Genomic DNA, 57,671 nt, shown 5'->3' on the forward strand with positions numbered 1-57,671 from the left:
ACGTCGCCCGCGAGGTCTACTCCATCATCAAAAAAGCGACAGCCGATCATCCCCCTGCCCCAGCCTGACCACTTGACGAACATAGGGGCATCCAAGCGATCGCCGTGGAAGACCTGACCGTCCGCAACATGATCCGCAACCGCAGCCTGGCCCGCGCCATCTCCGACGCCTCCTGGCGGGAGCTGCGGGGCATGCTTGAGTACAAGAGCCGCTGGTACGGGCGGCGGCTCGTGGTGGTAGATCGCTGGTTTCCGTCCTCCAAGCTGTGCTCGGCGTGCGGCACCGTCACCGCCACGATGCCGCTCCACGTACGGACCTGGGTATGCGCCTGCGGCGCACAGCATGACCGGGACGTCAACGCGGCCACCAATATCCTCGCCGCCGGGCTGGTGGAGAGCTGAAACGCCTGTGGAGCCGATGTAAGACCTCAAGGGAAGTCCTCCTTCCTGACGGGCGACCGGCGGTGAAACAGGAAGCCTCACGGGCGACCGTGGGAATCCCCCTCGTTCACGAGAGGGATGAGGTCAAGAGCGCCTCTCCTTGCGTACGGACCAGACGAGGTAGGGGATCACGAAGATCGCTACGCTCAGCACGATGTACGAGGCGATGGTGGCGCCCTTGGCCGGATCATGGGAGTCGAAGACCGCGACCCACATGAACACCGCCGGCACGTCGGTGATGATCTGCTTGCCGGACACCGCCACGATCAGGTCGAACACCTTCAGCGAGATGTGCCCGAGGATGATCAGCGCCGAGAGCGTCACCGGGCGCAGCAGTGGCAGCACGACGTGCCGGTAGACGCCCCACTCGGTGCATCCGTCGACCCGGGCGGCCTCGCGCAGTTCCTCGGGGACGCCCCGGAAGCCCGCCAAGAACAAAGCCATGACATATCCGGACATCTGCCACACGGCCGGGAGCGCCATCGCGGCCATCCCCCAGTCCGGATCCCGGAACCACTGCCACTGCGGCAACCCGATCGCGTCGAACAGCCGGTTGAGCCCGACCGCCCGCTCGTCCATGCCGGAGTTCATCAGCCACCGCCACACGATGCCGGTGGCGACGAACGAGATGGCCATCGGGAACAGGTAGATCGCCCGGAACGTGCCCTCGCCCCTGATCCCCTTCTCCATCAGGAAGGCCAGCAGCCAGCCGAGCACCAGCGCGCCCAGCACGAACACGATCGTGAAGACGATCGCGTGGTCGACCGAGATGTGCCACCGGGGCTGGTCCCAGAGGCTGACGAAGTTGTCGAGCCCGACGAACGTCCCCTCGGTCACCTCGTCGTGCTCGTCGGTCATGGCCAGCCGGAAGTTCCAGCCCAGCATGCCGTACACGAACACCCCGATCGCCACGATCGAGGGCGTCACCAGGAGCAGTCCCGGCAGCCAGGTGCGTGCCCGCCTCACAGCCACTCCCTCCAAGAAGTACGGCAGGCGCCCCGGTGGACGCCTGCCGTCACGTGGGTTACTGGGCGTTGGCCGTGGCGGCGTCGGCCAGGGCCTTCTGCAGGGCGGCGACGTCCTTGGTGCCGAGGAACAGGCCGACCGCCTCGTTGATCGAGGCCAGCCACGGCTGGTTCACCGAGACGCCGTGCTGGATCGAGCCGGCCAGCTTGTCGCCCGACCAGTCCTTCAGCGCGTCGGCCAGGTAGTCGGTGTAGAGCGCCTGGTCGGCGTCCTTGCGGGCCGGGATGGAGCCCTTCTTCGGGTTGAAGGCGTCCTGGCCCTCCTTGCTGGCCGCGACCTTGAGCCAGGCGAGGGCCCCATCACGGTTCTGCGCGCCCTTGGGCAGGGTGAAGCTGTCGGACAGCCACAGGTAGGTGCCCTCGGTGCCGGGAGCGGGCGCCCAGTCGAAGTCGGTCTTCGACGTCTTGCCCAGGCCGCCCTCCGGCGGGTTGTGGAAGTAGCCGTAGGCCCAGTCACCCATGATGTTGAACGCGGCCTCGCCGTCGGCCACCTGCTTGGCGGCGGGCTGCCAGTCGTCCTGCGGGTCGCCCGCGTACGACATGATCGTCTTGAAGCTCTCCAGCGCCTTGGTCACCTCGGCGCTGTTCCAGTCGGCGCCCGGCTTGAACAGCGCGTTGTAGGCGTCGGTGCCGAGCGAGCCGAGCAGGACGCTCTCCAGCAGGTGGGTGACGGTCCACTCGGAGCCGATGGAGAGCGGGACCTTGCCCTTGGCCTTGACCTTCTGCAGCGCGGCGGTGAACTCCTCGATCGTCTTGGGCGCTCCGGCGACCCCGGCCTCCTTGAGGACCGTGGGGTTGAACCACAGGACGTTGGAGCGGTGGATGTTGACCGGCACCGAGTAGATCTTGCCGTCGACGCTGATCTGGTCGATCAGCTGGCTCGGGAAGACGTCCTGGAGCTTGAGCTCGTCGTAGAGGGAGTTGAGCTCCTCCAGGTCACCGGCCTTGATGTAGCCCTGCAACTCCGCGCCCGCGTGCCCCTGGAAGGTGTCAGGCGGGGTGTCGGCCTGGAGCTTCGACTGCAGCAACGCCTTGGCCTTGTCGCCCGAACCGCCGGCCACCGCCGCGTCGAAGAACGTGAACGAGGGGTTCTGCTTCTCGAAGATCTGCTTCATCGCCTGCAGCCCGTCGGCCTCTCCCGGCCCGGTCCACCAGGAGAACACCTCGACCTGCTTCGCCGCGTCACCACCACCCGTGGCCGGATCTGCCGCCTGGTCGCCACCACAGGCCGACAGGCTCAGCACGCTCGCCATGGTGATCGCGACGGCCGCCATCCACCTTCGTCGCATCGCACTCCATCCCTTCGATACCCCGAGGTGAGTTGACAACGAAGAGTGTTGACAACGTTGTCAGTAGGGCAATCAAGCCATTTCGTGCTCACGGGCGTCAAGGCATGTGCGGTAACAGGTCCGCATACCCAACCGGGCGCTCGACCCGGTCAAGTGGAAGTCGTCGCAGGTGCCGAGGTATGTACGGCGATGTGCACGCGCCGGACGGAGCGGGGAAGATCGCGTGTCCGGGAAGGGCGGGCTCGGACCCTGCGCGGCCCGAGCCCGCTGTCACGCGCCCGGAGCCCGGCCCCCACCCCTCCGAGGAGACCCGGCCTCTGGAACGCGTGACGCCCCTGGCGGACCGGCCACGACGCGTCGTGCGCAGAAAGCTCCAGGCAGGAGGAGCCAGGTACGCGTCGCGCCGTGGCCGGCCCGCAGGCAGAAACGCTAGGCGCGCGGGCCGGGGCCGCGCATGCGCTGAGATGGCCATTCGACGATGTAGTCGCGCGCCGCCCCGATGTGTAGGGCACGTCCGGATCAGCGGCCACCCCGCGCCGATGCCCGGACCGCATGTCGAGGAGGAAGTGCCGGCTCCACCGGGCACAACCAACGGTATGGCCGACGAACCCCTCGAACTCGGTGAGATCTCCCTGTCCGAATGGCACATCCACACCGACCAGATGGCCGAGGCGGGTTTCCTGACCATCGCCAGACGGCTGCCCTCCCTCGTCCGCCAGGCGATGGGCATGGCCTGGCGGGCCAGCCCGCGCGACACGCTGGCGACGGTCGTGCTCAGCCTGCTGGGCGGCGTCTTCACCGCGTTCGGGCTGCTCGCCACCACCGGCGTGCTGACCGCGCTCTTCGAGGAGGGGCCGACGCCCGAGCGGGTGCGCGCGGCGTTGCCCAGCCTGATCATGGTGGGCGCGGCGGCGGCGTTACGCACCGTGGTGCAGGCGGGCGCGGGCTGGGCGCAGCAGCGGCTCGACCCCCAGATCACCCGCCTGGCCGAGGAGCGCCTCTACGGCCTGACCAGCCGGGTCGACCTGGTCGCCTACGACGACCCGGAGTTCCACGACGCGCTCCAGCGGGCCCGGATGCGCGGCGTGGCCACCGCGGACTCCGTGGTGGCGCTGGCCGTCGACGTGGTCACGGCCGCGATCGGCATCGCGGCGGTGGCCGGGGTGCTCGGTGTGCTGCACCCGGTGCTGCTGCCGCTGCTCCTGCTCGCCGTGCTGCCCGACGCGTGGGCCACCGTGCGCGCCGCCCGGATGCGCTACTCCACGCTCTACTCGCTCATCCCGGCCCACCGGCACAAGTGGATCATCGCGGAGTTACTCGCCAACCGCAGCCCGGCCGCCGAGGTCCGCTCGTTCACCATGCGCGGTTTCCTGCTGCGGATGTACGACGCGGTGGCGCGGGCGGAGCAGGAGGTGCTGCTCCGGCTGGCCAAGCGGCAGACGATCGCCAGGATCGTCGGCGAGGCGCTCGGCGGGCTCGGCAGCGCCCTCGTCTACGTGGCACTCGGCGTCCTGCTCGCGGTCGGCGCGATCCCGCTCGCCGTGGCCGGCACGGCCGTGCTCGCCATCAGGTCGGGCCAGTCCTCGCTGGCCAACCTCCTGTACGCCACCAACCGCCTCTACGAGGAGGGCCTCTACTTCACCGACTTCGTCGAGTTCTGCGACCAGGCCGAGGGCCGCCTGGCCGTGTCACGTCCCGGACGGCCGCCGGAACGCTTCGAGCGGATCAGCGTCGAGGACGCCGTCTTCACCTACCCCGGCTCCGACACCCCCGCGCTGCGCGGCGTCTCGGTCGAGATCAAGCGCGGCGAGGTCGTCGCCTTCGTCGGCGAGAACGGCTCGGGCAAGACCACCCTGGCCAAGATCCTGTCAGGCCTGTACGAGCCCGGCTCCGGGCGGGTCACCTGGGACGACGTCGACCTGCGCGAGGTCGATCCCGAGACGGTCCGCCGGCGCACCGGGGTCATCGCCCAGGACCACACGCGCTGGCCGCTCAACGCCCGCTACAACATCACCATGGGCACCGACAAGGGCGAGGCCGCCCTGCACGCGGCCGCCGCGGTGGCCGGGGCCGACGAGGTCATCGCCGAGCTCCCCCACGGCTACCGCACACTGCTCGACCGGCGTTTCAAGGACGGGCACGAGCTGTCGGGGGGCCAGTGGCAGCGCATCGCCGTGGCCCGCGGCTTCCACCGGGAGGCCGACCTGCTCATCTGCGACGAGCCGACCGCCTCCCTCGACGCGCGAGCCGAGCACGCACTGTTCGAGCGGATCCGCGGCCACTCCGACGGGCGGACGGTGCTGCTGATCACCCACCGCCTGGCCAGCGTCCGCTACGCCGACCGCATCTACGTACTCGACCACGGGCTCGTCACCGAGGAGGGCGACCACGAGTCGCTCATGGCGCTCGGCGGCCTCTACACCGAGCTCTACACCCTGCAGGCGTCGGCCTACCGCTGACCGCTCGCGCCTGCGGGATCCGTGGGGCGCAGGAGCTCGTCGGGGAAGACCCACTTCCGGAACGCCCAGAAGCGGAAGACCATGGCGATCAGCGTGCCGATGATCTGCGCGCTCATGAAGTCGGCGATCTCCTGGGTCACCAGGCTCACATCCGGGGTCTCCAGACGAAACACGTACCGGGAGATCCATAGCGGGGCGGAGCTGAGCACGAGACCGACGCCACTGACCAGGAAGAACAGCGCCGCCTCGTGACGGCGCTCACGGCCGCCCCTGGTCCGGAACGACCATTCGCGGTTCAACACGTAGGACACGATCGTCGCCACGAGCACCGCGATGATCTTCGCGGTCACCGGCTTCGGCTCCAAAATGGTCAACTTCAGCCCATAGAACACCGCGTTGTCCACTAAGAACGCTGTTCCACCCACCACCGCGAACTTCAGCAGTTCGCGGTGCTTCAGCACAAGCGCCTGCAGCGGTTCCGGCAATCTCGCGACTACTGCGTTCGCTATTCGGAGCACCCCCGATCTTTTCACCAGTCGAACACCCTGGCGACCAGATTCACGGAGTCCGGCTGGAACCGGGCAGGAACCGCCGCTCACCGAAACCCGGCCCCTGCACGCGCCGCGGGTTCCGCGATTCCGGCCGGTCGTGGGCACAGACCGAGCAAACTCAGGTGACCGTGAGCGCTGCCGGGTTGTCCAGGGCATCCAGGAACGCGGCGGCGGCCGGTGAGGGGCGCTGGCGGCTCCAGATCAGATGCTCCACCCGGGTGGGGGGATCACGGAGCTCGACGACGCGCACATCACGGAGTTCGGGGGCGAAGGCGGCGGGCATCATGCCGATGCCCAGACCCAGCCGGACCAGCCGCGCCAGGAGATCCGCGTTCGTTATCTCGAAGGCGACCTCACGGCTGACACCCGCAGCGGCGAACGCCTCGTCCGACTGAGCGCGCGCGGCCGTGCCGGCGGGAAAGTCCACGAACACCTCGCTCGACAGCCGGCGCAGATCCACGTCGGCCATGTCGGCCAGCGGGTGGCCGGGCGCCACCACCGCGACCAGCTCACCCCGCGCCAGGGCGCGCCCCCGGACACCCTTCGGCTGTACGTCCGGCGGCAACCCGAGGAACGCGATGTCCAGCGTGCCCTGCCGTACCTGTTCGGCCAGCTCGTCGCTCGCCCCCACGCGCAGCGTGATCCGCACCCGCGGATGGCGCACGTGAAAGCTCTTCAGCGCGCTCGGCAGGTCGACCGCCGTGACGGTCGGGATGGTGCCGATGGCGAGCTGGCCGCGAAGCTCCCCGGAGGCCGCCGCCACCTCAGCGCGCGCCCGTTCGGCGGCGTCGAGAGCCTGCCGGGCAGCGGGCAGGAACGCTTCACCGGCGGGGGTCAGCCTGACCCGGCGGCTGGTGCGGTCGAAGAGCCGGGCACCCAGTTCTCGTTCCAACCGGGCGATCTGGTGGCTCAGTGCGGATTGGACGACTCGGCAACGTTCGGCGGCACGGGTGAAGTTCGCCGTCTCCGCCACGGCGACCACATAGCGCATCTGCTGTAGCTCCACGAATCCATCATGAATCACGATCGTTGACGTGAAAAACATGCATTGGACTCATTGATCCCTGGTGCCCAAGGCTGGGGACATGACGAACGCAGCCGGATCAGGCACTCCACGCGTTACGACGCGGCATCAGGCCACCGAGACGCCAGACGGTCGCGCGCCGCTGAGCCGCGGGCTGCTGCTCCTGATGTCCGCGGCGACGGGGCTCTCGGTGGCGAACAACTACTTCGCCCAGCCACTGCTGGACCTGCTCGGCCGGGAACTACGGCTCAGCACCACGATGGCCGGACTGATCGTGACGGCCGCGCAGGTCGGTTACGGACTGGGTCTGATCCTGCTCGTGCCGCTCGGCGACCTGGTGGAACGCCGCAGGCTTGCTGTCATGCTGTACGCCGCCACCGCGGTGTTCCTGCTGGTCTCGGCGACCGCGCCCAATGGAGCACTGCTGCTGACCGGAACCGTGCTCACCGCGTTGACCTCGGTGGCGGCCCAGGTCGTGGTGCCGTACGCCGCCACGCTCGCGGCACCGGCGCAGCGCGGCCGAGTGATCGGCACGGTGATGAGCGGGCTGATGCTGGGCGCGTTGTTGTCCCGTACGGTCGCGGGAGGGCTCGCCGAACTCGGCGGCTGGCGGACCGTCTACTGGGTGAGCGCGATCCTCATCGCCGGGGTGACCGTGCTGCTGTGGCGCTTCCTACCGCCCCTGCACACCCCGATCGGGCTGTCGTACCCGGCGCTGTTGCGCTCAACGATCGCGCTGTTCCGCCACGAGCCCGTGTTGCGATGGCGGGCCGGCATCGCCGCCCTCTCGCTCGCATCGTTCAACGTGCTGTGGACGGCCGTGACCTTCCTGCTCGCCGGCCCGGAGTACGGCTGGTCCGAGGGGGCCATCGGACTGCTCGGACTGGTGGGTGCGGTCGGCACGGTGGCAACGACGGTGGCCGGCCGGCTGGCCGACCGCGGCCACGTGCAACGGGTCACGGGGATCGGCAGCGCCGTGCTCGCCGCCAGCTGGCTGCTGATCGGCATGGGCGAGAGCGCGCTCTGGTGGCTCCTCGGCGGGGTGATCGTCCTGAACCTGGCGCACCAGGCGGTGCTCAACAGCAACCAGCACGTCATCTACGCACTGAGCCCGGACATCCGCAATCGGCTCAACTCCGCGTTGATGACGGCCTTCTTCGCCGGCGGCGCCGCAGGCTCGGCGCTGGCCGCGGTGGCGTGGGTCCGTGGCGGCTGGACGGCAGTGAGCGTCCTGGGAGGCGTGCTGGCCTGCGGGATGTTCGTGCTGTGGGTGCTGGAACGGCGAGCTGTCCGAGAGAGGCGTCATCCGGCTCGCTCCGCGTGACCTGTCCGCTGCCACCCATGTCAACCGTCACCTCATCGAAGGGATCTAGCAGTGTCGAACAAGAAAACCATCCTGGTCACGGGCGCGACCGGTGGCCAGGGCGGCGCCGTTGCCCGCAGGCTGCTCGACGACGGCTGGGCGGTGCGCGCCCTCGTCCGCGGCCCGGGCAAGCAGGGAGCCATGGAGCTCAAGGCGCTCGGCGCGGAACTGGTCACCGGCGACCTCGACGACCCGGAGTCGCTGCGCGCGGCGGCGCAGGGCGCGCACGGCGTCTTCAGCGTGCAGCCCGCCGACTTGGCCGACCCACACCCCGCGGTCGAGGTGCGGCAGGGCAGGAACGTCGCCGACGCGGCCGTAGCCGCGGGCGTGGCGCACCTGGTCTACAGCTCCGTTGGCGCCGCCGGGCGCAAGTCCGGCGTCGCGCACTTCGAGACCAAGACGGAGATCGAGGCGCACATCGATGCCATCGGCGTGCCCGCGACCGTGCTGCGGCCAGTGTTCTTCATGGAGAACTGGCTGTACATGGTGCCGGAGGCGGAGAACGGCGAGCGGGTCGGTTCGATCGCGCTGGACGCGGACACCTCGCTGCAGATGATCGCGCTGGCCGACATCGGCCGGATCGCCGCGGACGCGTTCGGCAAGCCGGCCGAGTTCATCGGCAAGAAGATCGAGATCGCCGGCGACGAGCTGACCGTGCGGCAGATCGGCGAGGTGTTCACCAAGGCCGACGGCATTCCGACTCGCTTCGAGCGGCAGCCGATCGAGGACCTGCGGGCCGAGGCGGAGGAGGTGGCGAACATGTTCGACTGGTTCAACGTGAAGGGATACCAGGCCGATATCGCCGCGCTCCGCGAGCGGTACCCGGAGTTGCTGACCCTGGAGGCGTGGCTGAGCGAGAACCGGTAGGAGATCGGAGATCGGCCTGAGCGAACGGCCGATCAGGACAGGGCGGCCTGGAGGATGGCGCGGGCGATCGGGGCGGCGGACGGGTCGCCGGGAGGCGTCCGTTCGAGGACGACGCCCACGGCCACCTCGGGGGCGCCCGCGGGGGCGAAGGCCGTGAGGACGGCTTGGCCCCGGAGCGGCCCGGCGGCGGCCGGCGCGACGCCAGGGAAGGCCGCCGGCGCGATCCCGGCGGCCACCTCGACCCCGGGGATGGCGACCGCCTCGCCGGCGGCCCCCGGCCGGGTGACGGCGGCCATCATCGCCGCCAGCCGCCGGGCGAGGGGCGCGGCCAGCGTGACCCGGTAGGGCGAGGCGTCGGCGCGGTTGATGATCGAGCCGTCCGGCAGGCGCACGTCCTGCACCAGGTACGGGCGCATCAGGACGCCGTCGTTGGCCACGGCGGCCGACAGCATGGCGACCATCAGCGGCGTGGCCCGGCCGAGATGCCGGCCGACGGCCGCCAGCGCGGTCTCGGCCCGGTCCAGGCCGGCGGGGAAGGTGCTGGGCACGACCCGCAAGGGGACGGCGAGGTCGTCGGCGCCGAAGCCGAACGCCTCCGCCTGGGCGCGCAGGACGTCCTGGCCGAGGTGGAGGCCGAGCCCGGCGAACGCGGTGTCGCACGAGCTCCGGAAGGCGCGGGTGAGCGTGACCGTGCCGTCGCCGCAGGGCCGGCCGCCGGGGTTGGACAGGTGGCGCGAGCCGCCGGGGAGCGGCAGCCGGCCGGGGGCGACGACGCGGGACACGGGCGTGTATTCGCCGGAGGCGAGCGCGGCGGCCGCGGTGACCACGGCGAAGGCCGAGCCCGGCGGGTAGCTCCGCTCCAGGGCCCGGTTGAGCAGCGGCCGGTTCGGGTCGCGGCTCAACCGGAGGTCCTCCCCGGCCAGCTTGTCCGCGTTGCGCGTGGAGTAGGCGTTGGGGTCGTATGACGGGTAGCTGGCCAGGGCCAGGATCGCGCCGGTCGCCGGATCGACGGCCACCGCGGCGCCGGGCCGGCCCACCGACCTGAGGCCCTGGTAGGCGGCCCACTGGACGCGTTCCCTGATCGTGAGCCTGACGTCGGCCCCGCCCGCGTCGCCGTCGTTGACCAGCCTGCGCATCCGCACCTTCGGGTCGTCCCCGGACAGCACGCCGTTCTCGGCCTGCTCGATGCCGGTCGCCTGGTGCAGGGAGACGTGGCCGGTGACGGGGGCGTACATCTCGCCGCTGGTGTAGACGCGCCGGTACTCGTACGGGCCGCGCCTGCTCGGCCGGCTCCTGACGATGGTCCGGCCGTCGTAGGTGAGGATGTCGCCGCGCGGGTGCGCGAACCTGGCGAGGAGCGCACGCTGGTCACGCGGGTCGGCGTCGAGGTTCCGCGCGCCGAGCGTCTGCAGGTAGGTGATGTTCGCCAGCAGCGAGAACAGCAGCGCTCCGCAGACCAGGGAGACCCGTCCCAGCGGGATGTTCATCCGTCTCGCCCTTGGCCCGGCCATGGATCATGGTCTAACAGGCGGCCCGCCAAGCCAGGGCTACAGAATGCTCCGGTAGTAGGAGATCTTGTTGTGGAGGTAGCGCTGCCGCTCGGTGAGGTTGGCGATCTGCCCCACGACCCGGTGGTCGTGCTCCTCCAGCAGCTTGATCCGGTCCTCGATCGTGTGGTCGCCCGCGCGGACCAGTTCGGCGAAGCGGAGCATCTCGGCGATCGGCATGCCGGTGTCGCGCAGGCACCGGATCGTCCCGAGCCAGCCAACGTCCTCCTCGCTGAACCGGCGCTGCCCGGCCGCGTTGCGGCCGACGGGCTCCAGCAGGCCGATCTTCTCGTAGTAGCGCAGGGTGTCGAGAGTGAAGCCGGTCTCCTCGACCACTTCGGCAGGTGTGTAGACGCTCACGCCCCAGAGCATCGCACCTGGAGTGCACTCCAGGTCAACGCGAGATCGTTCGTCCCGAAAAATGCTCTTACGCAGGCGCTTGTTGAGCGCTTGACATGGAGTGCACTCCAGCTTCCACAGTCGTGCCATGAACATCGCACTGGGCACGATCCCGTTCGGCACGACCGTCGGCGAGGAGGACTCCTTCGCCCTCCTGGACCGCTTCGCCGAGGCGGGCGGCACCATGATCGACACTGCGAACAACTACCCGTTCTGGGTCGAGGGCTGCTCCGGCGACGAGAGCGAGGTGACCGTCGGCGCCTGGCTGGCCGCCCGCGGCAACCGCGACGAGATCTTCCTGAGCACCAAGGTCGGCGCCCGCCCGACGATCCCCGGCGACAACACCCTGGACTCGGCGGAGGGTCTGTCCGCCCCGGTCGTCGCCAAGGCCGCCGAGGGCAGCCTGCGCAGGTTACGGACGGACTACATCGATGTGTATTGGGCGCACATCGAGGACCGTTCGGTGCCACTGGAGGAAACGCTGGACGCCTTCGACGCGCTCGCCCGGCAGGGCCGGATCCGCAGCGCGGGCGCCAGCAACCTGCCCGCCTGGCGGCTCGACCGGGCCCGCAACCTGTCGGCCTCGCGCGGCCGGCTGCCGTACACGTACGTACAGCTCCGCCACACCTATCTGCGTCCCCGCCCGCTGACCAGGCTGGTGGAGTCGGGCCATGTGCTCGCCACGGACGACATGCTGGACTACGTCCGCACCGAGCCCGACCTGACGCTGTGGGCGTACAACACGCTGATGTCGGGCGCCTACACGCGGCCCGACCGGCCGATCCCGGAGATCTACGACCACCCGGGCACTGCCCGGCGGCTCGCCGTGCTGCGTGAGGTGTCGTCGGAGCTGGGCGTCACGCCCAACCAGGTGGTGCTGGCCTGGCTCATGGCCGACGGGTACGTCCCGATCGTCGGCGTCTCCACGATGGCCCAGCTCGACGAGGCCATCGGCGCGGCGGACGTCAAGCTCGACGACGACCTCCGCGCACGGCTCGACGCCCCGCGCTGACCCTCCGGGGGAGCCGCGGCTATGGGAGGTGTTCGGCGAGGTAGCGGCGGACCAGCAGCTTGCACTCGGCGATCATGAGCGGGTCGCCGTCGGGATGGGTGCGGAAGGCCACCTTCAGCACCGCGTCGGCGGCCTCGACCGCCACCAGTAGCGCCCGGTCGAACCCGTCGCCGGGAGGCGCGTCGAGCAGGCCGACGGCGAGCACCCGCAGGCGCTCGGCCACGACGACGTTGTTGTCCTGGGCCCGGTCCAGCATCCGGCGGGTGCCCTCCAGGGGCGGACCTCCCGGCCGGGCCAGGACCTCGCCGAAGTCGACCACCGCGAACCCCGGCGTGGTGCGCTTCATCGCGACGAACTCGTCGATCGCCAGGTCCACCAGGTCGGTCCAGTGCTCCAGGTGGGCCCCGGCGATCCGCTCGCTCACCCGGCTCAGGAACGCGTCGAGGTTGCGGACGGCCAGCGCCCGGACCAGGCCCTGTTTGTCGGGGAAGAACTGGTAGAACGTGCCGATCGGCACCCCGGCCCGGCTCGCGACCTCCTTGGTGGTCAGCGCCTCGTAACCGATCTCGTCCAGCAGGCGCGCGCACTCGTCGAGCATCCGCTCCACCCGCTCCACGCTGCGGCGCTGGGCTGGACGGCGGCGCAAGGCACTGGTCATGTCCCCATCCTTGCCTATTTCCCGCCGGGGCAGGCTCCGACTTCCCCTGGGACGATTAACATGAGCTGCACTCGCATAACTTGAGGAGCCGCGGATGTTTCTCTGGGGTACGGCCACGGCCGCCTATCAGATCGAGGGAGCCGTCGCCGAGGACGGCAGGGGCGTCTCCATCTGGGACACGTTCGCGCACGAGCCGGGCCGCGTCCGCGACGGGCACACCGGCGACGTGGCCTGCGACCACTACCACCGCTGGCGCGAGGACCTCGGGCTCATGACGGACCTCGGGGTCAACGCCTACCGCTTCTCGATCGCCTGGCCCCGGATCCAGCCGGAAGGCGCGGGCCCGGCCAACCCGGCCGGCCTCGGCTTCTACGAGCGGCTGGTCGACGGGCTGCTCGCGGCGGGCATCACGCCCGTGCCGACCCTGTTCCACTGGGACCTGCCACAGGCGCTGGAGGACCGCGGCGGCTGGCTGGAGCGCGACACCGCCGAGCGTTTCGCCGAGTACGCCGGCCTCGTCGCCGAACGGCTGGCCGACCGCGTCCCGATGTGGATCACGCTGAACGAGCCGTTCGTGCACATGGCCTTCGGCTACGGCATGGGCGCCCACGCCCCGGGCCGGGCCCTGCTGCTCGACGCCCTTCCCGTCGCGCACCACCAGCTGCTCGGGCACGGCCTGGCCGTACGGGCGCTGCGAGCGGCGGGCGCCGGGCAGGTGCTGATCACCAACAACTGCACCCCCGTCTGGCCCGCGTCCGGCTCGGAGGAGGACCTGGCCGCCGCGGTCGCCTACGACGCCCTGCACAACCGGCTGTTCAACGATCCGATCCTGCTGGGTTCGTATCCCGACCTGTCGGCGTACGGGACCGAGGTGGAGGTCCGCGACGGCGACCTGGCCACGATCTCGGCCCCGCTGGACGGCCTGGGCATCAACTACTACAACCCCACCCGGATCGCCGCTCCCACGGGCGACGGTCTCCCCTTCTCGGACGTCGGCGTCACCGGCTACCCCACCACCGCCTTCGGCTGGCCCGTGGTCCCCGACGGCCTGCGCGAGCTCCTGACGGGTCTGCGCGAGAGGTACGGCGCCGCCCTCCCGCCCGTCTACGTCACCGAGAACGGCTGCTCCCAGCCGGACGAGCTCACCCCGGCCGGCGTCGACGACCAGGCGCGCATCGCCTACCTCGACGGCCACATCGACGCGGTCGGGCGCGCCCGGCAGGAGGGCGTCGACGTGCGCGGCTACTTCGTGTGGTCGCTGCTGGACAACTTCGAGTGGGCCGAGGGCTACCACCAGCGCTTCGGCCTCGTCCACGTCGACTTCGCCACCCAGCGCCGCACCCCCAAGGCGTCCTACCACTGGCTCAGGCGCCGCCTGGCCGGCGGCGAGGCCCGGCCGCCCTCTTGACGCCACCGCATGTCGGGAAACACTGTTTCCCTCATGGCAGCGACATGGTCCGCGGATGACGTACGAGAGCCCGAGCCGACCGCCACGTGGGACGTGATCGTCGTGGGGGCGGGCCCCGGCGGGCTCGCCTGCGCCATCGCCGCCGCCGACGCCGGCGCCCGTGTGCTGCTGCTGGAGAAGGCCGGCGACGTGGGAGGCGCGCTGCACTTCTCCGGTGGGCACCTGTCCGCCGGCGGGTTCTCGGCCCAGCACGAACGCGGCATCGAGGACGATCCGGAGCGGCACCTCGCCGACATCCGGCGCATCAGCCGGGGCACCGCGCGCGAGGACCTGACCCGGGTGTCACTCGCCGAGCAGCCGGCCGTGCTGGAGTGGCTGCTGGCGGCCGGGTTCGCGATCGACCCGGCGACTCCCCGGATCGTGCACGGGCACGAGCCGTACCTCACCCCCCGCACGGTGCACGCCTCCGCCGTGCCGGGTGGACCGGCGATCCTGGCCGTGCTGCGTCCGCTGCTGGCGGCCCACCAGGCGGCTGGCCGGATCGACCTGCGGTGCGGAGTCCGGATCACCGACCTGCTGACCGCGCCGCCGATGGGCGGCGCGCGGGCCGAAACCGGCCCGGCCACCGGCGCCCAGCACGGCGACGGCCGGGTGAGCGGGGTGGTGGCCGAGGACGGGAACCGGTGGCGGGCCGAGGCGGTGGTGCTGGCCACCGGCGGCTTCGGCTTCGCGCCGGAGCTGTTCGCCGAGCTGGAGGGAGCACCGCTGACCACGTCGGCGGCGCCGACGTCCACCGGCGACGGCCTGCTGATGGGCCGGCGCGCCGGCGCGGCCGTGCAGGGCACCGGCATGTACATCCCGACGTTCGGCGGACTGCCCCCGGAGGGCGACGATCCCCGGGTCGACTGGACGCACCGGCCCCAGCTGGTGGCCGTCGAGCGGCCGCCGTGGGAGATCTACGTCGACCCGCGCGGCAGGCGGTGGATCGCCGAGGACGAGCCGAGCATCGACCGCAAGGAACGGGCGTTGACCACGATCGAGCGGATGACGTTCTGGATGGTGTTCGACGAGCGGGCGCTGCGTGAGTCGTCCCCGATGGTGCACGGGTGGAGCGCGGCCGAGCTGGCCGAGCGGTGCGGCCGGCGGCGCGGCGTGCACCGGGCGGGCGACCTGGGCGAGCTCGCCGAGCTGGCCGGCATCGACCGGGAGGGCCTGCTGGAGACGGTGGCCGGCTACAACGGCTTCGTGGCGGCCGGCCGGGACCCCGACTTCGGGCGCGCCCACCTGCCCGCGCCGATCGCCGAGCCGCCCTACTACGCGATCGAGAACCATCCGGTCACGCTGATCACGTTCGCCGGGCTCGACGTGGACACGCGGTCGCGGGTGCGCCGCGCCGACGGGCGGATCATTCCCGGCCTGTACGCCGTCGGCGAGGTCATCGGCTCGGCGGCCGTCAACGGCAACGCGTTCTGCTCGGGCATGTGCCTCACCCCGGCGATGGCCTTCGGCCGCCTCGTCGGCCGCGACCTCGCCGGACGGGGCGGGAGCCCACGCCAGAAGCCGCGCTGACCCCGCGCTAGAACACCGACACGTGCACGTGGTCGTAGTGGTTGGCGGTGGCCCCGCCACGGTCGGACATGGGATCCCAGCCGCCGCCGGACCGGATGTCGTAGTAGCGCTGCTTCCAGATGATGTACATCACACCGAGCCGCGACCCGTTCTGGATGAGGTACTGGGCCAGCGCGTCGCCCCGGTCACCGTCGGCGCCGGTGGCCACCCGGCCGCCGCTCGACATCATGAAGTCACAGGCGCGTCCCTTGCCGTGCTCGCCGGGGTCGCCGGAGCGCAGGCAGCCCACGCCGTAGGGCATCGGGAAGTTCTGCATGACCTCGGCGCGCACCGAGACCATGCGCTGGGTCAGCCCGCTGGAGCCGCCGGGCTGCTGGAAGCCGTACTTGGCGAGCAGCCGCTCCATCTCGCGGCGCTTGCCCTGCATGACCTTGATCTCTTTACGCAGCTTGTTGATCTTGTCGTTGGCGGCGAGCTTGGCGTTCTTGGAGTCTTCGATGAGCTTCTCGATGCGCTGGACCTGGCTGGCGCGCTCGTTGGCGATGTAGGCCATGTTGGCCGCCTGGCCGAGCGCCTGGTGCGGCTCGACGCCGAGGCCGAACAGCTGGGTGCCGTCGAGCGGGCCCACGATGTAGGCGTTGCGGGCGATGTCGGCGACGTCGGCCCTGGCTCGGTCGAGCCGTGCCTGCAGGGCGCCGGAGGTCTGGGTGGCCTTGCCGGCCTGGATCCTGATCTCCTCAAGGCTCTGGATCTGGCCCCGGTAGAGGTCGTTGAGCTGCGCCGCCTGTTTGGTCAGCTTGCGCAGCTCGGCCGGGCTGGGATCGGCCGAGGCCGGCCGCGCGGGAGGGAGTGCGAGCAGCCCGGCGAGGACGGCGGCGAGTGCGGCCCAGCGACCGAGTCTCACGCCCGTCCTCCCCTCATAGACGGACCGAAACTATAGAAGATGATCTTTATTTCTGTCATCCGAACGATGGAACCCATGTGCCTTAGGTGATGCATGCCTACTTTGTCGGAAATAAGAGCACGATAAGTTTTGGGCCTTGCCGGGATCGTCGAGTCGGTTTGAGATGGCGACGAACTCTCTGCGAAGGGGCAGACCGTGTCTCGTTTATCGTCCTCAGTCATGGCCGTCGTTCTCGGCCTCGGCACCTGTCTGGTCGCCGTCCAAGCCCACGCCGAGGTGGACCCGCTTCCACCCGGCGACCGGATCGAGCTCTACCAGCTGGACAGCCCTCCCGGCACCGGGCAGATCCTGCGGGAGAAGGGCTTCGACATCGTCCAGCAGGAGAACAAGGGCAGCCAGGAACACATCGAGCTGACCGCCGCCCAGGCCGACCTCGACGGCCTGCGCAAGCTCGGCCACAAGCCCGAACCCGTGCGCAACCCGCAGGGCCAGACCCAGTTGGAGGCCGCGAGGACGCAGGCCGCGGGCGGCTACACGGTCTGGAAGTCCTACTCCGAGCCCGGCGGCATCGCCGACCAGCTCAGAGCCATCGCCAACGCCAACAAGGACATCGTCAAGATCCAGTCCATCGGCAAGACGCTGAAGGGGCAGGACATCCTCGCCGTCAAGGTCAGCACGCTGGCCAGGACGCTCCCCGACGGCATCAAGCCCTCGACGCTCTACTCGGCGACGCAGCACGCCCGCGAGTGGATCGCCGCCGAGATGGACATGCGGCTGCTGAAGTACGTGGTGGCCAACAAGTCCGCGCTGCGCGACCTGCTGAACAAGACCGAGCTGTGGTTCGTGCCGGTGGCCAACCCCGACGGCTACGACTTCACCTTCACCGAGGGCAACCGCCTGTGGCGCAAGAACCTGCGCGACGTCAACGGCGACGGCCGGATCACCAGCGGTGACGGCGTCGACCCCAACCGCAACTACCCCTCGAACTTCCACTACGACGAGGAGGGCTCCTCCTCGATCCCGAGCAGCGAGACCTACCGGGGCACCGGGCCGGCCAGCGAGCCGGAGACCAAGGCCATGGACGGGCTGCTGAAGCGCGTCGGGTTCGAGATGCAGCTCAACTACCACTCCTTCGGCCCGCTGCTGCTCTACCCGATCGGCTTCCAGATCGCCACCGAGACGGCCGACAACCCGATCTACGAGGCGCTGACCGGCAACGACGCCAACCCTGCCGTCCCCGGTTTCGACCCCGACCTCGGCGCCGAGCTCTACACGACCAACGGCGACACCAACGACCATGCGCACCGCCATTACGGCACGCTGTCCTGGACCCCGGAGCTCAACGAGGGCTGCGACGGCTGCGGGTTCGTCTTCCCCGACGACGAGGCGCTGGTGCAGGCGGAGTTCGAGAAGAACCTCCCGTTCGCCCTCGACGTCGCGAAGTCCGCGGTCAACCCGGTCGAGCCGGTGAGCCACCTGGGCAACAAGACGCCCGACTTCGTGATCGACCCCTTCGAGGTGAGCCACGGCCGCGACCAGGTGGTCCAGGTCAACGCCAAGCGCAGGCTCGGCCCCGTCGCGCTCAACTACCAGGTCAACGGCGGCCGTACCAAGACGGCCCTGACCAGAGAGTGGAAGGGCGGCGAGCGCTACGGCGACGGCTACGACCGCTACTACCACTGGATGCGCGGCAAGATCACCGGCGCCAAGCCGGGTGACAGTGTGAAGGTCTGGTTCACCTCGCCCGGCAAGAAGAGCGCCGACTTCACCTACAAGGTGGCCGGCGACATCGGCGGCAAGGTGCTGGTGCTCGCCGCCGAGGACGTCACCGGCATCAGCCCCGCGCAGGGCGTGACCGAGGCGAAGTACGCCGACGACTACGCCAAGGCGCTCGACGAGGCCGGCTACAGCTCCGACGTCTACGACCTGGACAAGATGGGCCGCAAGGCGCCGCATCCGCTCGGCGTGCTCAGCCACTACAAGGCCGTCGTCTGGGAGACCGGCGACGACATCATCCCGCGCAGCGTGGGCCAGGTGCCCGGCACCACGTCCAAGGCCGGGGTCGACACCGAACTGGCCGTCCGCGACTACCTGAACGAGGGCGGCAAGCTGCTGCACGCGGGCAAGTATCCGTCGTTCGCGGCCAACAACAACGGCGCCTACTACTACCAGCCCGACCAGCCGGCCCAGCCGGAGTGCGCGACGCCGAACGACCCGCCGTGCATCCCGGTGTTCAACGACTTCCAGCAGTACTACCTGGGCGCCTACGTCTTCTTCGACGACGCGGGCACCGACCACGACACGGGCCGGCCGTTCGCGCTGAAGGGCGTGGGCGGCCGCTTCGACGGGTTCAACGCCACGCTGGAGCCGAGCCACACGAACTCGTTCGTGGCGACCTCGGCGATCCTGCCGGCCGACCGGTTCCCGCTGTTCGCCAGTTCCGCCCCGATCAAGTGGGTACGGCCGGGCGGCCCGTTCGACCCGCACACCGGCTCCTGGGACGTCTACAGCGGCATCGCCGACGTCTCGTGGAAGCGGCTGACCAAGACCATCGACCTCACCGGCAAGACCTCGGGCGACCTGTCGTTCTGGACGTCGTTCGACACCGAGGCCGACTGGGACTTCCTGACCGTGGAGGCCCGCACCGCCGGCGGCGACGACTGGACCACGCTGCCCGACGCCAACGGCCACACCACGCAGTCCACCGGCAGCAGCTGCGCACCGCCGAGCGGCGGCTCGGGCTGGCGCACGATCCACCCCTTCACCCAGCGCTACCAGGGCGCCGACTGCTCGCCGACCGGCACCTCGGGCTCGTGGAACGCGGCCAGCGGCAACTCCGCGGGCTGGCAGCAGTGGAAGATCGACCTGACCCCGTACGCGGGCAAGCAGGTCGAGCTGTCGATCTCGTACATCAGCGACTGGGCCACCCAGGGCGCGGGCGTCTTCCTCGACGACTTCGCGGTCACCCTGGACGGCGCGGCGAGCGAGTCGACGTCGTTCGAGGCCGACCTGGGCGGCTGGACGGTCGGCGACCCGCCGGAGGGCACCTCGCCCTCGATCAACAACTGGTTCCGCACCGACCAGGTGTTCGAGGAGGGCGGCGGCGTCACCACCAAGGACACCGTCTACCTCGGCTTCGGCGCGGAGAGCCTGACCACGCAGGCGATGCGCACCGACCTGGTCAAGCGGTCGATGCGGCATCTGCTCGGAGATCGCCGCTGATCTGAGGCGAGTGTGAGCGGGAGGGGCACGGCGCACCTGCCGTGCCCCTCTTGCGTGTGCGGACAGAACATGGTTCGGTCACCTTGAGGCTGTGCACAAACAAGCAAGCATTCGGTCTGCAGGAGGCTCACATCATGCGCCAGCACGACACGCTGTTCATCGGAGGCGAATGGGTGGCACCGGCGGGCACCGGCACCATCGACGTCATCTCCCCCCAGACAGAGGAGGTCGTCGGCCGGGTGCCCGACGGCACGGCGGAGGACATGGAGCGCGCGGTCGCCGCCGCCCGCGAGGCCTTCGACCACGGTCCCTGGCCCCGCATGACGTTCGCCGAGCGGGCCACGGTGATCGGCCGGCTGGCCGCGATCTACGAGGCCCGGCAGGGCGAGATGGCCGCGCTGATCACCGAGGAGATGGGCTCGCCGATCACCTTCTCCAACCTCGCGCAGGCACCGCAGCCGCTCAGCATGCTGCAGTTCTACGCCGAGTACGGCGCGACGTTCGAGCAGGAGGAGCAGCGGCCCGGCCTGTTCGGGCCGGTGACCGTGCGGCGCGAGCCGGTGGGCGTGGTGGCGGCCGTGGTGCCGTGGAACGTCCCGCAGTTCGTCTCGATGACCAAGATCGCGCCTGCCCTGCTGGCCGGCTGCACGATCGTGCTCAAGCCCGCCCCCGAGACCCCGCTCGACGCCTACCTGCTGGCCGAGATGGTGCTGGAGGCCGGGATCCCGGCCGGCGTGCTCAACATCGTGCCCGCCGGTCGCGAGGCGGGCGAGCACCTGGTGTCGCACGCGGGCGTGGACAAGGTGGCCTTCACCGGCTCGACCGCCGCCGGCCGCCGCATCGCCGCCATCTGCGGCGAGCAGCTCAAGCGGGTCAGCCTGGAGCTCGGCGGCAAGTCGGCCGCCATCGTCCTCGACGACGCCGACCTCCCCTCCAGCATGGGCATGCTGGCCATCGCCTCGCTGATGAACAACGGCCAGGCCTGCGTCGCGCAGACCCGCATCCTGGCCTCGCGCAACCGCTACGACGAGGTCGTCGAGGCGGTCGCGAACATGGTGACCTCGCAGCCCGTCGGCGACCCCGCCGACCCGGGCACCGGCATCGGCCCGCTGGTCGCCAAGCGGCAGCAGGAACGCGTCGAGGGCTACATCAAGGCCGGCATGGACGAGGGCGCCAAGGTCGTCGTCGGCGGACTCGACCGGCCCTACGACCGCGGCTGGTACGTCGCCCCGACCGTGTTCGCCGGGGTGACCAACGACATGCGGATCGCCCGGGAGGAGATCTTCGGCCCGGTGCTGGCCGTGATCCCCTACGAGGACGAGGCCGACGCCGTACGCATCGCCAACGACAGCGACTACGGCCTGGCCGGCACCGTCTGGACGGCCGACACCGAGCACGGCATGGACGTGGCCAGGCAGGTGCGCACCGGCACGTACGGGGTCAACTGCTACATGCTGGAGGCCAACACGCCCTTCGGCGGCTACAAGGCCAGCGGCATCGGGCGCGAGCTCGGCCCGGAGGGGCTCAGCGGCTACCTGGAGTACAAGACCATCGCCCGCCTGGGCTGACGGCGCGTTCGCAGGGCTCCGGCACTTCGGTGTGCCGGAGCCCTGCTCGCGTGCGAGACAGACACCCAGCGCGCCCCCGCAACGCTAGGTGAATACCCCGCTGACCCCTCAGCGGCCCACTGGACGTGCACCACGGTGGGCGACCGTCCAGCTACAAGAAGTATGTCCCAGTCCGCCGCCTGTAGCGGTTTCCTGCCCCAAGGACTTTCTCCCTGCGGTTTCGTTCCATCCGCCCTAGGTAGACGTGTATTACTCAGGAAAAGTTCGAGTCGATCCACTTTCCGATGCGACGGACCAGTTCGGGGGTCGCCGCCGTCTCCGCGTGGCCGAACCCGGGCTCGATCCAGAGCTCCTTGGGCTCGCGCGCTCCCGCGTAGAGCTGCCACGCGTGCTCCAGCGGGAAGAACGTGTCGGCGTCGCCGTGCACGATCAGCAGCGGTGTGGGTGAGACCAGCCCGGCGGCCTCGTGGGGCGGCATCGGGATCGGGTCCCAGGCGCCCCGCGCGATCCGGGTGCGCTTGGCCATCCGGGCCGCCCACCGCCCGATCGGCTGCTCGATGGCCCAGTGGACCTGCCGCATCGGCCGGGTGCCGCGGTAGTACCAGCGGGCCGGGCCGCTGACCGCCACGACCGCGTCGACGCCGCCCAGCAGCGCCGCGTGGCGCACGGCCACCGCCGCGCCCATCGAGAAGCCCACCACCGCGATCCGGGAGTAGCCGATCACTCGCGCGTGGCGCACGGCCGCGGCCAGGTCGAGGATCTCCAGGTCGCCGACCGTGGTCTCGCCGCCCGAGCGGCCGTGGCCGCGAAAGTCGAACGCGATCACGCCGCCGTGGCCGCTGAGCAGGTGGACGATGCGGCGGGCCGCGCCCACCCGCCACGAGCCGGTGAACCCGTGCGCGACCACGATGCCGAGGCCGGGCCGGGCCGACGGGGTGTGCGCGGCGTCGATCCGGACGCCGTCGTCGGTCCTGAGCATGACCGGGAAGTGTGGCGCGAGCGGCATGACCTCAAGCGTAGAGTCACCGCCGGTCCGGATCGCGCCAGGAGGGGGCCAGAACGCGCAGGTCAGCCACGCTCACCACGGTCCGCACCCGCGAGCCGTCGGCCGCGTCGAGCGCCTGGGGCAGATCGGAGATCATCACCCGCGCGTGGCTGGCCAGGATGCGCCGGCGCAGGTCGCAGGCGTCGAGCTCGGCGGGCACCGGCCAGGCGACCGCGCCGACGGCGATCACCGCGGCGGTCGCCACCAGCAGGTGGGGCCCGACGGGCAGGCAGATGAGCACCGAGTCGCCCAGGCGCACTCCCCTGCGGCGCAGCTGGACGGTCGCGGCCGCCGACCACTCGTCCAACTCCCCCTCGGTGAGCTGGAGACCCGTCGCCGAGTCCACCATGACGATGCGCTCATCCATGCCGACCACGGTAGGGAGGGGCATCTCGGGCGTACATGGGGCGGAATATGCACTTCGCTATGCAGAAGCCTCAGGATGTTCGGCGGCCCACACCGCGATCTGCGCGCGCGAGGTATAGCCGAGCTTCTCCATGATGTTGGCGATGTGCCTGGCCACGGTGGCCGGGCTGATCACGAGCTCCTCGGCGATGGCCCGGTTGGACAGCCCCCGGGTCAGCAGCCCGGCGATCTCCCGCTCGCGCGCGGTCAGCACCGAGTGCGGGACGGGTGCGGGCCGGGTCCGGGGCGCCCGGCCCGCGGTCGCCGGTCGCTCCCCGTCGAGGACGCGCTGGGCGGCGTCAGCGGGGCTCATCGTCCGGCCTCGCGACCAGAGCAGGAAGGTGCGGCCCTCGCCGAGCTTGGCCCGGGCACGCGCGAGCAACTCCTCGATGCGGGTGGTGGCGGAGTGCTGGCCGATCGACTCGCGGAGCGTGGCCGCCGCGGCCGCCGCGAGCACCGCCGCCTCCAGGTCGCCCTCGGCCTCGGAGAGCACCGACAGCCCCACAAGGCAGCGGGCCACGCCCTGGCGCTGCCCGGTGCACCGGCTCAGTGACAGGCTCGCGGCCAGCCGCTCCCTGGCCGTGGCGAACTCGTGCAGCAGGGCCGCGACCCGTCCGGCGCGCGCCAGGCAGCGGGCCAGCTCGACTCCGGTGCCGAGCTCCCGCAGCCAGGTGACGGCCGCCTCGTAGTGGCCCATGGCCGTCACCAGGTCGCCACGCGCCTCGGCGACCGCGCCGAGCTGGGTCGCCACCCGGGCCAGGATCCACCGGTGGCCGTGCTCGCGCGCCCGCTCCAGCGCCTCCTCGCCGTGCCGCTGGGCCTCGCGCAACCGGCCACGCACCAGGGCCACGGCCGAGAGCCCGGCCAGCCCCGCCGCCTGGTTCCAGTGGTCGCCGGCGGCCGTGGCCACGGCCAAGCACCGCACGGCGTGATGCAGCGCCTCCTCGGCCCGCCCCAAGCGCAACAGCACCATGACCAACAGGTTGTGCACGACACAGGCCCGGAACCGGTCGGCGGCGAGGCCCGGCAGGCTCTCGGTGGCCAGCTCAAGCGATCGGGGCAGCTCGTCGCGGGCCTCCAGGCCGTAGGCGAGGTAGGCCTTGGCCAGGGCGATCTGGTGGACGGACACCTGGCTCAGGTCGAGGGCGAGCAACCGCTCCACCCAGCCGACGATCTCCGTCAGGCCGCTCACCGGCAGCAGGCCCGTGCTGCGGAAGCACAGTCGCAGGCCCGGCGACGCGTTGCCCGACTCGATGGCCCAGTCGAGCGCCGCCCGCTGGTCGTCGAGCAGCGTCCGGCTCGCGGTCAGGGCCGCCAGCCGCCGCGCCCACGGCAGCCGCCGCTCGGTCAGCTCGACCGTGAAGTGCCGCTGCATCAGCTCACAGAGCACGTGGAGGTGACGGTCGCGGACGGCCTCGCGCTCACCCGCCGCCGCCAGCCGCTCGGCGCCGAAGCGCTTGATGGTCTCCAGCAGGCGGTAACGCCTGCGAGATTCGTCACACGACACCAGGGACTTGTCGACCAGCCCGCCCAGCAGGTCGACGATCTCCGCCCCGGAGATGGGCCGCTCGGCGCACACCTGCTCGGCGAGGTCGAGGTCGAAGGATCCGGCGAAGACCGAGAGCCTGCGCAGCAGCACCTGCTCCTTGGCCGACAGCAGGTCGTGGCTCCACTCGACGGCGGCCCGCAGGGTGCGCTGCCTGGCCGGGGCGGTGCGCTCGCCGGTGGTGAGCAGCGAGAAGCGGTCGTCGATCCGGTCGGCGATCTCGCCGGGGTTGAGCAGGCTGGTGCGGGCGGCGGCCAGCTCCAGCGCGAGCGGCAGCCCGTCGAGCGCCCGGCACAGGCGCACCACGTCGGCCTGGCTCTCGGGCCCCAGCCGGGTGCCCGCGGCGGCCGCCCGGTCGCGGAAGAGCAGCGCCGCCTCGGCGTCGGGCGCGTCGAGCTCGGGCAGGTCGAGCGGCGGCACCCGCCAGACCAGCTCGCTGGCGATGCGCAGCGGCTCCCTGCTGGTGGCCAGAATGCTCAGCCGCCGGCACGAGGCGACGAGCTCGGCGCTCACCTCGGCACATTTGTCGACGAGGTGCTCGCAGTTGTCGAGCAGCAGCAGGCAGTGCGTGCCACGCAGCCGCGCGGCCACGGTGTCGAGCAGCGGCCGGGTGTGCTCCTCCGGCACGCCCAGCACCCTGGCGATCTCGCGCACCACCAGCTCGGGCCGGTTGATCCTGGCCAGCTCGACCAGCCACACACCGCCGGAGTAGGAGGGCACCAGCCGGGCGGCGACGCGCAGGGCCAGCCGGGTCTTGCCGATGCCGCCGACACCGCACAGAGTGACCACCCGCGCGTCGCCGAACATCCGGCACAGGTCATCAAGGTCACGCTCGCGTCCGACGAACCGGTTGGGCTCGGCGGGGAGGTTGTGCCGGGGGGAGTCAGGCATGTGGTCACCCTGCGTCGCGGAAGGATCACACTCTCCCCACAGTGTCGCACTTTTCACAGGTCCAGGGAGCTGACGACCGCCCTTTCGTCGACGACGCGCAGCGTGGGGTCGCCGAGCAGGCGTCTGGCCAGCTCGTACGGGGCGACGACGAGCGTGGCGGCGCGCTCGTGGGCCAGCACCCGGCAGCCGATCAGGCTGGGCTCGTGCGCGATCACGACGTGCGCGCCCGCCATCATGGCCAGGTCGAGCACCCGCAGCCCCTTGAAGCCGTCGCTCACCGCCGCGAGGACGACGTCGTCGGGGCCGACCAGCAGCCGCGTGGCCAGCTTCCGCAGGTCTCCGGCCAGCTCGTCGTGGTGCAGGATCCGCTCGCCGTCGACGCTCAGGGCGGGGCCCGCCAGCGGCCCGAACTCGACGGTGCGCTCGCCGATCAGCTCGCCGAACGGCTTGGCCCCGGAGACGGGCTCCATGCTGAAGACGTGCTGCACGTCGACCGCGTCGGCATCGTAGCCGCGATGGGCGATCATCATCCGGGCGGTGCCGGAGGAGCCCAGCACGGCGACGCCGCCGGACCAGGCGACGGAGTGCACGGCGACCGCCAGTCCGGCGCCGAGGGGCAGGTCGACGAGCACGCGGTCGCCGTAGCGGAGCCCGTGGCGGCGCAGCCCCGCCGCCACGTGCGTGACCCGCCGCGCGAAGGCCGCGTGGGACAGCATCTCGCCGGTCCTGACGTCGGTCACCGCCGGTTGGTCGCCCCGGGTCGGCGCCGCGCCCATCACCAGCTCTGTCCAGGTCATGCCGTCAATGTAGGGACCCCAGGCCTTCCCCGGCATGCACACAATTGTGCAACCCGGTATGTACCTCGCCCCGCTCAACCGGGACAAGCGGCCTACTCTTGCTCCATGCGGGACGAGTCCGCGGGCGGTCGCCTCATCCGCGTGGCGCTGTCGTTCGTGCTCACGCCGGACAGCGTCGTACCGCTCGCCACCGACGAGCAGGCTCGCGCCTATGCCCGCAGGCACCTCGTCCCGCTCCTGCCATCAGAGGGGATCAACTAGACTTGAAAGGTCGCGACATCGCGCGGCTGACCCCACGACAAACAGATCGAGACTCATCATGCCTTTGAACAGCCGCGACGACCTGCGGAACATCGCGATCATCGCGCACGTCGACCATGGTAAGACCACGCTGGTCGACGCCATGCTCTGGCAGTCCGGGGCCTTCCGCGCCAACCAGGATGTCGACGACCGCGTCATGGACTCCAACGACCTGGAGCGCGAGAAGGGCATCACCATTCTCGCCAAGAACACCGCGGTCGAGCACGGCGGCATGACCATCAACATCATCGACACTCCCGGCCACGCCGATTTCGGCGGAGAGGTCGAGCGCGGCCTGTCCATGGTCGACGGTGTCGTGCTGCTGGTCGACGCCTCCGAGGGGCCGCTGCCGCAGACCCGGTTCGTGCTGCGCAAGGCGCTGAGCGCGAAGATGCCGGTCATCCTGTGCATCAACAAGGTCGACCGGCCCGACGCCCGCATCAAGGAGGTCGTCGACGAGGTCTACGAGTTGTTCATGGACCTCGACGCGACGGAGGAGCAGATCGACTTCCCGATCGTCTACGCCTCCGGCAAGGCAGGCCGGGCCGCGCTCGCCCGCCCTGACGACGGCACCATGCCCGACTCCGAGGACCTCGAGCCGCTGTTCGAGATCATCAAGTCGACGATCCCGGCGCCCACCTACGACCCCAACGCGCCGCTGCAGGCCCACGTCACCAACCTCGACGCCTCGTCCTACCTCGGCCGCATCGCGCTCTGCCGGATCCATCAGGGCGTGCTGCGCAAGGGCCAGCAGGTGGCCTGGTGCCGCACCGACGGCTCGGTGCAGAAGGTGAAGATCACCGAGCTGCTGATGACCGAGGCGCTGGAGCGCAAGCCCGCCGAGGAGGCCGGGCCGGGCGACATCATCGCCATCGCCGGCATCCCCGACATCATGATCGGCGAGACGCTGGCAGACCCCGAGGACCCGCGACCGCTGCCGCTGATCACCGTCGACGAGCCGGCCATCTCGATGACCATCGGCACCAACACCTCGCCGCTGGTCGGCAAGGCCAAGGGCACCAAGGTCACCGCCCGCATGGTCAAGGACCGCCTGGAGAGGGAGCTCGTCGGCAACGTCTCGCTGCGCGTGCTGCCCACCGAGCGTCCCGACACCTGGGAGGTGCAGGGCCGTGGCGAGCTGGCGCTGGCCATCCTGGTCGAGCAGATGCGCCGCGAGGGCTACGAGCTGACCGTCGGCAAGCCGCAGGTCGTCACCAAGCTCGTCGACGGCAAGGTGCACGAGCCGGTCGAGCGCCTGACGGTCGACTGCCCCGAGGAATACCTGGGCGCGGTCACGCAGCTGCTGGCCGTCCGCAAGGGCCGCATGGAGCACATGACCAACCACGGCACCGGCTGGATCCGGATGGAGTTCGTGGTGCCGGCGCGCGGCCTGATCGGGTTCCGCACCGAGTTCCTCACCGAGACGCGCGGCACCGGGCTGGTGCACCACGTGTTCGATTCCTACGAGCCGTGGTTCGGCGAGCTGCGCACCCGCAACAACGGGTCGCTGGTGGCCGACCGCTCGGGTCCGGTGACCGCCTTCGCCATGCTCAACCTGCAGGAGCGCGGCACCCTGTTCGTCTCACCGACGACCGAGGTCTACGAAGGCATGATCATCGGCGAAAACTCCCGGTCCGACGACATGGACGTCAACATCACCAAGGAGAAGAAGCTCACCAACATGCGCTCCTCGACCTCCGAGGAGACCGAGAAGGTGATCCCGCCGCGCGTGCTGTCGCTGGAGCAGGCGCTGGAGTTCATCCGCGAGGACGAGTGCGTGGAGATCACTCCTGAGGCCGTACGCATCCGCAAGGTCGAGCTCAACGCCGCCACCCGCGGCCGGAGCGCGGCGCGGGCCAAGCGCACCTGACGTCCGCCACCTCGGCCGCCGGGCAGACCGTCGAACGCATCCTCGCGGGCGACGACCAGGTCAGCTCCGCGCCGAGGTGAGGACCACGTAGCCGTCCCGGTCGAACCTCACCTCATAGCCGTTCGCGATCAGCAGGCGCACCCGCTCTCGCTGCTCGGGCAGGTCGGCGAAGGGGAACGTGCGGCGCCCCGTCTCGGCCACCACCCACGGCGCCCAGCGGGGGGTGCGGTCCCAGAGCAGCACGGTGCTCCTGCCGGACAGGGCGGGCGCCAGGTTGTTGGCCGCCTCGACCAGCACGCCGTCGGGCACCACGGCGACCGCGGCCGCCGCCGCCCGCTCCCGCCCGTCAAGACGGTAGGAGTCCGGGTCGGCGAGGGCGGCCAGCGAGAAGAAGGGCACCGTGGCGACCGCGAACGCGAGCACGCCCGCCACCCACGTCCGGGGGAGCCAGGGAACCCTCCCCCGGACCCGCCGCACGGCGTCCACCCCGCCGGCGAAGACGACCACCACGACGAACGCGTTGTAGTGGTATTCGGCCACCCACCAGTTGGGGAACGAGCCGGCCAGCATCCGCTCGGCGAGCAGCGGCACCGCCATCGCGAACAACGGCGAGCCGAGCACGGCCAGCAGGCTGAGGCCGAGCAGCAGGGCCAGCGTGACGAGCTTGACGGGCGGGGTGCCGAGCTGGGCGATCACCGTGATCGGGTCGGTCAGCGCGGTGCGGACGAGGGCCGGCAGGTCGGGGCCCAGCGCGCCGTACGCCCAGTAGTAGTCGGACCTCCCGCCGAACAGCGGGATCAGCACCTGGGACGCCAGCGCGGCGAACCCGAGCCCGCCGGCCACGAACGCCCCGCCCAGCACCCGCCAGCCCCGCTGGAGGAGCAGGACCAGCCCGAATCCCGCGACCAGCAGGCCCATGTCCTCCTTGACGCAGAGCAGCGCGAGGGCGGCGAGCACGACGTGGCCGCGCCGTCCGGCCTGCCACCGTTCGAGGAGCAGGGCGGTGAGCAAAGGCGCGAAGGCGGCCTCGTGGAAGTCGAAGGCGACGGTCTCGACCACCGGCCACGACAGGGTGTAGGCGACCGCGACCAGGTGCGCCGGGGCCGGGCTGCCCAGGGCGCGCCTGGTGAAGACCCACAGCGGCACCGCCGCCGCGGCCATCAGCACCGCCTGGGCCACGAGCAGGGTCTGGGGACCGTCGAAGATCCAGTAGAGCGGCGCGAGCAGGGCGAGGATCGGCGACCAGTGGTCGCCCAGGACGGCGAAGCCGGGGCCGAAGTCGTTGTGGACACCCTTGACGATGGCGACCGGGAGCTGGAAACGGGAGTAGGAGCGGACCGCCTGGTCGAAGATGACGAGGTCGTAGGCCCCGGCCCGGAAGCCCGCGAACCGGGTCAGCGACAGGGCGGAGTAGGCCAGGGCGGCCACGCCGGTGATCACCCCCAGGATGATCCGGTGCCGCTCGATCCCGGCTCGGGTGCCGCCCTCCTGCCGCCGGACGTCCGTGTCGTGCCTGCTCGCCGTCACTTCAGCGCCGGGGTAGCTCGCTGGCGCGTACGTGGGTGCCGAGCCACTCCACCAGCGGCTCGAAGGCGTGCCAGGTCTCGCGGACCCGGTCGGCCACCTCAGCGGTGTGGATCCAGGGCTCGGGCGGGAAGCGGTGTCCGGCGTGGAGGGACCTGTGGCGCAGCAGGTCGATGCGCGGATGGTCGTCGGAGAAGCCACGCGGTTTCGTCTTGAGGCGGTCGCCCTCCAGGGTGTGGCCCGCCGCCTGGAGACCGGCGACCAGGGCGGCCAGTGACGTGCCGGTGAGGTCGTCGTCCACGGCCGCGCGGTAGCGGGCGACCTGGTCGGGGGCCTGGGTGTAGCACCCGCCCGCGGTGTAGAGGCCGTCGGCGGAGATCTGGACGTAGAGCCCGATGCCGGGCACCAGGTCGACGAACGCCCCCTGGTGGGTCTTGTAGGGCGACTTGTCCTTGGCGTAGCGGACGTCGCGGTAGGGGCGGAACAGCTGGGCCTGGCCGAACTCCTCCGCCAGTTCCTCGGTGAGGGCCAGCATGGGCGCGCGCACCGCGTCGTCGTAGAACTGCCGGTGACGGGTGAAGTACGTCTTCGAGTTGTCGGCCTCAAGGCCCTCGTAGAAGACGAAGGCCTCGTCGGGAAAGCCACTGAAACCCATGCGGACAAGCGTGCCACGCCTCACTCGTGCTTCGTCCACCGAGCCGTGTACTCCCGGCCGGGCACCGGCGTGGTGCCGTACAACTCCGAGACGGTGACGAACCGGTAGCCCTTCTTGGCGAGCGTGTCGAGCACCTGGGGCACGGCCTCGATGGTCGTGCGGTGGATGTCGTGCATGAGCACGATCTCTCCGGGTTTGGCGGCGCCCGCGCGCCGGGCCACGACCGAGGCGGCGCGGTCACGCCAGTCGAGGGTGTCGAGGCTCCACAGGATCTGCGCCAGCCCCTCGCGGCGGGTCTCGGCGGCCACCCTGGCGTCCGTGGCCCCGTACGGCGGCCGCATCATCCGCATCCGCACCCCGGTCAGCCTGCGCACGAGGTTGTCGGTCTGGACGAGCTCGGCCCTGATCTGCTCCTCGGGGAGGGCCGTCAGCGGCGGATGACTCCAGGAGTGGTTGCCGATCTCGTGACCCTCGTCGACGATGCGGCGCGCGAGGTTGTGCGGGTCGGCCGACACCATCTGGCCCAGTACGAAGAAGGTGGCCTTGGCGTTGCGGCCACGCAGCAGGTCGAGCAGCTTGCCGGTGTATTCGCCGGGCCCGTCGTCGAAGGTGAGCGCGACGCATTTCTCACGCCGGCAGTTGACCGGGCGGTGGGCGGGCCAGTCGGGCTGCATCCGCGCCAGCCGCTTGGCCAGGACGCGGGGGTCGACCACCGCCGGTGGACGGGCCGCCTGCTGACGTGTCTGGGGCCGCGTGCCGCAGGCCGTGACCGTCATCACCACCACCGCCAGAGCCAGACCCCATATGTGCACGCTTCCCCCTGAAGGCACAGGGGGGCTGACTATGGACGGTCCTGTGCCAGATCCCCCCGCAACTCCTTGGCCAGGTCCTCCCACCATGGTGGGATATCGACCTGCAGAGCGGTAAAACGACGCGCCACTCTTAGGACACATCCGACCGGATCCGTACCTAGATGACGATGTTTCACTGGTCGGGCGCTTCCCGGGGCTCGGCGACGACCATGATGAGACGGAGTTCGTCGGGCCCGTTGTTGGCGTAGCGATGGGGCCGATCGGCGGTGAAGACCACCGCGGCGTCGGTTCTGATCAGGTGGCTCCTGCCGTACACGGTGAGGGTGAGCTCACCGGCGAGGACGGTGAGCATCTCCCGGGTGCCGGGCGGGTGCGGATCGCCGTCGTGGTGCCCGCCGGGGCCGAACCGCCAGTCCCACAGCTCCAGGATGGTCGGGGTGTCGGCGCCGACGAGCACCCGGGCGTGCACCTCGCCCTGGTCGAAGGTGACCACGTCGGCCTTCTCCACGATCCTGACCACCGGCACGTCGGCGACCTCGACCAGCCGGGCCACGGTCACGCCGAGCGCGGAGGCGATGCGGGTGAGGGTCGAGACACTGGGGTTGGTCCTGGCCTGCTCGACCTGGACGAGCATGCCTTTGCTCACCCCCGAGCGCGCGGCCAGGGCGTCGAGGGTGAAGCCGCGGTGTGAGCGCTGCGCCCTGACGTTGCTGGCGATGGCCTGGGTGATCGTCTCCGGATCCTGCATGAGTGCAGTGTAGTGAACCTGACTTGCACTGTGTTGCACCTTTTGTGTTGTACTAAGAGTGCACTCCACTGCACCAGATGGGAGAGATGTGACTGCGGTGATCCTGGCGACCGCCTGCGCGGTGGTCTATGGCACGGCCGACTTCTTCGGCGGGCTCGCCACTCGGCGTTCCCGCGTGTTCGCGGTCGTGGCCCTGTCGCAACTGGCCGGCCTGGCGCTGATCCTGGCCCTGCTCCCGCTGCTGCCCGGCCTGTTCAGCACCAAGGCGCTGCTCTGGGGGCTGGCCGCCGGCCTGGCGGGCGCGGCCGGGCTCGTGCTGTTCTACCGGGCGCTGGCCACGGGGGTGATGTCGGTGGTGGCGCCCACCACGGCGGTGACCTCCGCCATGCTGCCGGTGCTGTTCGGGCTCGCCGGCGGCGAGCGGCCGCATCCCCTGGCGCTGACCGGGGTGGTGCTCGCCCTCGGTTCGGTGCTGCTGGTCAGCCAGGACCCGTCAGCCGCGAAGGGCGGTTCCGCGGGCTCGGTGCTGGTCGCGCTGGCGGCGGGCGCCGGGTTCGGCGGCTTCTTCATCCTGCTCGCGCTGGCCCCGGACGACGCCGGGCTGTGGCCGCTGGTCGGCGCCCGGCTCTCGTCGGTGACCATGGTGGTGCTGCTGGCCGTCGTCGCCGGGCGCACGCTGAAGCCGGCCGCCGGGGGGCTGCGCGTCATCGTCGCCGCCGGCGTGCTCGACATGCTGGCCAACGTCCTCTACCTGCTGGCCAAGGCCGAGGGCCTGCTCAGCCTGGTGGCGGTGCTGGTCTCGCTCTACCCGGCGAGCACGCTGCTGCTGGCCAGGCAGGTGCTCGGTGAGCGGTTGCACCCGATCCAGCTGACGGGGGTCGCCTGCGCGCTCGGGGCGGTCGCGCTCATAGCCGTTGCATAGGCGGCAAGCGCTTGCTACGTTTCGCCCGTGCGTCCCGACCGGGCACGGGCCGGCAGCGAGTCGTTGAGACACCTGGTGGTGCCGTACGACTCGCCTGAGGCGTTGCTCCGGCTGGTCGTGCCCCGCGTGCGCGACGCGCTGGCCGACGGCAGGCGGGTGCTCGCGGTCACCTGCGCGACGAAGCTCGGGCTGCTGTCCGAGGCGCTCGGAGCCGACGCCGGCCGGATCGACACCCGGCTCTCCGGCTCCTGGTACGCCCACCCGCACCGGACCCTGGCCCGCTACCACGAGTACGCGTCGGGCCGGCGGACCCTCATCATCGGGGAGCCCATCTGGGCGGGCCGGACCGATCGGGAGATCCGCGAGTGGATCCGCTACGAGTCGGTGCTCAACGTGGCCCTGGGCGGCGCCGCGGCCACCGTCCTGTGCCTGTACGACCCGGGGCGGACACCGGAGGAGGTGTTCGCCCACGGCCCCGTCACGCACCCGCTCACGCTGCGCACCGGCGGGGAGGTGGCCAACGCGCGGTTCGTGGAGCCGCACGAGCTGGTGCTGAACGGCGACCTCGCGCCGCTGCCCGACCCGAGCGGACGGGTGGAGTCGCTGGGGTTCACCGCCCGCGAGCTGAAGGACCTGCGCCAGGCGGTCACCGACTACGCCAGGGCGGCCGGGATGACCCGGGGCGACATCGCCTCGCTGGTGCTCGGCGTCTCGGAGATAGCCGCCAACAGCGTCGAGCACGGCGCCGGGCACGGCCTGGTCAGGATGTGGGTGAACGGGAGGGAGCTGGTCTGCGAGATCGCCGAGCCGGGTGGCGCTCTGGACGACCCGTTACCGGGCTACATACCACCGGAGCCCGAATCCTCTCGGGGATACGGGCTCTGGATCAGTCGTCAGCTCTGTGATCTCGTCGAGCTGCGGACGGAGCGGGGAACGCTCCGCGTGCGCCTGCACATGCGCCTCGGCGACTAGGCAGCGCTCTGCGCCGGCACGCGTACGGCGCCTTCGGCTCGGGCGTACGGCTCCAGCGTGTCGCGCAGCTGGCGACGGCCGCGGTGCAGCCGGGACATGACGGTCCCGATGGGGGTGCCCATGCGCTCGGCGATCTCCTTGTACGCGAAGCCCTCGACGTCGGCCAGGTAGACGGCCACGCGGAAGTCCTCGGGCAGCGCCCGCAGCGCGTTCATCACCACGTTGTCGGGCAGCCGGTCGAGCGCCTCGGTCTCGGCGGACCTGAGCCCGGTCGAGCTGTGCGACTCGGCGGCGTGCAGCTGCCAGTCCTCGATGTCCTCGGCGGCGGAGAGCTTCGGTGAACGCTGCTTCTTGCGGTAGTCGTTGATGAAGTTGTTGGTGAGGATGCGGTGCAGCCAGGCCTTGAGGTTGGTGCCCTCGCGGAACTGGTGGTAGGAGGTGTACGCCTTGGCCACCGTCTCCTGGACCAGGTCCTCGGCGTCGGCGGCGTTGCGGGTCAGGCGCATGGCGGAGGCGAACAGCTGCGACGTCACAGGCACGACGTCGCGCTCGAACCAGTCCTGACGCTGCTCATCGGTCATCGTGATCATTCATTCCCCCTTGCACTGTCCCCCGTCTCGGCACAGGCAGCGAAACCATCTTCGCAAAACCCCTGTAAGGGCCGCGTTAACGGTTGCGCCTGGTCAGAGAGGTAAAGAAGTCCCATTGCTCGCGGCATGCGTCATCACGTCCACGGCCGGACTAGTCTCATTATCATAACACTATCCATCCAATTTCATAGAAAAAGTGGGCGGAGTCACATGAGATAGCGTATGGACATGGATTTCGTGGACCGTCATGACGTGGAGGCGCGTCACTGGGTGGCGGAGGCCATCCGCAAGGTGGAGGCCGACGCCAACCGGAGCTGTGACACACACCTGCATGTCTTCCCGCTGCCCCCGCGGTGGGGGGTAAACCTCTACTTGAAAGACGAGTCGGTCCACCCCACCGGTTCACTGAAACACCGACTTGCCCGATCTCTTTTCCTGTACGGCCTGGCGAACGGCTGGATCGGCCCCTCGACCACGATCGTCGAGGCGTCCAGCGGCTCCACGGCCGTGAGCGAGGCCTACTTCGCCCGCCTGCTCGGCCTGCCGTTCATCGCGGTGATGCCCGCCTCCACCTCACCGGAGAAGTGTCATCTGATCGAGTTCTACGGCGGCAAATGTCACCTGGTCGACGACCCGACCACGATCTATGACGAGTCGCACCGCCTGGCCGCCGAGACGGGCGGCCACTTCATGGACCAGTTCACCTACGCCGAGCGGGCCACCGACTGGCGCGGCAACAACAACATCGCCGAGTCGATCTACGCGCAGATGTCGCTGGAGCCGCACCCGGTGCCGACCTGGATCGTGGTCGGGGCGGGCACCGGGGGCACCTCGTCCACGATCGGGCGCTACATCCGCTACCGCCGCCACGACACCCGCCTGGCCGTCGCCGATCCCGAGGGCTCGGCCTTCTACCCGAGCTGGGTGTCGGGCGACCCCTCGGTCACCGCGCCGGGCTCGCGGATCGAGGGCATCGGCCGTCCCCGGGTGGAGCCGTCCTTCCAGCCCACGGTGATCGACCGCATGGTGGCCGTGCCCGACGCCCGGTCGATCGCCGCCATGCACTGGGTGCGCGAGGTGACCGGCAGGGACGTCGGCGGCTCAACCGGCACCAACGTGGCCGCCTGCGTGGACCTGATCAAGGAGATGCGCGAGGCCGGCGAGCGAGGCAGCGTCGTCACCCTCATCTGCGACGGCGGCGAACGCTACCGGGGCACCTACTGCGACCCCGGCTGGCTCGCCGCCCAGGGCCTCGACATCCACCCGCACCTCGACGAGTTCCGGGCGTTCCTGCCCGACTGATCGGCTAGGACGCCTTGGCCGGGTCGACCTCGAACAGCTTGGCCACGTCGTCGAGGATCGCGTGGGCGCCCTGGATGCCGACGGCGGTCATCCAGGTGAGGTCGTTCACCTCGTGCTTCTCGCCCTTGAGCTTGCCCCACAGCGGGTTGTTCACGAACTTCTCCTTGGGCCCGTCGGCGGCGGGGTCCGCGTAGGTCGCCACGAAGATGTGGTCGGCGTCCAGGTCGGCGATGCGCTCCTGGCTGACGTTGACCACGATCGAGTCGCTGACGGTGGGCTGGCCCTCCGGCCGGGGGAAGCCGATGTCCTTCATGACCAGACCGGAGTAGGACTCCTCGACGTACAGGCGGGTCGTCGGCTCGCCCGCGAAGCGGACGATCGAGATGGTCGGCAGATCGCCCTCCTTCTCCTTGATCGCGGCGCCGATCTTCCCGGCCCGCTCCTCGAACGCCTTGAGCCTCGCCTCCGCCACGTCCTCCTTGCCGAGCGCCTGGCCCACCAGTCGGAGGTTCTCCTTCCAGATGGCGCCGGTCGTCTCGCTGAAGACGGTGGGAGCGATCTTGGCGAGCTTGTCGTAGAGCGCCTCGTGGCGGACCTTCGCCGAGACGATCAAGTCGGGCTTGAGCGCGATGATCTTCTCCAGGCTCGGCTCCTCCAGCGTGCCGACGGCCGTGGCCTCCTTGCCGTACTCCTCGGCGACGGGGCCAAGGTAGTCGGGCAGCGCCGTGTCGATCGACCGGTAGGTCGTGTATCCGACCACCGGTGTCTCCAGCGTCAGCACCGCGTCCACGAAGCTCTGGTCCAGTGCGACCACCCGCTTGGGCTGGGCGGGGATCACGGTCTCGCCCATCGCGTGCTTGACGGTGCGGAACGGCCCGGCGGAGCTCTCCGGGGCGGCGGGCTGGGCGGTCTCGGTCGAGCCGCAAGCGGCCAGCCCTGCCACCAGGACGACCCCCGCCAGCGCACGCAACGATCTCATCGAAAAGCCTTTCTTAGCTTAGGCAACCCTTAATCAAGTTAGCCCTGCCTAACCTGGCATACTTCTCCAGGGTCGGGCAAATGCTGGGGGGACGGGTGGGAGCAACCGCTGTCGCGACACGCTCGCACACCCCTCGCCAACGGCATCTCCTCCTGCTCATCGCGCTGCTCGGAGCCGTCTGCGTGACCGTGGTGCTGAGCATCACGATCGGGTCCAGGCCGGTGCCGCCGGCCGACGCCTGGCAGGCGCTCACCGCCCCCGCCGACATCGAGAGCCACATCATCGTCCGCTCGCTGCGCGTCCCGAGGACCGTGCTCGGCGTGCTGGCCGGCCTCGCGCTCGGCGTGGCGGGCGCGCTCATGCAGGGCCACACCCGCAATCCGCTCGCCGACCCCGGCCTGCTCGGCGTCACCCAGGGCGCCGCCTTCGCCATGGTGGCCTCGATCATCCTGCTCGGCGCCCAGAGTCTGCTCGCCTACATCTGGTTCGGCCTGGCCGGAGCGCTGATCGCCAGCGTGGGCGTGTTCGCGCTCGGCATGGTCGGCGGCCGGGGCGGCCCCACGCCCGTCACGCTCGCCCTCGCGGGCACCGCCGTCAGCGCCTTCCTCTACGCGCTGACCTCGGCCATCGTGCTCCTGGACGAGCAGGCCATGGACGTGTTCAGGTTCTGGCAGGCGGGTTCGATCGCCGCCCGCGGCCCCGACGTGATCTGGCAGGTGCTGCCGTTCGTCGTGACCGGCCTGGTGCTGGCCATGATCAACGCTCCCGGCCTGAACGCGCTCTCCCTCGGCGAGGACGTCGCGCGCGGGCTCGGGCAGCGCATCGGGCTCACCCGGGGCGTCGGCATCGCCGCCGTCACGCTGCTCACCGGCGCCGCGGTGGCCGCCTGCGGCTCGCTGGCGTTCGTCGGCCTGATCGTGCCACACCTGGCCCGCTCGCTGTCCGGCACCGACCACCGCTGGCTGCTGCCCTACTCCGGCCTGATCGGCGTCGCGCTGCTGCTGCTCGCCGACGTGATCGGCCGCGTCGTCGCCCCTCCCGGCGAGCTGGAGGTGGGCGTGGTGCTCGCCCTGCTCGGCGCCCCCTTCTTCGTCGCGCTGGTCCGCCGCAGGAAGCCGGTGCGGCTGTGACGACCGCCCTCGCGCTCCGGATCGCGGGCCTGTCCTGGCGGGTACGCCCCCGCGCCACCGCCGTCACGCTGGGCGGCCTCCTGCTGCTCGGCGTGCTCATGGCCCTGAACATGCGCATCGGCGACATCCAGATGAGCCTGGCCGAGGTGGCGCGGGCCACGTTCGACACCGCGAGCGCCGGCCACTTCGTCATCATGGATCTCCGCCTGCCCCGCGCCCTGACCGGCGCGCTGGTGGGCGCCGCGCTGGCGCTGTCCGGCGCGATCATCCAGTCCATCGCCCGCAACCCGCTGGCCAGCCCCGAGATCCTCGGCGTCACCACCGGCGCCTCGGTCGCCGTCGTGGCCGGCATCGTGATCAGCGGCAGCGCCTATGGCGGCGCCAGCGGGATGCTCTCCACCCTCGGCATCCCGGCGCTGGCCCTGGCCGGCGGGCTCATCGGCGCCCTGATCGTCTACACGCTGGCCTGGCGGCGCGGCCTCGACGGCTACCGGCTGGTCCTCGTCGGCATCGGCGTGGCGGCCGTGTTCACCAACGTCAAGTTCTGGCTGCTGACCATCGGCGACGTCAACGACACCAGCCGGGCCATGGTCTGGATCAGCGGCTCGCTCAACGGCCGCGGCTGGGAGCACGTCAGGCCCGTGGGCGTGGCCCTCGCCGTGCTCATCCCCCTGGCGCTGCTCGGCGCCCGCTCGCTCGACGCGCTGCGCTTCGGCGACGACACCATCACCGGGCTGGGCGTCCGGATGAACCTCTCGCGGGCCCTGCTGATCCTCGCGGCCGTGCTGCTCGCCGCCGTCGCCACCGCCTCGGCCGGGCCGATCGCGTTCGTCGCGCTGGCCGCGCCGCAGATCGCGCTCCGGCTGGCCCGCTGCGCGCAACCGCCCCTCCTGTCGTCGGCCGTCATGGGCGCCCTGCTCACCACCGGCGCCGACCTGATCGCGCGCACCGCCTTCTCCCCTGTCGAACTGCCCGTGGGCATCGTGACCGCGGTGCTCGGCGCGCCGTACCTGATTCACCTGATCTGGAGGGCACGCACATGAGGCTCCAGGCCGCCGCCGTCAAACTCGGGTACGGCGAGCGAACCGTCGTTGACGGGCTCGACCTCGTCATCGAGCCGGGCACGGTCACCGCGATCATCGGCCCCAACGGCTGCGGTAAGTCCACGCTGCTGCGCGCCCTCGGCCGCCTGCTCAAGCCGCGGGGCGGCGAGGTGCTGCTCGACGGCAAGCGCATCGACCGCATCCCGACCCGCGAGGTGGCCAAGGTGCTCGGCCTGCTCCCCCAGGCGCCCATCGCGCCGGAGGGCCTGACCGTCGCCGATCTGGTCGTCAGGGGCCGCCACCCGCACCAGACCTGGTATCGGCAGTGGTCATCGGACGACGAGGCGGCCGTGAGCGAGGCGCTGGCCATGACGGGGCTGGCCGACCTCGCCGAGCGCCCGCTGGACGAGCTGTCCGGCGGGCAACGGCAGCGGGCCTGGATCTCCATGGCCCTGGCCCAGGGCACCGACCTGCTGCTGCTGGACGAGCCGACCACCTTCCTCGACCTGGCTCACCAGGTGGAGGTCCTGGAGCTGGTCCGCCACCTGCACCAGGCGGCCGACCGGACCATCGTGATGGTGCTGCACGACCTCAACCTGGCGGCTCGCTACGCCGACCGGCTGGTGGCCATGCGCGAGGGCCGGGTGATCATCGCCGGCGCCCCGCACGAGGTGCTGACCGAGGACCTGTTGCGCGAGGTGTTCGAGCTGGACGCCAAGGTGATCACCGACCCGGTGGCGGGCACGCCGCTGGTCATCCCGATCGGGCCGCGCCGCTAGGGCGACTCGGCGAGCGCTCGCCGTATCTCCTCGTCATCGGGCGCGAGCTCCTGGGCCCGCAGCAGGTCGGCTCGGGCCAGCGCGGGCTGCCCGCACATCCGCAGCGCCAGCGCCCGGTTGAACCTGACCGCCGCGCTCTCCTCCAGCTCGATCGCCCGGCTCAGGTCGGCGACCGCGTTCTCGTACTCGCCCGCACCGAACGCGAGCGCACCGCGCCCCGCCCAGGCCGCCGCCAGCCTGGGCTCGCGCTCCAGCGCCGAGTCGAACGCCTTGCGCGCCTCCAGCGTGTTCCCCTCCGCCGCCTCGATCTGGCCCAGCACGCAGAGCAGGAACGGGTTGCCGACGTCGCGCTCGGCGTCGGCTCTGGCCCTGACCGGCTCGTTCAGCGCCACGAGCAGCCCGGCCCGGTTGACGTAGGCGTCGGCGAAACCGGGATCCAGCTCGATCGCGTAGTCGAGGTCGGCGAGCGCGCCCGCGAGGTCGCCGGCGGCGAACCGGATCTCGGAGCGGTTGTAGTAGGGCTCGGGGAAGGGCGGGCCGACCCGCATGGCCGTCTCGTAGTCGGCCGTAGCCTCGGCCGGACGGCCCAGGCGGTGCAGCAGGTTGCCCCGGTCGAGGTAGTAGTCGGGATAGCCGGGATCGGCCGCGATGACCGCGTCGAGATCGCGCAGCGCGCCCTCCAGGTCGCCCCGCTGGGCCGCCAGCTGGGCCCGGTTCGCCCGCAGCACGAGCTTGTGGATGGGGTGCCGGCCGGGCTCCAGGTCACGCTCGGCCAGCTCGATGGCCTCCTGTACGAGCCGCTCGGCCTGCGCGAGGTGCCCTCTGCGCACCTCGACCAGCGCCTTGCCGTTGAGGTCGAAGCTCAGGTGGAAGGCCCGCTCGCGACGGTCGGGCAGCAGCGAGGTGAGCGCGACGGCTTCGTTGATCCAGGCCATCGCCTCCTCGGGGTCGCGCTCGCCGGGGTCGTGGTGGCGGACGAGCAGCATCGCGGTGGCGTAGGCGGCCGTGGCGAGATCCTTGGGCCGGGTGCTGACCCGGCGGGCGCGGTCGAGCAGATCGCGGGCCTCGGCCTCCCTGTCGAGGGCGGCCAGCGCGGTGGCCGTACGGTGCAGCAGCGGCCACCACTCCTCGCCATCCTCGGCCAGCGTGGACAGCAGCGCCAGGCCGGCCTCGGCCATGGCGTGGTGGAAACCTTCGTTGCGATAGCGGTCGAGTTCGGCCGGATGCGGGACGACGGGCTGCGGGCGCGGCGGCCCGGGCGGCGAGATCACGACCGTGAGAGACGCGGCGGGCACCCGGCGCCTCAGCACCGCCACGAATTCGATATCGGTCGCGTCCGATTCTTCGGCGTTATCCACCCGTAATATCAGTGGCGCAGTTCTCGACAAGTGATCTCGGACGAATTCCGCCAGCCCGTTCGCCAGCCGGAGCGTCCGCAGAGGGGCGGGCACCAGAATGCGTTCGTCCTGCGGCAGCCGGTCGGCCAGTGAGGTCCTCCGGGCCGGGACCAGGTCACACAGACCGGGTGCGGCGGCTCTGATCTCGATGTCGTGCGCGGCCACCAGATCCGGCGCCGCTTCGGGGAGCAGCGCTGTGAGCAGCCCCGACGCCAGCGTGTAGGGGCCGCGCAACCTGCGGTCGGCGTCAACCGTGATCTCTCTCAGCGTCACTCCCGGAGAAGACGGGGACCGGCGTCACCACCGCAGACGCCGGCCTCATCCGTTCGTTCAGCGCAGGTCAGGCCGAGTGCTTCGGAGTCGCGGCTCCGGACAGCTTGACGGTTCCAGGTTTGTGGACGACGACCTTTTTCATGACTGCTCTTTCCGATCAATTTCCGAGGACCGCTCAATGTCAACACGGGACCGGTCAAACGACAAGACATCAACCGGTAAGTGACATATCCGATTTGGAGGTCAATCCCCGAGAATCGCGTCCACGAACACCTCGGGGTCGAACGGCGCCAGATCGTCGGGCCCCTCCCCCAGCCCGGCCAGCTTGACCGGAACCCCCAGCTCGCGCTGCACCGAGATGACGATGCCGCCCTTGGCCGTGCCGTCGAGCTTGGTCAGCGCGATGCCGGTGATGTTGACCACCTCGGCGAAGACCTGCGCCTGCCGCATGCCGTTCTGGCCGGTGGTGGCGTCGAGGACCAGCAGCACCTCGTCGACCGTGGCCTTCTTCTCGATGACCCGCTTGACCTTGCCCAGCTCGTCCATCAGGCCGGTCTTGGTGTGCAGCCGGCCGGCCGTGTCGACGATGACCACGTCGGCCTTGTCCAGGATGCCCTTGGCGGTGGCGTCGAAGGCCACCGAGGCCGGGTCGCCGGCCTCGGGCCCGCGCACCACCTCGGCCCCGACCCGCTCACCCCAGGTCTGCAACTGGTCGGCCGCCGCCGCGCGGAACGTGTCGGCCGCGCCGAGCACGACCGTCTTGCCGTCGCCGACGAGTGAGCGGGCGAGCTTGCCGGTCGTGGTGGTCTTGCCCGTGCCGTTGACGCCCACGACGAGCACCACCGCCGGCCGATCGCCGTGCCTCTGGACGTGCAGGGTGCGGTCGAGATCGGGATTGACCTGGGCCAGCAACTGCTCGCGGAGCAGCGCGCGCACCTGGTCGGGAGTGCGGGTGCCGAGCACCCTGACCTTGGTCCGCAACTCCTCGACGATGGCGCGGGTGGGCGCCACACCGACGTCGGCGGTGATCAGCGCCTCCTCGATCTCGTCCCAGACCTCGTCGTCGAGCCGGTCGCGGGAGAGCAACTCCAGCAGCCCCCGGCCGAGCGCGCTCTGCGAGCGGGCCAGCCTGGACCGCAGCCGCACCATCCGGCCGGCGGACGGCGGCGGCACCTCCACTTCGGGCGGCACCACGACCGCCTCGGCCGGCTCGGCCGGAGGCGGGAGCGTGGTGGTCGCCCCCTCGCCTTCCTCGCCACCCGCGGCCGGTCGCTTCTCCTTCTCCTCGGGAGGCAGAAGCGTCTCCGGCGGCTCGGCCGGTGGCGCGGCCTTGCCTCCCGGCCTGAAGAGCAGGAACAGGCTGCCCGCCGCCACGAGGGCGACGACGACCACGATCACGATGACGCCGAGGTAACCATCCACAAGACGTCAGTTTTCCAGATCGACCCGCATGCTCATGCCCAGGGCCACGCGGATCAGACCGACTCGCGCTCCCGCAACCGCTGGCTGACGACCTGGGTGACGCCGTCGCCGCGCATCGACACGCCGTAGAGAGCGTCGGCTATCTCCATCGTGCGCTTGTTGTGCGTGATCACGATCAGCTGCGAACTCTGCCGCAGCTCCTCGAAGAGCCTCAGCAGGCGCTGCGTGTTGGTGTCGTCGAGCGCCGCCTCGACCTCGTCCATGACGTAGAACGGCGAGGGCCGGGCCTTGAAGATGGAGATCAGGAACGCCACCGCCGTCAGCGACCGCTCACCGCCGGACAGCAGCGACAGCCGCTTGACCTTTTTGCCCGGTGGCCGGGCCTCGACCTCGATGCCGGTGGTCAGCATGTCGGTGGGCTCGGTGAGGACCAGCCTGCCCTCGCCGCCGGGGAAGACCCGGGTGAAGATCTGCTCGAACTCGCGGGCCACATCCTCGTAGGCCGAGGAGAACATCTGCTCCACCCGGTCGTCGACCTCCTTGACCACGGTCATCAGGTCGCGCCTGGTCTTCTTGAGGTCTTCGAGCTGCGAGGTGAGGAAGGCGTGGCGCTCCTCCAGGGCGGCGAACTCCTCCAGGGCGAGCGGATTGACCTTGCCCAGTTGGTTCATCTGCCGCTCGGCGGCGCGGGCCCGCTTCTCCTGCTCCTCGCGTACGTAGGGGATCGGCGGGTCGCCCGGCACCGGGGCCTGCGGGCCGTACTCGGAGATCAGGGTCTCGGGCTCGACGCCGAACTCCTCCAGCGCCCGCTGCTCCAGCTGCTCCAGACGCAGCCGCTGCTCGGTACGGGTGACCTCGCTGCCGTGCACGCGGTTGACCAGCTTGTCGAGCTCGTGGCTGAGCTCACGGACGCGCACGCGTACCTGCTTGAGCTCGGCGTCGATCGCGACCCTCGCCAGGTCGGCCTCGTCGCGTTCCCGGGCCGCGAGCTGGACGGACGAGGCCAGCGCGGCGAGCACCCGCCTGGCGCCCCCGCTGACGGCCTCGGCCACCTGGGCCTGCCGCCTGCGCCTGGCGCGCTGGGCGGCGGCCTGGGCGCGCTCGTGCCGCTCGCGCTGGGCGGCGCGGACGAGGCCGTCGGCCCGGCCCTCGATGCTCTTGACGCGCTCCTCGGCGGTGCGGACCTGGAGCCGGATCTCCATCTCGCGCTGCCTGGCGGTCTGGCAGGTGACGGCCAGCTCGTCACGGGCCTCGGTGGTCGGCTCCACCTCCAGCTCCTGGGAGTATTCGGCCTCGGCCAGCCTGATCTCCAGCTCGGCCAGCTCCTCCAGGCCCTCGGTCCGCGACTCCTCGGCCGCGGTGACGCCGTGACGCAGCCGCTCGGCCTCGTCGTGGGCGGCGTTGGCGGCGGCCTCCAGCTGGGCCAGCCGCTTGGCGGCGGCGGCGTCGCGCTGGTCGGCCTCCCGCTGCCGGGCCCTGACCTGGTCGAGCGCGCCCTGGGCGGCGCTCACCCCGGCCTGGGCGGTGCCGACGGCGGTCTGCGCCTCGTCGACCCGGGCCTGAGCCTCCTCCACGGCCGCCTGGGCCGCCTGCTCGGCGGCGGCCGCCTCGTCGAGCGCGCCGGCGGTGCGCTCGGCGGTGGCCTCCGCGTCGCCGAGGTCGGCGACGGCGTCGTCGAGCGCCGCCCGCACCTGCAGGACCGAGGTGCCGCCCTCGAACCCGCCGCTGGCCAGATGGGCGCCGACGAGGTCGCCGCCCCTGGTCACGGCGCGCAGCCCGGGGTGCTCCTCGACCACCCGGCGGGCCACGCCGAGATCGTCCACGACGACGACACCGGCCAGCACACGGTCGACGGCCGCCCTCAGGTGACCGGGCACGGTCACCAGATCGGCCGCCCACTCCCCACCTCCGGGCGCGGCCGGACGAACCTCACCGCCTCCAGGAGCGACCGTACGGACCCCGGCCTCCCCCATCGGGGCCGCGGCTGCCGGGGACGGGCCCTTCGGCCCGTCACCTGGGGACGCGGACGCGCGTCCCGGCCCGCCGGCCGTGGAGGCGACGAGGAGGGTGGCCTGACCTGCTTCCTTGACCCGCAACAGCTCGATGGCCTCGATCGCGGTGTCGACGGACTTGACGGCGATCGCCTCGGCGACCGGCCCGAGCACGGCGGCGACCGCCGGCTCGGCGCCCGGGGCGACCTGGAGCGAGGCCGCGAGCGGGCCCAGCACCCCGGCCAGGCCGGCCTCCAGGAGGGCAGCACCGCCGTCACCCTTGGCCAGCCCGAGCTCCAGCGCCTCACAGCGGGCCCGCAGCGCGGCCACCGCCCGCTGGGCCTCCTGGTCGGCGGCGCGCGCCGCGACGACTCCCGCCTTGGCGGCCTGCACGGCCGAACGCGGCGCGTCGAGGGCGGTCTTGGCCGCCGAGGCCGCGGCTCGGGCCTCGTCGGCGACGGACCTGGCCTCCTCCACCAGCGCCTGCGCGGTGGCGAGCTCCTCGGCGAGCGCCGGATCGACGGCGGGCTCCTCGCGCTGCCGCTCCTCCAGGTCGTCGCGGGCGCGCTGCTCGCGCTCGACCGCCTCGGCGACGGCCCGGTTGAGGCGGCCGATCTCCTCCTCGGCCGCGCGTGACCTGCTGCGCACGGAGTCGACCTGGCCCCGGAGCCTGGCCAGGCCCTCGCGGCGGTCGGCGGCGGCCCTGGCGGCCATGGCGAGGCGGCGTTCCTCGGCGCTCAGCGCGGCCTCGGAGTCGGCCCGCCGCTGGACCGCCTCCTCCAGCAGCTCCTGGGCGTGCTCCAGCTCGGCCTGGAGGATGAGCTCCTGCTCACGCACCTCGGCGGCCTCGCGTTCGAGATCTTCGGGGTCGCGCCCGCGCCGCTCGATGGCGGCGGCGTCGACGGCGTGCCGGTGGCGCTCCGCGGCCAGTTGTTCGAGGCCCGTGATGCGTTCGCGCAGGCTGGACAGCCGGAAGTAGGTCTCCTGCGCGACGCTCAGCCGGGGCCGCCCCTCGGCCTCGGCGCTCTCCAGGGCGGCCTCGCGCTGCTGGCCCTCGGCCAGCTCGGTCTCCACCTGGGTGCGTCTGCCCAGGACAGCGGCCTCGTCGGCGGCCTCGCGCTCCAGCGTGGCGCGCAGGATGCCGACGTCGTCGGCCAGCAGCCGCAGCCGCGCGTCACGCAGGTCGGCCTGGATCACGGCGGCCTTACGGGCGATCTCGGCCTGACGGCCGAGCGGCTTGAGCTGGCGGCGCAGCTCGGTGGCGAGGTCCTGGACGCGGGTCAGGTTGGCCTGCATCGCGTCGAGCTTGCGCAGCGCCTTTTCCTTGCGCTTGCGGTGCTTCAGGACACCCGCGGCCTCCTCGATGAACGCCCGCCGGTCCTCGGGGCCGGCGTGGAGCACCGCGTCGAGCTGGCCCTGGCCGACGATGACGTGCATCTCGCGGCCGATGCCCGAGTCGGACAGCAGCTCCTGGATGTCGAGGAGGCGGCAGGTGTCGCCGTTGATCGCGTATTCGCTCTGGCCCGACCGGAACATCAGCCGGCTGATCGTGACCTCGGTGTAGTCGATCGGCAACGCGCCGTCGGAGTTGTCGATGGTCAGCGTCACCTCGGCCCGGCCCAGCGGTGGCCTGGACGAGGTGCCGGCGAAGATCACGTCTTCCATCTTGCCGCCGCGCAGCGACTTGGCGCTGTGCTCGCCCATGACCCAGGCCAGGGCATCGACGACGTTGGACTTGCCGGAGCCGTTGGGCCCCACGACGCAGGTGATGCCGGGCTCGAAACGCAGAGCGGTCGCGGAGGCGAAGGACTTGAAGCCGCGCAGGGTGAGGGTCTTCAAATACAAGTGCCGGCCCCCTTTTTCCCTGAACGGACTCCGGAAAAGCCTACTGGTCCTGCCTGCCCCGTGCTGGCCGCCGCAGTCGAGTCCACGGCGGACCAGGCAAAAGAGCTACCAAGAAGTTCCGGATCGGGTCATTGAAGAGGGCAAATAACGAGGGACGCCTCATGGAGACGTCCCTGGATCATGCGATCCGATCACTCGTCAGGTGAGTGCCGGCTCGCGCTCCTGCATGCGACTGATTGCCTCATCGCGGGTTTGCGCCGCAAGAGCGTCATTCTGGGCCTGAAGTCGGATGAGTTCTGCCTCCAGATCACGGATTCGCTGCTGCAGACGGCGCATCTCCGAGACCATTCGAGGGTCAGGACCGCCGACGTGGCCGAGTAGAGCCTTCGCCATGGTAAAGGGTCCTCCACGCTGAGTGACCAGACTGGTTCGCGCACTTCGTATTCCGCGGGAGGGGTGCGCGTGGTACCTAACAAGAGTCGCACCGGCAGTGTGGGCGGTCAAGTCGAACGAACCGCTGATACTCCCTGCTGGGCACTCTTGCCATATAACTATACCCCATTTGGGGTGTTTAACGAAAGCCTTACCGCTCCAGGAATCCCCCCATACCACCTCGTACTTCACTCCAACGTTCCACTACTCCATCCACCCGGCCCGGCGTGTCGCAACCTCTGAGCAGGTCCAGGAGCTTGACGCAGGCCTCCTGGGACCCCTCGGCGACAACCTCCACCCGGCCGTCCTCGGTGTTGCGTGCCCAGCCGACAAGTCCCAGCTCCAGCGCCCGGGCCCTGGTCCACCACCGGAACCCGACTCCCTGCACCCGTCCCCGCACCCAGGCGGTCACCCGGACGATCTCGATGTTCTCCGGCATTCCACTGCCTCCTTGGGTCTCAGCTGGGTGTCACCGGGTCGCACGGCGGTCTTACCTGGTCTCCCCGGGGCTCACTGTGTCCTCACCAGGGTTCACCGTGGTCTCACTGTGGTCTGACCGGGGCCTCACGCGGGCTTTACGCCCACGGGCGCGGAGCGAGGCCGGCCGTGGTCAGCGCGGCGGCCGCTGGCAGGTCGGGCAGGAGTAGGACGAACGGTTCATGAACGCCTCGCGCCGGATCGGGGTGCCGCAGCGCGAGCAGGGCTGGTCGCGCCTGCCGTACGCCTCCAGGGAGCGGTCGAAGTAGCCGCTCTCACCGTTGACGTTCACGTAGAGGCTGTCGAACGAGGTGCCACCCTGGGCCAGGGCGGCGCCCATCACCTCGCGTACGGCGGCCAGCAGCTCGGCGATCTTGGGCCGGGTGAGCGTCTGGGTGGGACGGGCCCAGTGCAGCCGGGCCAGCCAGAGCGCCTCGTCCGCGTAGATGTTGCCGACCCCGCTGATCAGCGACTGGTCGAGCAGGGCCCGCTTGATCTCGGTCCGCTTGCGCCGCAGACCGGCCGCGAACGCCTCGTCGTCGAACGCCTCCTCGAACGGGTCGGGCGCGATGTGCGAGATCGGCTCGGGGACACCGTCGACCAGGGTCGTGAGCATGACGTGGCCGAACGTCCGCTGATCGACGAACCGCAGGTCTGGACCGCCGTCCGTGAAGCCGAGACGTACCCGCAGGTGCTTCTCCAGCGGCGCGCTCGGATCCACCACGAGCAGTTGGCCGCTCATTCCGAGGTGGGCCAGGAGCGCCTCCTCGGCGCCCGACAGCGGCAGCCACAGGTATTTGCCGCGACGCTCGGCGGAGAGCACCGTGCGGCCCTTCAGCCGCGCGGTGAACTCCGTGGCCCCCGGAACGTGACGCCGGATGGCCCGAGGGTGCAGCACCTCGGCCGTGGCGATCTCCCGGCCGGACACCCACTGCGCGAGTCCCCGCCGGACGACCTCGACCTCTGGCAGCTCGGGCACCCTAGCTCGCCGGCTGGCTCTCGCGCTGCTCGCGGCGGGCCCGGATGCGGGTCCACGCCGCCTCGGCCGCCTGCTGCTCGGCCTCCTTCTTGCTGCGGCCCGTGCCCGAGCCGTAGGCCTCGCCGCCCACCAGCACCTCGGCGGTGAACGACTTGGCGTGGTCGGGGCCGCTCTCCTCGACGTGGTATTCGGGCACGCCGAGCGCCTCGGAGGCGGTGAGCTCCTGCAGGGACGTCTTCCAGTCGAGCCCCGCGCCGAGCGAGGCCGAGCGGACGATCAGTGGGTCGAACAGCAGGTGGACCACGCGGAACGCCTCGTCCAGCCCCTTGTCGACGTAGACGGCGCCGATCAGCGCCTCCAGGGTGTCGGCCAGGATCGACGACTTGTCGCGCCCGCCCGTGCCCTCCTCGCCCCTGCCGAGCCGCAGGAACCGGCCCAGCCCCAGGTCGCGGGCCACGTCGGCCAGGGCACGCATGTTGACCACCGCGGCCCGCAGCTTGGCCAGCTGCCCCTCGGGCAGGTCGGGATGATTGCGGTAGAGGGTGTCGGTGACCACCAGGCCCAGCACCGAGTCGCCGAGGAACTCCAGGCGCTCGTTGGTGGGCAGGCCGCCGTTCTCGTACGCGTAGGAGCGGTGCGTCAACGCCCGCTCGAGAATGTCGGAGTCGAGGCTGACGGCCAGCACTCTCTCCAGCTCTGCTCCGGCGACCTCCACGGCCACCGGCTTAGGACCTGCGCCCATGTGTTTCCTCCTCGGAACACCTTCACACGGCGCGCCGGCTGCGGAGGATGCCCGAAAACGTGGTGGGCGTCGGGGAAGACAGAGCCCCGGCGTCCACCACGACCGCGGGCGGACCGCTACCGCACGCATCTGAGACGTTAACGCCGACCGGGGCACAATGGCACCCGGTCGGCATCACGTCAACTGCGAGATCAGGCGGACGGCTCGATGACCTGACGACGGTTGTAGGTGCCACAGGTGGGGCACGCGATGTGCGGCTGCTTGGGCGAACGGCACTGCGGGCAGCTCACCAGGGCGACAGCAGTCGTCTTCCACTGGGAGCGACGGGCGCGGGTGTTGCTCCGCGACATCTTTCGCTTCGGGACGGCCACGTCACTTCTCCTGATCGTTATCGTTCTCGGTAACCAGACCTTGCAACGACGCCCAGCGAGCGTCGATCTTCTCGTGCCCGTGATCGTCGCCGGCCTCGGCCAGCTTGACCCCGCACTCCACGCAGAGCCCCGTGCAGTCGTCACGACAGACAGGACTCAGCGGCAGTGCGAGCACCACCGCGTCGCGGAACGTCGGCTCGAGGTCGAGCAGCGCCCCGTCGAGCAGTGAGTCGTCCTCGGAGGCGTCCTCGTCGGAGTAGAAGAACAGCTCCTGCAGGTCGACCGCGATCTCCGAGGTCAACGGGTCAAGGCACCGCGCGCACTCCCCTGCGAGCGGGGCCTGCGCCGTGCCCGAGACGAGCACGCCTTCCATCACTGCTTCGAACCGGAGATCCAGCTCGACTTCGGCGTCCTTGGGGACACCGATCATGTCGACGCCGAGATCTGCCGGTGCCGGAAGGGTCAGGGCCACTCGCCTCATCGTGCCCGGCCGCTTTCCCAGGTCGTGAGTGGAGATCACCCATGGGGAGCGGGGGTTGAGGTGCTGAGTCATCCTGCTCTCGCTAGGCATGGCGAAACCGTCGCCGTCGTACAAGGCTGAAATGAAAGGATACCAGGCCGCTGTCAGCTCCTGAGCCGCTCGATGAGCAGCGCGTGCACCAGATCCGGCACCAGGCCGGACACGTCGCCACCATACCGGGCGATCTCCTTCACTCTGCTGGAGGACAGGAACGAGTATTCGGGATTGGTCGGCATGAACAGCGTCTCGACGCCGGACAGCCGGTAGTTGAGCTGGGCCATCTGCAACTCGTAGTCGAAGTCGCTGACCACCCTGATCCCCTTGACGATCGCGGGGATGTCGTTGTGCTTGCAGAAGTCGACGAGGAGTCCGTGGAACTTCTCGACCTTGACGTTGGAGTATTCCTTGGTGACGGTCTGCAGCATGTCGATCCGCTCGTCGACCGTGAACAGGCTGCTCTTCTCGACGTTGATGAGGACGGCGACGGTCACCTCGTCATAGAGCCGGGCGGACCGGCCGATGATGTCGAGGTGGCCATTGGTGATGGGGTCGAACGACCCCGGGCAGACAACGCGCCGCAAAACGCCTCCCAGGTCTACGGGTTCCCGGCGGCGCGACCGTACCAAACGGACGCTTCACCATAACGACGGACCCTCTCCTCAACGTACCCTTCAGGCCACACAAGGGGCTTTCCCCTGGTTTCCCGCTCGAATGCCACCAAAGCCCCCTCGGCCAGCCACCCGTGGTCGCGCAGCGACTCCAGCACCCGGGTGACCTCCTCGTCCGAGACCGCGTAGGGCGGGTCGGCGAAGACGATGTCGTACGCCTCCCCGCCTTGGTCGGGCGATCTGCCGAGTGATCGGTCACCGCCCGCGCCGTCCGGCCGGGGCTCTCCGGGAGGTCTGCCCAGCAGCCGCTCCACCCGGTCGGCGACCACCTGGGCCCCGTCGAGCCCCAGTGTCCTGACGTTGGCCCTGATCGTCCGGATCGCCTTCGGATCCGACTCCACCAGCAGCGCGTGCGCCGCCCCCCGGGACAGCGCCTCCAGCCCGACCGCCCCCGAGCCGGCGTACAGATCCATCACCCGGGCACCCGTCAGCCCCTGGAGCGAGTCGAGGGTCAAGAAGATCCCCTCTCGCGCCCTGTCGCTGGTCGGCCTCGTCCCGCGCCCCGGCGGCACGACCAGCCGCCGCCCACCCGCGGTCCCCGCGATGATCCGAGTCATGGGAGCCATTGTTCCGCATGTCAACGCAGGTCAAGAGTGCACAGGTGTCGGCCTTGAGAGCGCAAGGGTGATTCACATCGTCTGATCGGCCACGCATGATGAGTCCTGCGGCCTCCGAGGTGACCCAGCTGGAGGCCGACCGGTGTGATCGTGAGCCCTTCCGCACACCGGTTCCCTCGGCACCTGACCCGAGGGGTGGGCCCAGCCGGGGACGGCATTCGGGGGGAGGCCGTCCCCGCGGCTGGGGCCGTGATCACACCGGCGCCGGCCGCCGTAGAACGTCCTCGCCAGACATCCGCCGTAGATCACGTTCACTCCCGGCATCCGCCGTAGATCACGTCTTCTCCAGGTATTCCGCGCGTTCGTCGGCCAGGAGACGGTCGATCTCGGCGCGCAGACCCTCGTGGGAGGAGGTCAGGGAGGGATCCTCGGCCAGCAGGGCCGCCGCTTCCTCGCGAGCCGTCTCGATCACGTCCTCGTCGCGCAGGAGCTGGAGCAACTTGAGCGATGACCGCTTGCCCGACTGGGCGGCGCCCAGGACATCGCCCTCGCGGCGTTGCTCCAGGTCGACCCGGGACAGCTCGAACCCGTCGAGAGTGGCGGCCACGGCGTCGAGGCGGGCCCGGGCCGGAGTGCCCTCGGGGAAGTCGGAGACCAGCAGGCAGAGCCCCGGCAGGCCGCCCCGGCCGACCCGGCCCCGGAGCTGGTGAAGCTGGGAGACGCCGAACCGGTCGGCATCCATGATGATCATCACTGAGGCGTTGCGCACGTCGACCCCCACCTCGATGACCGTGGTGGCGACCAGCACGTCGAGCTCGCCCCGGGTGAACGCGCGCATGATCGCGTCCTTCTCCTCGGGCGGGAGCTTGCCGTGCAGCACACCCAGCCGCAGGTCGTGGAAAGGCCCCTCGGACAGCAACTCGGCGACCTCCAGGACGGCCAGGGGCGGCCGGCGCTCGTCGTCGGCGGGCGGCGCCAGGTCGCCCTCGTCACCCTCCAGGTCACCGATGCGGGGACAGACGATGTAGGCCTGCCGACCCAGCGCCACCTCCTCGCGCACCCGCTCCCAGGTGCGCTCCAGGAAGTGGGGCTTGTCGGCGGCGGGCACCACGTGCGTGGTGATCGGGGCACGGCCGGACGGGAGCTGCGCCAGCGTCGAGACCTCCAGGTCGCCGAAGACGGTCATCGCGACCGTGCGCGGGATCGGGGTGGCGGTCATGACCAGCACGTGCGGCCGCCCGCCGCCGGCCTTCTCGCGCAGGGCGTCGCGCTGCTCCACGCCGAACCGGTGCTGCTCGTCAACCACGACCAGGCCCAGGTCGGCGAACTGGACGTGCTCCTGCAGCAGCGCGTGCGTGCCCACGACGATGCCGGCCGTGCCCGAGGCGGCGTCGAGCAGGGCCGAGCGGCGGGCGGCGGCGCCCATGGAACCGGTCAGCAGCGTGACCGCCGTGCCGCCGAACATGCCGCCCTGCGCCAGGTCGCCCAGCATGGCGCTGATCGAGCGGTGGTGCTGCTGGGCGAGCACCTCGGTGGGAGCCAGCAGGACGGCCTGCCCGCCCGCGTCGACCACCTGCAGCATGGCGCGCAGCGCCACCACGGTCTTGCCCGCGCCCACCTCGCCTTGAAGCAGCCGGTGCATGGGATGCTCCAGCGCCAGGTCGGCGGCGAGCTCCTCGCCCACGAGGGCCTGCCCCTCGGTCAGCGTGAACGGCAGCCGGGCGTCGAAGTCGGCCAGGATCCCGTCGTCGCGACGCGGTCGCGGCCGGGCCGGCCAGGCCGTCGCGGCCTGCCTGCGCTGGAGCAGCACCGCCTGCAGGACGAAGGCCTCGTCGAACTTGAGCCGCTCCCTTGCCCGCCGCACCTCGGCGAAGTCCTTCGGCCGGTGGATGGCCTCCAGCGCCTCGGCCAGGTCCTGCAGCCCGTGGCGGGCCCGCAGCTCCGCGGGCAGCGAGTCGTTCAGCGGACCCAGCGTGTCGAGCACCAGGCCGACCGCCCGTCTGATCACCCACGGCGTCAGGTCCTTGCCCGCCGGGTAGATCGGCACCGGCGCGGCGGAGAACTCGGCGGCACTGGCCTCGGTCTCCTCGAACAGCTCGAACTCCGGATGCGACAACTGCCAGCGCGGGTTGGTGTGCGACCCGAACAGGCCCACCTTGCCGGCGAACATGCCGCGCCGCCCCGGCTTGAGCCGCGACTCGGCCACATGGGAGCCCTTGCCGAAGAACGACAGATAGATCTTCTTGCCCGTGCCGTCGACGACCTCGACCTCGAGCCAGGTGCCGCCCCGGTTGCGCATGGGCTTGCGCATGAGCCTGGTGACCTCGCCCACCACGGTGACGTGCTCGTCGACCTCGAGCGAGTCGAGCGAGGTGAGCTCGCCACGCTCGGCGTAGCGGCGCGGGTAGTGGCGCAGCAGGTCGCCGACCGTCTCCAGGCCGAGCACGCCGTGCAGCAGCTTGGCGGTCTTGGGATCGAGCGCCTTCGTCAGGGGCTCGTCGAAGCGGCTCACCGGACCCCCACGGCCTGGCCCGGCAACGTGATCCGCCGGCGGCGGCCGGCGGGGTGATCGGTGTGCCCCGCCTGACCCGTTCCGCCAGGCGGGGAGGCCCCGGGCTGCCGGAGCGCGCGAACCGCGAACCTCAACACGACCTCCTCCTCGTGAGGTAGCTGCTGTTGTGATGCCCCGCCTTCGATGCCTTCGACGCTCGGGCGAGGGGAGGCTGTCAAGGCTCTATGTTCTACCGTCTCCGACCGACAGAACGAACCGTCCACGCTGCTCCACGGCGAGTCCCGGGCCGGTAGTGCCGGTCGTGGTGCCGGTCGTGGCGTCATTCGACGCCGATGAGCAGCGGGTAGCCGCCCTGCTCGCCGTCGTACACCACCAGGTCGAGGTCGGGTCTGGAGCCGCGCAGGTGACCGGCCAGCCGGTCGGCCAGCCCTTCGGGGGCGTCCGCGCCCGTGACCAGCGTCACGAGCTCGCCGCCGCCCGCCACCATCCGGTCCACGACCAGCGCGGCCACGTCGTCGAGCGCCCGGCCGATCACGGAGACGTCGCCGTCGATCAGCCCCAGCACGTCGCCGGGACGGCACACGCCCGCGCTGGTGACCGCCTCCCTGTCGGCGATCGCGAGGCGCCCGTACCGGGTGTGCCCGGCCGCATCGGTCATCGCGACGACGTCGTCGTCGAAGCGGCGCAGCGGATCGTGTACGGCCAGCGCCGCCAGCCCCTGCACGGTCGCCCTGGTCGGCAGCACGCTGACCACGACACCGTCCTCGCGGGCGATCTGCGCCGCCGCGGCCGCCACCGACCGTGAGCCCTCGTCGTTGGGCAGCACGGCCACCTCGCCGCCCGCCTGCCGGATCGCGGCCAGCATCTCGGGCAGCGCGGGCCGTGTGCCGGGCGTCCGGCGCACCACGACCGCGCCGCACTGCTCGAACAGCGCCGCGATGCCCTCGCCGGCGGCGACGGCCACCACTCCCCTGCCCGCGTCGCCGCGATGGGTCCGCTCGGCCAGGTAGGTGATCCTGATCCGGTGCGGCCGCCCCGCCCGCAGTCCGGCCTCGACCGCGGGGCCGGCCTCGTCCACGTGGACGTGCACGTTCCACAGCCCCTCACCGCCGACCACCACCAGCGAGTCGCCCATCGCGTCGAGCTCGGCACGCAGCCCGGCAACCGCCGAGTCGTCGGCGTCGAGCAGGTACATCACCTCGTAACCCGCGCCCACCTCGGTCATCGGCGAGACCCGCGACGTCGGCGCGGGGACGTCGTATCGCTCGCTGTAGGAGTCGGTGACGGCCGCGACCAGCGCGTCGAGGATGATCGCCAGCCCGGCCCCGCCCGCGTCGACGACACCACTGCGGGCCAGCACGTCGAGCTGCTCGGGAGTGTGCCGCAGCGCCGCGCGGGCCGCCACCGCCGCCCGCCGCGCCACCTCGGCCGGCCCTCCTCGCTCGTCCCGTACGGCTCGCGCCACGGCGGTCAGCACGCTCAGCACCGTGCCCTCGACCGGCCGCGCCACGGCCTCCCTGGCCAGGAAGGCGGCCCGGCCCAGCCCGGCGGGCAGGTCGGCCTGGTCCTTCAGCACCTCCGCGAGACCCCGCAGCGCCTGGCTGACGATGACGCCGGAGTTGCCCCTCGCGCCGACGAGCGCGCCGTAGGCGAGCGTCTGCCACACCACCGCGGCGTCCACGTCGTCGGGCAGCGCCTCGACCGCCTCGGCCGCCGACAGCATGGTCAGGTGCAGGTTGGTGCCGGTGTCCCCGTCGGCGACGGGGAACACGTTGAGCGCGTCGATCTCCGCCCGCGCCTTGCCCAGGGCATCGGCCGCCAGGCGCGCCCATCGGCGTACGCGAGGTGGATCGAGGACCTCCATGTGCGACGCTCCGCCCTCCCCGAGTGCGCTACGTTGAACGAGGAGGATATCGCCGGGCCATCTGCTCGGGTTCGCACCGAGGGGTGTGGATCGGATATCCTCGTCTGGCTGGCCGGTTGTCCCGGCATGCCCTCCGCTCCGACGAACATCAGCGGACCGGGCTACATCGACTGTTTTAAGGAGCGATACCGTGGCTTCCGTCTGCGATGTCTGCCGCAAGGGTCCGACCTTCGGCAACAACGTGTCCCACTCTCACCGCCGCACCCGCCGTCGCTGGAACCCCAACATCCAGACGGTCCGCGCGGTCGTGGGCGGCACGCCGAAGAAGCTGAACGTGTGCACCTCGTGCATCAAGGCGGGCAAGGTCACCCGCTAGTTCCGACTTCCACGAGAGCCCGCCGGCCCGGCATCGAGCGGCGGGCTTTCGTCATGCCCGGACCCATCAACGCCCCATCAGCGCCACTGCCAGGCGTGGTCCACGGGGCCGATGCCGGTGCCCAGCGGGAAGCCCCGGGCGATGGCGCCCGTGACGTACGCCTTGGCCTGCTCGACGGCCGAGGGGACGTCCTCGCCCCGCGCGAGGTGGGAGGCGATGGCCGAGGCGAGCGTGCAGCCCGTGCCGTGGGTGTGGCGGTTGTCGAGGCGCTCGGCGCCGAAGCGGTATTCGCTCGTGCCGTCGGTCAGCAGGTCGACCGGCTCGTCCGGCAGGTGGCCGCCCTTGATCAGCGCCCAGGCGGGGCCCAGGGCCAGCACGGCGTCGGCGGCGCGGCGCAGGTCGCGCTCGTCCTCCACCTTGACCGAGGTGAGCTGCTCGACCTCCCACAGGTTGGGGGTGACGATCGTGGCGACCGGTAGCAGCTGGGTCCGCAACGTCTCGACGGCCTCGGGCACGAGCAGCGTGTCTCCGTGCTTCGACACCCCGACGGGATCGACCACCACGGGGGCGCCGTACGAGCCGAGCGCCACGGCCACGGTCTCGACCAGCTCGGGCGAGGCCAGCATGCCCGTCTTGATCGCCTGCGCGCCGATGTCGCCGAGCACGGAGTCGAGCTGTGCCCGTACGGCCTCGGCGGGCAGCTCCCAGTAGCCCTGCACGCCCAGTGAGTTCTGCGCCGTCACTGCGGCGATGACGCTCATCCCGTGCACGCCCAGGGCCAGCATGGTCTTGAGGTCGGCCTGGATGCCCGCTCCACCGCCGGAGTCGGATCCGGCGATGGTCAGCACGCACGGAGGGGTCGTAACGGTCATATCCCCCATCCAACCATTTAGTTGACTGCGCACTCCCCGCCGACCAGCCCGCAGTTGCCGGGCCGCGCGGCCCTGCCGGTCGCGGAGAACTTCACCTCGGCGGACCCGCCCTTCACCAGCGAGCCGGACAGATCGATGATCAGCAGGTTGCCGTCCTGCGTCCACTCCCCGCCCGTCATGCTCACGACCCTGCCCACGACGGGCAGCGACACGGTGAGCGACTTCAACGCCTGCGGGGAGGCGTTGACCACGTCCAGATGCGCGGTGTAGTTCGCCACCCCCTGCCTGACGACGTCGAACGTGACGTTCACCGAGCCGCCGCTGAGCGCCGACTGGACGGTGGCCGACACGGTCGGCTCAGGGCTGGCGGGCGGCGCTTCGGTCGGCCTGGCGCCGGGGTCGTTGATCGTCGTCGGCTCCTCCGTCGGCTCCTCCGTCGCGGTCTCCTCGGAACTCGTCGGGACCGGCTCGTCGGTCCGCTTCGCCGGCGTCTTCTCCTTGGTCTTCGTGGGCGTCGGCTCGGGCGAGGAGGTCCGGCGCGGCGCCCGCGCGCTCGTCGTGTTCTGCGGGGTCGGGGTGTCGGTCGCGTCGGACTGCTCGTCCTCCGTCGGCTCGTCGATCGGGGACTCCTCCTCTTCGACCGGCTCGGACACCACCGGCGCCGGCTGGTTGGAGGTCTGTACGGCGGTGCACCTGTCTCCGGGGCACTCGGCTTCTCCGGGCCCGCTCATCAGCTTGACGCCCGCGACGGTGCCACC

At 70.9% G+C, this 57,671-nt stretch carries 50 protein-coding genes and 1 pseudogene (1 of these 51 running past the window's edge); 18 read left to right on the forward strand and 33 right to left on the reverse strand.

Annotated features, from left to right (window positions below; translation table 11 throughout):
- Positions 1-92: 92 nt before the first annotated feature.
- Positions 93-490: pseudogene (locus AB0I38_RS21060) on the forward strand (RNA-guided endonuclease InsQ/TnpB family protein); the annotation flags it as partial.
- 34 nt (positions 491-524) lie between these two features.
- Here the strand turns inward: AB0I38_RS21060 and AB0I38_RS21065 are convergent.
- Together AB0I38_RS21065 and AB0I38_RS21070 are read right to left on the reverse strand one after the other, a co-directional pair.
- Positions 525-1,406, reverse strand: coding sequence for a carbohydrate ABC transporter permease (locus AB0I38_RS21065; protein ID WP_358470341.1), 882 nt, complete (start codon positions 1,404-1,406; stop codon positions 525-527).
- A 58-nt stretch (positions 1,407-1,464) separates the two neighbouring features.
- Positions 1,465-2,754 (reverse strand): ABC transporter substrate-binding protein, encoded by a 1,290-nt coding sequence (locus AB0I38_RS21070; RefSeq protein WP_358470344.1) that lies wholly within the window; start codon positions 2,752-2,754, stop codon positions 1,465-1,467.
- Positions 2,755-3,350: 596 nt separating this feature from the next.
- Here AB0I38_RS21070 and AB0I38_RS21075 point away from each other — a divergent pair.
- Positions 3,351-5,213 (forward strand): ABC transporter ATP-binding protein, encoded by a 1,863-nt coding sequence (locus AB0I38_RS21075; protein WP_358470347.1) that lies wholly within the window; start codon positions 3,351-3,353, stop codon positions 5,211-5,213.
- On the opposite strand, the gene AB0I38_RS21080 is transcribed toward AB0I38_RS21075, so the two are convergent.
- Positions 5,204-5,698, reverse strand: a complete 495-nt coding sequence (locus tag AB0I38_RS21080) for a GtrA family protein (RefSeq protein ID WP_358470350.1) — start codon at positions 5,696-5,698, stop codon at positions 5,204-5,206. The genes AB0I38_RS21075 and AB0I38_RS21080 overlap by 10 nt on opposite strands.
- Before the next feature lie 184 nt (positions 5,699-5,882).
- Positions 5,883-6,770 carry a LysR family transcriptional regulator gene (locus tag AB0I38_RS21085; RefSeq protein ID WP_358470353.1) on the reverse strand — a complete coding sequence of 296 codons (888 nt, stop codon included), beginning with the start codon at positions 6,768-6,770 and terminating at the stop codon, positions 5,883-5,885.
- 79 nt (positions 6,771-6,849) lie between these two features.
- Here AB0I38_RS21085 and AB0I38_RS21090 point away from each other — a divergent pair, with 79 nt between their 5' ends.
- The gene (locus AB0I38_RS21090) at positions 6,850-8,112 is read left to right on the forward strand and encodes an MFS transporter (RefSeq protein WP_358470356.1); all 1,263 of its coding nucleotides are present in this window, start codon (positions 6,850-6,852) and stop codon (positions 8,110-8,112) included.
- Positions 8,113-8,163: 51 nt separating this feature from the next.
- Complete coding sequence (locus AB0I38_RS21095; RefSeq protein WP_358470359.1) at positions 8,164-9,018, forward strand: NmrA/HSCARG family protein; 855 nt, start codon at positions 8,164-8,166, stop codon at positions 9,016-9,018.
- Positions 9,019-9,050: 32 nt separating this feature from the next.
- Here the strand turns inward: AB0I38_RS21095 and AB0I38_RS21100 are convergent, their stop codons facing one another.
- A complete protein-coding gene (locus AB0I38_RS21100; protein WP_358470362.1) occupies positions 9,051-10,505 on the reverse strand; it encodes a penicillin-binding transpeptidase domain-containing protein in 1,455 nt (484 codons plus the stop codon).
- A 60-nt stretch (positions 10,506-10,565) separates the two neighbouring features.
- Positions 10,566-10,925 carry a MerR family transcriptional regulator gene (locus tag AB0I38_RS21105; protein ID WP_358470364.1) on the reverse strand — a complete coding sequence of 120 codons (360 nt, stop codon included), beginning with the start codon at positions 10,923-10,925 and terminating at the stop codon, positions 10,566-10,568.
- Positions 10,926-11,052: 127 nt separating this feature from the next.
- Between AB0I38_RS21105 and AB0I38_RS21110 the strand changes: the two genes are divergently transcribed.
- Positions 11,053-11,976 (forward strand): aldo/keto reductase, encoded by a 924-nt coding sequence (locus AB0I38_RS21110; RefSeq protein ID WP_358470367.1) that lies wholly within the window; start codon positions 11,053-11,055, stop codon positions 11,974-11,976.
- Between the two features lie 19 nt (positions 11,977-11,995).
- Here AB0I38_RS21110 and AB0I38_RS21115 read toward each other — a convergent pair whose 3' ends face one another.
- Positions 11,996-12,634, reverse strand: a complete 639-nt coding sequence (locus AB0I38_RS21115; RefSeq protein WP_358470370.1) for a TetR family transcriptional regulator — start codon at positions 12,632-12,634, stop codon at positions 11,996-11,998.
- Positions 12,635-12,728: 94 nt separating this feature from the next.
- Here AB0I38_RS21115 and AB0I38_RS21120 point away from each other — a divergent pair, with 94 nt between their 5' ends.
- Both AB0I38_RS21120 and AB0I38_RS21125 read left to right on the forward strand, forming a co-directional pair.
- Positions 12,729-14,042: a GH1 family beta-glucosidase gene (locus AB0I38_RS21120; RefSeq protein ID WP_358470373.1), complete on the forward strand. Its 1,314-nt coding sequence runs from the start codon at positions 12,729-12,731 to the stop codon at positions 14,040-14,042.
- Between the two features lie 33 nt (positions 14,043-14,075).
- Complete coding sequence (locus AB0I38_RS21125; RefSeq protein ID WP_358470376.1) at positions 14,076-15,611, forward strand: FAD-dependent oxidoreductase; 1,536 nt, start codon at positions 14,076-14,078, stop codon at positions 15,609-15,611.
- A gap of 7 nt (positions 15,612-15,618) precedes the next feature.
- On the opposite strand, the gene AB0I38_RS21130 is transcribed toward AB0I38_RS21125, so the two are convergent.
- Positions 15,619-16,515 carry a hypothetical protein gene (locus AB0I38_RS21130; protein WP_358470379.1) on the reverse strand — a complete coding sequence of 299 codons (897 nt, stop codon included), beginning with the start codon at positions 16,513-16,515 and terminating at the stop codon, positions 15,619-15,621.
- 219 nt (positions 16,516-16,734) lie between these two features.
- Here AB0I38_RS21130 and AB0I38_RS21135 point away from each other — a divergent pair, with 219 nt between their 5' ends.
- The gene (locus tag AB0I38_RS21135) at positions 16,735-19,737 is read left to right on the forward strand and encodes a M14 family metallopeptidase (protein ID WP_358470382.1); all 3,003 of its coding nucleotides are present in this window, start codon (positions 16,735-16,737) and stop codon (positions 19,735-19,737) included.
- A gap of 134 nt (positions 19,738-19,871) precedes the next feature.
- Positions 19,872-21,305 carry an aldehyde dehydrogenase gene (locus tag AB0I38_RS21140; protein WP_358470385.1) on the forward strand — a complete coding sequence of 478 codons (1,434 nt, stop codon included), beginning with the start codon at positions 19,872-19,874 and terminating at the stop codon, positions 21,303-21,305.
- Between the two features lie 253 nt (positions 21,306-21,558).
- Here the strand turns inward: AB0I38_RS21140 and AB0I38_RS21145 are convergent, their stop codons facing one another.
- The 4 genes from AB0I38_RS21145 to AB0I38_RS21160 are packed head-to-tail and all read right to left on the reverse strand — an operon-like array spanning position 21,559 to position 25,989.
- Positions 21,559-22,311: an alpha/beta hydrolase gene (locus AB0I38_RS21145; RefSeq protein WP_358470388.1), complete on the reverse strand. Its 753-nt coding sequence runs from the start codon at positions 22,309-22,311 to the stop codon at positions 21,559-21,561.
- 16 nt (positions 22,312-22,327) lie between these two features.
- Positions 22,328-22,717, reverse strand: a complete 390-nt coding sequence (locus AB0I38_RS21150) for an AMP-binding protein (RefSeq protein WP_358470391.1) — start codon at positions 22,715-22,717, stop codon at positions 22,328-22,330.
- Between the two features lie 57 nt (positions 22,718-22,774).
- Entirely contained in the window at positions 22,775-25,192 is a 2,418-nt protein-coding gene (locus tag AB0I38_RS21155; RefSeq protein ID WP_358470394.1) for a LuxR C-terminal-related transcriptional regulator, read from the reverse strand.
- Between the two features lie 53 nt (positions 25,193-25,245).
- The gene (locus AB0I38_RS21160) at positions 25,246-25,989 is read right to left on the reverse strand and encodes an AMP-binding protein (RefSeq protein ID WP_358470397.1); all 744 of its coding nucleotides are present in this window, start codon (positions 25,987-25,989) and stop codon (positions 25,246-25,248) included.
- Between the two features lie 105 nt (positions 25,990-26,094).
- Between AB0I38_RS21160 and AB0I38_RS21165 the strand changes: the two genes are divergently transcribed.
- Both AB0I38_RS21165 and typA read left to right on the forward strand, forming a co-directional pair.
- Positions 26,095-26,250, forward strand: a complete 156-nt coding sequence (locus tag AB0I38_RS21165) for a hypothetical protein (RefSeq protein WP_358470400.1) — start codon at positions 26,095-26,097, stop codon at positions 26,248-26,250.
- A 58-nt stretch (positions 26,251-26,308) separates the two neighbouring features.
- Positions 26,309-28,159 (forward strand): translational GTPase TypA, encoded by a 1,851-nt coding sequence (gene typA / locus AB0I38_RS21170; RefSeq protein WP_358470402.1) that lies wholly within the window; start codon positions 26,309-26,311, stop codon positions 28,157-28,159.
- Positions 28,160-28,219: 60 nt separating this feature from the next.
- On the opposite strand, the gene AB0I38_RS21175 is transcribed toward typA, so the two are convergent.
- The 4 genes from AB0I38_RS21175 to AB0I38_RS21190 form a co-directional block, all read right to left on the reverse strand.
- Positions 28,220-29,686: a DUF2079 domain-containing protein gene (locus AB0I38_RS21175; RefSeq protein ID WP_358470405.1), complete on the reverse strand. Its 1,467-nt coding sequence runs from the start codon at positions 29,684-29,686 to the stop codon at positions 28,220-28,222.
- Position 29,687: 1 nt separating this feature from the next.
- Complete coding sequence (locus tag AB0I38_RS21180) at positions 29,688-30,338, reverse strand: DUF2461 domain-containing protein (protein ID WP_358470408.1); 651 nt, start codon at positions 30,336-30,338, stop codon at positions 29,688-29,690.
- Between the two features lie 20 nt (positions 30,339-30,358).
- Positions 30,359-31,150 (reverse strand): polysaccharide deacetylase family protein, encoded by a 792-nt coding sequence (locus AB0I38_RS21185; protein WP_358470411.1) that lies wholly within the window; start codon positions 31,148-31,150, stop codon positions 30,359-30,361.
- Between the two features lie 172 nt (positions 31,151-31,322).
- Positions 31,323-31,898 carry a helix-turn-helix domain-containing protein gene (locus tag AB0I38_RS21190; RefSeq protein ID WP_358470413.1) on the reverse strand — a complete coding sequence of 192 codons (576 nt, stop codon included), beginning with the start codon at positions 31,896-31,898 and terminating at the stop codon, positions 31,323-31,325.
- An 88-nt stretch (positions 31,899-31,986) separates the two neighbouring features.
- Between AB0I38_RS21190 and AB0I38_RS21195 the strand changes: the two genes are divergently transcribed.
- A complete protein-coding gene (locus AB0I38_RS21195; protein WP_358470416.1) occupies positions 31,987-32,820 on the forward strand; it encodes a DMT family transporter in 834 nt (277 codons plus the stop codon).
- A gap of 27 nt (positions 32,821-32,847) precedes the next feature.
- Entirely contained in the window at positions 32,848-33,792 is a 945-nt protein-coding gene (locus AB0I38_RS21200; protein ID WP_358470419.1) for a sensor histidine kinase, read from the forward strand.
- Here AB0I38_RS21200 and AB0I38_RS21205 read toward each other — a convergent pair.
- Positions 33,789-34,382 carry a sigma-70 family RNA polymerase sigma factor gene (locus AB0I38_RS21205; RefSeq protein WP_189123373.1) on the reverse strand — a complete coding sequence of 198 codons (594 nt, stop codon included), beginning with the start codon at positions 34,380-34,382 and terminating at the stop codon, positions 33,789-33,791. The genes AB0I38_RS21200 and AB0I38_RS21205 overlap by 4 nt on opposite strands.
- Before the next feature lie 228 nt (positions 34,383-34,610).
- On the opposite strand from AB0I38_RS21205, the gene AB0I38_RS21210 reads away from it, so the two are divergent.
- Positions 34,611-35,684: a PLP-dependent cysteine synthase family protein gene (locus AB0I38_RS21210; protein ID WP_358470423.1), complete on the forward strand. Its 1,074-nt coding sequence runs from the start codon at positions 34,611-34,613 to the stop codon at positions 35,682-35,684.
- Positions 35,685-35,688: 4 nt separating this feature from the next.
- Here the strand turns inward: AB0I38_RS21210 and AB0I38_RS21215 are convergent, their stop codons facing one another.
- Positions 35,689-36,663, reverse strand: a complete 975-nt coding sequence (locus AB0I38_RS21215) for an ABC transporter substrate-binding protein (protein WP_358470426.1) — start codon at positions 36,661-36,663, stop codon at positions 35,689-35,691.
- A 95-nt stretch (positions 36,664-36,758) separates the two neighbouring features.
- On the opposite strand from AB0I38_RS21215, the gene AB0I38_RS21220 reads away from it, so the two are divergent.
- Genes AB0I38_RS21220 through AB0I38_RS21230 form a run of 3 tightly spaced genes read left to right on the forward strand, consistent with a single transcriptional unit; the run spans position 36,759 to position 39,615 of the window.
- Positions 36,759-37,793: a FecCD family ABC transporter permease gene (locus AB0I38_RS21220; RefSeq protein ID WP_358470429.1), complete on the forward strand. Its 1,035-nt coding sequence runs from the start codon at positions 36,759-36,761 to the stop codon at positions 37,791-37,793.
- Positions 37,790-38,836: a FecCD family ABC transporter permease gene (locus AB0I38_RS21225; protein ID WP_358470432.1), complete on the forward strand. Its 1,047-nt coding sequence runs from the start codon at positions 37,790-37,792 to the stop codon at positions 38,834-38,836. Before AB0I38_RS21220 ends, AB0I38_RS21225 begins: the two co-directional genes overlap by 4 nt.
- Positions 38,833-39,615 (forward strand): ABC transporter ATP-binding protein, encoded by a 783-nt coding sequence (locus AB0I38_RS21230; protein WP_358470435.1) that lies wholly within the window; start codon positions 38,833-38,835, stop codon positions 39,613-39,615. The genes AB0I38_RS21225 and AB0I38_RS21230 overlap by 4 nt, the downstream gene beginning before the upstream one ends.
- Here AB0I38_RS21230 and AB0I38_RS21235 read toward each other — a convergent pair.
- The 13 genes from AB0I38_RS21235 to AB0I38_RS21295 all read right to left on the reverse strand — a co-directional run bounded on the left by AB0I38_RS21235 (position 39,612) and on the right by AB0I38_RS21295 (position 55,665).
- Positions 39,612-41,285: a tetratricopeptide repeat protein gene (locus AB0I38_RS21235; RefSeq protein ID WP_358470438.1), complete on the reverse strand. Its 1,674-nt coding sequence runs from the start codon at positions 41,283-41,285 to the stop codon at positions 39,612-39,614. The two genes, AB0I38_RS21230 and AB0I38_RS21235, sit on opposite strands and share 4 nt — an antisense overlap.
- A 243-nt stretch (positions 41,286-41,528) precedes the next feature.
- The gene (gene ftsY, locus AB0I38_RS21240; protein ID WP_358470441.1) at positions 41,529-42,707 is read right to left on the reverse strand and encodes a signal recognition particle-docking protein FtsY; all 1,179 of its coding nucleotides are present in this window, start codon (positions 42,705-42,707) and stop codon (positions 41,529-41,531) included.
- A gap of 53 nt (positions 42,708-42,760) precedes the next feature.
- Positions 42,761-46,543 (reverse strand): AAA family ATPase, encoded by a 3,783-nt coding sequence (locus tag AB0I38_RS21245; RefSeq protein ID WP_358470444.1) that lies wholly within the window; start codon positions 46,541-46,543, stop codon positions 42,761-42,763.
- Positions 46,544-46,741: 198 nt separating this feature from the next.
- Entirely contained in the window at positions 46,742-46,936 is a 195-nt protein-coding gene (locus AB0I38_RS21250; RefSeq protein WP_049556952.1) for a hypothetical protein, read from the reverse strand.
- A gap of 190 nt (positions 46,937-47,126) precedes the next feature.
- A complete protein-coding gene (locus tag AB0I38_RS21255) occupies positions 47,127-47,402 on the reverse strand; it encodes an acylphosphatase (protein WP_358470842.1) in 276 nt (91 codons plus the stop codon).
- A gap of 183 nt (positions 47,403-47,585) precedes the next feature.
- Complete coding sequence (gene mutM, locus AB0I38_RS21260) at positions 47,586-48,431, reverse strand: bifunctional DNA-formamidopyrimidine glycosylase/DNA-(apurinic or apyrimidinic site) lyase (protein WP_358470447.1); 846 nt, start codon at positions 48,429-48,431, stop codon at positions 47,586-47,588.
- Between the two features lies 1 nt (position 48,432).
- Positions 48,433-49,173, reverse strand: coding sequence for a ribonuclease III (gene rnc, locus AB0I38_RS21265; RefSeq protein WP_358470450.1), 741 nt, complete (start codon positions 49,171-49,173; stop codon positions 48,433-48,435).
- A 191-nt stretch (positions 49,174-49,364) separates the two neighbouring features.
- Positions 49,365-49,544, reverse strand: coding sequence for a 50S ribosomal protein L32 (gene rpmF / locus AB0I38_RS21270; protein ID WP_033409409.1), 180 nt, complete (start codon positions 49,542-49,544; stop codon positions 49,365-49,367).
- Position 49,545: 1 nt separating this feature from the next.
- Complete coding sequence (locus AB0I38_RS21275) at positions 49,546-50,115, reverse strand: YceD family protein (protein ID WP_436838763.1); 570 nt, start codon at positions 50,113-50,115, stop codon at positions 49,546-49,548.
- Positions 50,116-50,168: 53 nt separating this feature from the next.
- Positions 50,169-50,645, reverse strand: coding sequence for a pantetheine-phosphate adenylyltransferase (gene coaD / locus AB0I38_RS21280; protein ID WP_358470456.1), 477 nt, complete (start codon positions 50,643-50,645; stop codon positions 50,169-50,171).
- Between the two features lie 14 nt (positions 50,646-50,659).
- Positions 50,660-51,289 carry an RsmD family RNA methyltransferase gene (locus tag AB0I38_RS21285; protein WP_358470459.1) on the reverse strand — a complete coding sequence of 210 codons (630 nt, stop codon included), beginning with the start codon at positions 51,287-51,289 and terminating at the stop codon, positions 50,660-50,662.
- A gap of 334 nt (positions 51,290-51,623) precedes the next feature.
- Positions 51,624-53,801 (reverse strand): ATP-dependent DNA helicase RecG, encoded by a 2,178-nt coding sequence (gene recG / locus AB0I38_RS21290; RefSeq protein ID WP_358470462.1) that lies wholly within the window; start codon positions 53,799-53,801, stop codon positions 51,624-51,626.
- 319 nt (positions 53,802-54,120) lie between these two features.
- Positions 54,121-55,665 (reverse strand): DAK2 domain-containing protein, encoded by a 1,545-nt coding sequence (locus tag AB0I38_RS21295; RefSeq protein ID WP_358470465.1) that lies wholly within the window; start codon positions 55,663-55,665, stop codon positions 54,121-54,123.
- A 190-nt stretch (positions 55,666-55,855) separates the two neighbouring features.
- Here AB0I38_RS21295 and rpmB point away from each other — a divergent pair, with 190 nt between their 5' ends.
- A complete protein-coding gene (gene rpmB, locus AB0I38_RS21300) occupies positions 55,856-56,041 on the forward strand; it encodes a 50S ribosomal protein L28 (protein ID WP_043618345.1) in 186 nt (61 codons plus the stop codon).
- Between the two features lie 77 nt (positions 56,042-56,118).
- Here rpmB and thiD read toward each other — a convergent pair whose 3' ends face one another.
- Together thiD and AB0I38_RS21310 are read right to left on the reverse strand one after the other, a co-directional pair.
- Entirely contained in the window at positions 56,119-56,922 is an 804-nt protein-coding gene (thiD, locus tag AB0I38_RS21305; protein ID WP_358470468.1) for a bifunctional hydroxymethylpyrimidine kinase/phosphomethylpyrimidine kinase, read from the reverse strand.
- Between the two features lie 8 nt (positions 56,923-56,930).
- Positions 56,931-57,671 carry the 3' portion of a hypothetical protein gene (locus AB0I38_RS21310; protein WP_358470471.1) on the reverse strand. The gene runs 219 nt beyond the window's last position, so only the last 741 of its 960 coding nucleotides appear in the window; its start codon lies beyond the right edge, outside the window; its stop codon occupies positions 56,931-56,933.

Origin of the sequence: Nonomuraea cavernae, assembly GCF_040655715.1 — a bacterium.
Taxonomy (GTDB): domain Bacteria; phylum Actinomycetota; class Actinomycetes; order Streptosporangiales; family Streptosporangiaceae; genus Nonomuraea; species Nonomuraea cavernae_A.

Coding starts and splice junctions, on each gene's coding strand:
- AB0I38_RS21250 (WP_049556952.1), bottom strand. CDS start 46,936: ATGGCGAAGGCTCTACTCGGCCACGTCGGCGGTCCTGACCCTCGAATG.
- AB0I38_RS21190 (WP_358470413.1), bottom strand. CDS start 31,898: ATGCAGGATCCGGAGACGATCACCCAGGCCATCGCCAGCAACGTCAGG.
- AB0I38_RS21210 (WP_358470423.1), top strand. CDS start 34,611: ATGGATTTCGTGGACCGTCATGACGTGGAGGCGCGTCACTGGGTGGCG.
- AB0I38_RS21075 (WP_358470347.1), top strand. CDS start 3,351: ATGGCCGACGAACCCCTCGAACTCGGTGAGATCTCCCTGTCCGAATGG.
- rnc (WP_358470450.1), bottom strand. CDS start 49,173: ATGGGCGCAGGTCCTAAGCCGGTGGCCGTGGAGGTCGCCGGAGCAGAG.
- AB0I38_RS21090 (WP_358470356.1), top strand. CDS start 6,850: ATGACGAACGCAGCCGGATCAGGCACTCCACGCGTTACGACGCGGCAT.
- AB0I38_RS21150 (WP_358470391.1), bottom strand. CDS start 22,717: ATGGATGAGCGCATCGTCATGGTGGACTCGGCGACGGGTCTCCAGCTC.
- AB0I38_RS21110 (WP_358470367.1), top strand. CDS start 11,053: ATGAACATCGCACTGGGCACGATCCCGTTCGGCACGACCGTCGGCGAG.
- AB0I38_RS21275 (WP_436838763.1), bottom strand. CDS start 50,115: ATGCCTAGCGAGAGCAGGATGACTCAGCACCTCAACCCCCGCTCCCCA.
- AB0I38_RS21155 (WP_358470394.1), bottom strand. CDS start 25,192: ATGCCTGACTCCCCCCGGCACAACCTCCCCGCCGAGCCCAACCGGTTC.
- AB0I38_RS21160 (WP_358470397.1), bottom strand. CDS start 25,989: ATGACCTGGACAGAGCTGGTGATGGGCGCGGCGCCGACCCGGGGCGAC.
- AB0I38_RS21180 (WP_358470408.1), bottom strand. CDS start 30,338: ATGGGTTTCAGTGGCTTTCCCGACGAGGCCTTCGTCTTCTACGAGGGC.
- thiD (WP_358470468.1), bottom strand. CDS start 56,922: ATGGGGGATATGACCGTTACGACCCCTCCGTGCGTGCTGACCATCGCC.
- AB0I38_RS21285 (WP_358470459.1), bottom strand. CDS start 51,289: ATGACTCGGATCATCGCGGGGACCGCGGGTGGGCGGCGGCTGGTCGTG.
- AB0I38_RS21230 (WP_358470435.1), top strand. CDS start 38,833: ATGAGGCTCCAGGCCGCCGCCGTCAAACTCGGGTACGGCGAGCGAACC.
- AB0I38_RS21070 (WP_358470344.1), bottom strand. CDS start 2,754: ATGCGACGAAGGTGGATGGCGGCCGTCGCGATCACCATGGCGAGCGTG.
- AB0I38_RS21115 (WP_358470370.1), bottom strand. CDS start 12,634: ATGACCAGTGCCTTGCGCCGCCGTCCAGCCCAGCGCCGCAGCGTGGAG.
- AB0I38_RS21120 (WP_358470373.1), top strand. CDS start 12,729: ATGTTTCTCTGGGGTACGGCCACGGCCGCCTATCAGATCGAGGGAGCC.
- AB0I38_RS21100 (WP_358470362.1), bottom strand. CDS start 10,505: ATGAACATCCCGCTGGGACGGGTCTCCCTGGTCTGCGGAGCGCTGCTG.
- AB0I38_RS21140 (WP_358470385.1), top strand. CDS start 19,872: ATGCGCCAGCACGACACGCTGTTCATCGGAGGCGAATGGGTGGCACCG.
- AB0I38_RS21145 (WP_358470388.1), bottom strand. CDS start 22,311: ATGCCGCTCGCGCCACACTTCCCGGTCATGCTCAGGACCGACGACGGC.
- AB0I38_RS21135 (WP_358470382.1), top strand. CDS start 16,735: ATGGCCGTCGTTCTCGGCCTCGGCACCTGTCTGGTCGCCGTCCAAGCC.
- typA (WP_358470402.1), top strand. CDS start 26,309: ATGCCTTTGAACAGCCGCGACGACCTGCGGAACATCGCGATCATCGCG.
- AB0I38_RS21215 (WP_358470426.1), bottom strand. CDS start 36,663: ATGAGATCGTTGCGTGCGCTGGCGGGGGTCGTCCTGGTGGCAGGGCTG.
- AB0I38_RS21295 (WP_358470465.1), bottom strand. CDS start 55,665: ATGGAGGTCCTCGATCCACCTCGCGTACGCCGATGGGCGCGCCTGGCG.
- AB0I38_RS21165 (WP_358470400.1), top strand. CDS start 26,095: ATGCGGGACGAGTCCGCGGGCGGTCGCCTCATCCGCGTGGCGCTGTCG.
- AB0I38_RS21205 (WP_189123373.1), bottom strand. CDS start 34,382: ATGATCACGATGACCGATGAGCAGCGTCAGGACTGGTTCGAGCGCGAC.
- AB0I38_RS21125 (WP_358470376.1), top strand. CDS start 14,076: ATGGCAGCGACATGGTCCGCGGATGACGTACGAGAGCCCGAGCCGACC.